Genomic DNA, 57,393 nt, shown 5'->3' with positions numbered 1-57,393 from the left:
CCGCCGCCGGATCCGATGTCGCTCGGAGCCGCGCTACCAAGGCTGGCAGTTCCACGTCCGCGACTCGGCGTGCCCCCTGCTCTAGCGACGACAACTGCGCAACCAGCGAACGGGCCACGCGCACCGCCGTCACCGCGGCGACCAGCAGCATCAGCAGCAAGACCGCAGCTTGCACCGCCGCCGCGCGCACCTGGGCCGTCCACAGGTCATCAGCGGCAGCTGCGATGTCAGCGTTTACCGCTGCCTGTACCTGGGCCAACAGGTCTGCCCGAGTGGTCATCACCCGGCTCCATTGCTCGGCGCCGCCCGGAAGCCGTACCGGCTCATACACGCCGGTGCCGGAGACCAGCCCGTCCAGGCGCACCGCGGCGAGGACGTCCGCGCCGGTCAACGTCCGCCCTAACCGCGCTTTCCATGACGGGCGCGCCAAGGCGTCGAACTCGCGCAGCGCCTCGTCCTGGCCGGACCGGGCGGCCACAATCTCCGCGTGCAGCGCCGGGGTCAACCGGCGCGCCGCCACTGCCTGCAACACCGCCACCTGCTGCTGACCCACCGCCTCACGGGCCCGCGACACCGCCGCCGACGCCCGCATCTCATCCGCCAACTGCGGTTCGACACCGCTCTGCGCCACCGCCGACAGCAGATCACCGAGATCAGCGAGAACGACCCGGTACCCGAATGCCACAGCGGACAGCGCCACCGGGCCGTCTCCGCGCACCCGCTGCCGCTGCGCCTGCACATCCGCCAACCCGGCGTCAGCGCGGGCCAGGACGGCGCGCACACCCCCCGGCGGGTCTTCGAGTTCTCCTCGCAGCAACCGAAATCGGGAGATCGCCTCATCGGCGCGCTGCACGGCCCGCTCGAAATCCGCTGGCGTCACCTTCGACCCCGGCAGCAGCAGACCCACTGCGGTAATCCGCTCCGCCTGCAGTCGCTGAGTCACCTCGGTCGCCGACGCACCGACGGAGAACAAGTCCCCGGCCCCCTCGGCGGTCCGGGCTTCCCCCACGGAGGACCACAGTCCGAAACCCGCCGACACCATCGCGACGAGCACAGTCGGCAGCACGATCAGCGCGGCCTTCCACCGCACCGACATATCCGCCAACCGGCGGCCCACTCTGACCCGTGAGACCCGCATCGCACCGCCACTGGCCGCGCTCACACCGCCGCCCGACTGTCCGTGGATGCGGCCCGGCAGCCACGCCTGCTCCACGCCGTGTCACGGGGCGAGCGCCGCCCGGTCGCCGACAGGGTCGCCGTAGCAAGCGCCTGCTCGTTGACGGGTCTGCCGGCGGAGAGTTGCCGGCCGGTCGACACCAGCAGCTGCGGCGCGATGGCCAAATGCGCCACCAGCGGCGTGATCAGCAGAGGCATGAACCTCCTGGCAACAGGCACGGCGAACCTTCCCTCGGTGAGTTGGTATCGCTGGCTGGTGTGTACAGCGCAGCAGCGGCGGTGACGCCGGCATAGAGCGACCTAAGACGAGATCGATCAATGTCGGCCAGCCCTGCCAAGCAGTTCTGACAATCCGCCAACATTCCCGGCATCAGCAACATCCGTCGAAGATGAATGTCAGCGGATTGTCGGAACTGGATGACATCCCTTATCGACACCACCGGTGACGCCTTTTGATGTTTGAGTCACCGCCCGCGTCGACGTCGCAGGCGATGAGGGACCGCAGCCGCGATGCGGCGCGACGGTCCGTCGTGTCCACGACCCCCTTGGGAGGGCATGCACCATGACCAGTTCATCCATGCCAGAGGTCGACGAGGTTGGCCGTCGCGCTGCCGAGATCCTCGACAAGATGCAGGATCACCCGGCCTACGGCCGGCTGCAGAGCTCGTCGATGAGGTACTCCACCTGCTGGGCCACGTTCACCGGCTACCCGGCTATCAGCCGTTGGTCGTTGGAGCGCGATGCCGCGCCGCTGCTGGACGAAGCGCTGCGTGTGCTGGCGCTCAAAGCGGCCGTTTTCGAGCTTTCCGGGGGTGACGAGCACGCCGCTGAACTGCTGGTGCCGGCGCCGGTGGACGAGATGATCCACGCCGTGCTGGCCCAGTTCACGGTGATGACGCGGCTGCAGAGCGACTTGGGCGTCGTGTTCCCCCATGCCACCGAGTTGGAGGAGTTCACCTACACCCACGGCGGCGTCACCGACGCCTACTACGCCGCCGCCGGGTGGGGAGAGCAACCACTGCGGTACTGGCTGGACTCGGCCGAGGTGAATCGACGTCTCAACCTACTCAACGAGCACTACCAGGCGGCCGGCCTCGGCCGGGACGGACGCAGCCACGACTTCGACTTCGACCTCAACGAGCCGGTCGGTGCCGGGGTCAGCGGTTAGCCAACTCCACTGATAGCACCCGCCGCAGGGCCGTCACCGCCTTCTTCGCTCCGAACCGTTCGGCGGCTAGCCGCTCGGCGTGGGCCACAGCGGCGAAGATCCCTTCGGCGGGTGCCTCCCGCAGGACGGCTACGAGCCAACCTTCCAGGTCCACCACGTCGGCGGGCATCTCCAGCGCCGCCGCTGTCGGCGCCGGTCGGGGCGCCTTATCGGGGACTGGTTCCCCCTGGGAGGCGTACCGGCCGGCGGGAAGGCCCACCCGGAACGGATGAACGCAGACGGCGACACCGTCCGCGGTTGCCCGCCACCCGAGCGCAGGTCGGTACGCGAATTCGGGTCCCGGCCGGTCGATGACATCGAACTGGCCTGGCCCGAGCTGCTGAGCCGGACACACCACGCAGGTCTGTTCACACCACTGCGGAAGGGGCCCCGACATGCCGCCGATCGTACGGCAATCAGGAGGTACCAGGGTATGACGGTCTTATCGCCTCCCCGCCCCGCCGCCATCGACCGCGCCCTCCGCGACGCTCGAACGTGGTGCGCGGGGCACACCATCGACGACCGGCCAGCCTTGGTCCACGCGCTGCGCGTCGCAGTGACCATCGGGCAACACGTCCCGACCCCATCGCAGGACGTCATCGTCGCCGCGCTCCTACACGACGCACCGGAATTCGCCCCGGCAGAGCGGGACGTCTACCAGGCCCTCACCGCCGCATACGGGACCGAGGTCACCCGGATCATCGCCGCCCTTCAGGTCGAACACCGCGCCCTTGACGAACCCGACCCGCCTATCCGCGTCGACGACCAACCGGTGCTACTTGCCTCCACCGCCGACAAGATTGTCGCCCTGACCTCGCTGCTTCGTCGGGCCCAAAGCACGGGCAATGCACCGGCCTTCTTTGACCGGCGCCCGGTGCTGTGCGGGCTACTGCCGCACTTCCGGGCCTTCCAACGCGCCGCGCATCCTCGGCTGCCCGCCAGCATGTCGGCGCATCTCGACGCCGCCCTCACGCCGCTCGAGCGCGCCACTGCTGTTGCACAGCGAGTGGGTGCGCGGTGAGCAGCGACAAGCTCGACGAGCAGCTCTGCACGCAGCTACGAGGCGACCTGCTCGCCGCATCACGACGAGTACCGACGCGGCGACACATCATCCAGACATGGGAGCTGTCCTCGGTAGAGCGCTGGTTCTTCCCCGATGACAGCAGCCTGATCTGCAAAATCGCCACTACACCGTTCACCGGCGAAGCGACCGTCCTTCGCGCGCTCAACAACCAGCAAGCCCCAGTCCCTCTGCTGAACGGCTACACGATGCGCCCCGACGGGGTGGGCATGCTGATGGAAGACCTGGGCGAGGCGAGCCGGACCGCGACGTTCGCGGAGGCTGCCGCCACGGCCCGATGGGTTCACGCCACTGCGGGCATCCCCAACCTCCCGACCTTCGACGAAGCGGGCCTGGCGCGGCTACCAGAGCAAGGACTCGACGCGTTAGACGAGCTTCGTCGGCAAGGGCGCTTCACCCACGACGCGGAAGGGATCGAGGCGGTGCTGCAGCGACTCGCTGCCACCGCACGACACAGAGCCGACGGTGCCGAGCGACCACCGTTTGGGCTGTGTCACGGCGAATTCCACCGCACGTCGCTGCACGTCAGCCGCGCCGGCTGCCGCGTCGTCGACTGGGCCAAGGCATTCACCGGACCGGGCCTACTCGACCTGGCCACCTGGTTCGGCACCCGCACACCCACCGAACCCCGACTCCTCACCAAACTCATCCACGCCTACGTCGCCGCAGGCGGGCATCCAGACGCCGAAGCCGACCGGGGCGGGCTTCCCGCTGCCCGATGGGCGCTGGGCTGGCACCGGGTGTGGGCAGCCTGGTGGCTGCTCACTACCGCCGCCGCTGGCCACCACCCGGCCTCTGCCGATCGGCGCCATACCCAAGTCGTCCTCCGGCAACTCCAGGGTGCAGTGGACCTGTTTGGAGCACCGCCGCCCATTAGCGCTAGCCGCCCATCACTTACTACAGGAAGATCCTCGTGAAGCGCCTCATCGTCGACACCCACGCCTCGTCCTGCTACTTCCGTACCTCCGTCGGCGGCGACGGGCGCAAGGCGTTGGTGCAGATCACCGAACGCTGCAACCTGCACTGCGCCCACTGCTTCGTCTCGTCGACTGCCGCCGGGTCTGACCTGTCCCGGCTCGATTTCACTACCCGCGTGCTGCCGCGGCTGCTCGACGCCCGCGTCGAACGCCTCACGCTAACCGGGGGTGAGCCCTTCGTGCACCCCGACCTGATCGCCATGTGCCAGGCAGTAGCCGATCGAGGATTGCCGGTGGGACTTTGCACCAATGCGACGCTGACCCGCGACGCCGACATCGACGCCCTGGCCGCCATCGGCAACGTCCACATCAACGTGTCCTTCGACGGATTTCGGCCCGATAGCCACGGCAAGTTCCGCGGCGACCGGTCGTCGTTCGACACCACCGTGGCGACCACCCGCAAGTTCGCCGACGCCGGCTTACTCAAGGGCCTGCTGTCCACGCCCAACGCGCTGACCACGCCGGAAGAGTTCGCCGATCTGTGCGCGTTCGCTGTCGATGTCGGGGCCGAATACGTGCTGATGAACCCGCTGTCCTCCTTCGGGCGAGGAGTGAAGAGCCGCGGCAAGCTCGCCGCGACCGCAGCTGCCATGGACGCGATCCGGGCGGTGACCGACCGTTTCGCTGACCAGCTCGATCTTGTACGCATCCGCTTCCCCAACGACAGCCTGCCGCTGGGTGGCTGCGACGCCGGCAAGCTGATCTACGTCTTCGTCGACGGGCAGGTCGCCGTCTGCCCGTACCTGGTCTTCGCCGCCCGCACGCCCGCCTCGGCGCACCGCGACACCGAGTTCCTGACTGGCAACATCCTTGACGGGGAGGCCGCCCCCAGCCTCGACGCCTACGACTTCCACACCCGCTACCAACTCGGCGCCAACCCGACCTGCGGCTCCTGCAAGATTGCCGGACAGTGCGGCAAGGGCTGCCCCGCCGCGGTCATCGCCGCAGGTGGCCGCATCGGCGACGTCGACACCGAGCAGTGCCCCATCACGGCACCCAACGGCCGTCGCCTGCTGCCGCTGTCCCTGTCGAAGGGGTGAGCAGTCTGTTCATCGCCGTCGAGGGCCCGAATGGCGTCGGCAAAACCACGATCGCCCGCCTCCTGGCCGACCGTCTCGCCGAACACGGATCGACCGGGGTCCACCTGACCGGCGAGCCCACCCGCACACCCCTGGGCCAACTCCTGCGCAGGCAGGAATCCTTCCTACACGGCAAGGCCCTGGCCCTCGCCCTGGCCGCCGACCGGGCCGCACACATCGAAACAGAGATCATCCCCCGCCTCGACGACGGACTGCACGTCGTCACCGACCGGTACGTCGCCTCCTCGCTAGTGCTGCAACGCATCGACGGGCTCGACCTCGGCGAGATCTGGTCCTACAACCGCTACGTCCTGCCCGCCACCGTCATCTACCTCGAGGACCACCCAGAGGTCATTCGCACCCGCCTGGCAGCCCGACCGCACCTGACCAGGCTGGAGCTCGCCGGCTCACCCGAGAAGGAGCTCGCCCTCTACCGCGAGGCCGCAAGCCACCTACACCGGCAGCAGTGGCGCCAACACGTCGTCGTCTGCCACGGCCTCACCCCCGAGCAGGTCGTGGACACTATCCTCGGCCTGCTACCCGCCGACGGCCCCTGACCAGCGAGGCTCACCGTGCTGTCCATCCTGACGATCAACGTGCAGGCCGCCGCGCTCGCACGGGCGCAGAATTTGCTGACCTGGCTACTCCAGCGCGACGACCACTTGGTCATCCTGACCGAAACCAGCAATGGACCCGGCACCCGGCACCTGCTCACCGGCCTTCGTGCGGCCGGGATGTCCGTCGCCCACCAGCCCTCACTCGACGGCGACCGAGGCTGCGCTATCGCCAGCCGCATCCCGACCCGGCCCGCCCCAGACCTCACCGCCGGAATCAGCCTGCCCGGCCGCGCCCCCGCCGTCACCCTCGACACCCACCCCGACGTCACCATCCTCGGCCTCTACGTCCCCTCCAGCGACCGAGCACCAGCCAAACTCGCCAAGAAACGAGCCTTCCTCACCACCGTCACCGACGCCATGACCCGGCTATCCGCCGACGACCGCGCACACCTGGTCGTCGGCGGGGACTACAACGTCATCAGCCGCGACCACCAACCCCGCTACCCCGGCTTCCAATCCTTCGAGTACGAATTCCTCGACGCCCTCGCCGCGCTCAAGCTCACCGACGTCCACCGGACCCTGCACCCGGACGTGCAGGCGTACAGCTGGATCGGTAGGAACGGCAGCGGCTACCGCTTCGACTACCTCCACGCCGGCGCCGCGCTCGTGCCTACGGCGGTGTCCAGCACCTACCTACACCAGCCCCGCCAGGCGAAGCTCACCGACCATGCGGCGCTCACCGCCTGCCTCAACGTCACCCCGCGCGCCGTTGCCGAGCGGCTAACTACTGCCGTGCCAGCACTGTTCTGAACAGTGTTGGCCTCGAATACCGTCTGCGGTCATCGCCGAGTCTGCTTCCCGCCTGCTGCGGGTAAGGAGCAGAGCAGAGCGGAAGGCGGGCTGCGCCCCGTGAACCCGGACTTCCCTGGCACGTTTCTTTACGGAATCCAGCTAGAGTCGTGACGGTAGGTCACCTCAATGCTCATGTCTTGATGGCTTGTTCCGCTCGTCCTCCTCGGAGCGTGATCGTGTCCGCTGCCCCGCCGCCGGAGCTCGCCCAAGCCCGGGCTGACCTCGGCAAGAGACTCGCCGAAGCGCGCAAGTCCGCCGGCTACACACAAGAGACGCTGGCACCGCTAACGCACTACGTCCGCAGCACGATCGCGAACGTGGAGCGCGGTCGCCAGAGCATCGGCCGAGACTTCTGGGTTCGTTGCGACGAGATCCTGCAGACCGGCGGTGTGCTCGCCGTGGAGTACGACCGGCTTCGAGTATTGGTAACGCGCAGCACCGCAGGACATTTCGACGATGGACGCGCACGCGGGGCCACGGTCGCCACCCGCACAGAAACACCCGGGCCAACGGCGCTTTCCTTGCTCGCGCCCCAGGCAGCAAATGGCGATTTCGCCCCTCAGACGTACGTCGTTGACCTGTGGGCACCTGCCGGCAGGTTCTTCCCTGGACTGGCGATACCGGCCTTCGTTCATCCTGCTGTGGCCGAGGACGGCCGAGTTCTCGCGGCGGTACCGGCCGGTTACTGCGACGATCGGCTCTTGCGCACGCCGCGACGGAGTCTGGTGGTAGGGCGGATCGAAACTGATCAGGGTGCCCAACTGTTCGGCTTGGACGCCCGCCACGCCCGCCAACGCCTCGCCCAGGCGCCCCCGGACGCGCGGCTCGTCATCCCGCAGGCGTACCAGCTTGACGAACTGGTCCTCGCACTGTTGTGGGCTGTGGCGAACCTTGACGAAGCGCTGCTAGCCGACGACGCCCGTATTGAGCAGGCCACCGCTGAACTGGCCTCCTACGAGCAGATGAGCCGATCCGCAGTCAGCCACGATCTTGCCGCGGATGTTAGCGACGTCGGCCGGATGTGGCTCGGGTCGGTCTTCTGCGCCGGACACATCCACCGACACGCAGAAGCCCTCACCTCGACCCCCGCCTACTGGACCCGCGAACAGCGTGGCGAGGAAGCCAGCACTTGGCTGCTGTTCGCCCATAAGCTGAGGTATCTGGACCTCACCGCCGCGCGCGCCGGAAGTCACCGCATCATCCGCGCGTTCTGCATTCCTCGCGCGGCAGTCGACGCCTCCCCCCGCGGCGAGCGGATTCTCCTGCTGTTGGCGGTGGCACTGATGGAGTCGTACGGCATCGAGGTCGTCATCACCGACGAGCCGGAGTACGCAGGCACACCCGGCTTCGTGACTGATAGCGACCGTCACGCGGTGCTCGCCAACTGGGTCGGCGCCCAAGGCATCTGGCATGTCGACGTCAGCGACGACCACCGCACCGTGCGCCAGTACGGCGCCGCCATCAACCACGCCAGTGGCCGGTCGGTTATCGCCGCTGCGTCTCCGCCCGCACGCCTGCGTGTCCTGACCGAGTACCTGGATCTGAACTGGGAGACGCTCGCCAGTCGTTGCCGAGACCTCGCCGACCAGGGGTGCGCCGCCGTTGTGAAACCCCGCAGCAGACATCTGTCTACCGCCGGCATCGACCGCGCCTGCCGCTACCTCGCCGACGCCGCCGCATTGACCGACTAGTCTTCGACAGCGATGATCGTCGCCGTCGGGAGGCCAGAACATTGTCATCGGGGAAGCGAGTATCGCCGCGGGTGACGGTCTTCGGGCTTGGCGGCACTATCGCCATGACCACCTCAGAGGGCGGCGGCGTCGTCCCCGCACTGACCGCCGGTGATCTTGTGGGCGCTGTGCCTGGCCTTGCCGATACCGGCATCGCGGTCGACGTCGTCAACTTCCGTAGCCGCCCCGGCGCCTCCCTGACATTCGCCGACCTGGCTGACCTGGCCCGGAGCGTCCACCAGGCCGCCGCAGACACCTCCGGCATCATCATCACCCAGGGCACGGACACCCTCGAAGAAACCGCCTACTACTTGCATCTCCTGCACACCGGACCGCAGCCCATCATCGTCACCGGTGCCATGCGCAACCCCACCCTCGCCGGTCCAGACGGGCCCGCCAACCTTCTCGCCGCCACCAGGGTCGCTGCCAGCCCTCATGCCCGAGACCGGGGCGCTCTCGTCGTCATGGCGGACGAGATCCACGCCGCCGACCGTGTCCGGAAAGCGCACTCCGTCAGCACTCAGGCGTTCACCTCACCCAACGGCGGCCCACTCGGCTACGTCGTGGAAGGCGAACCCCGCTTCCTCAGCCACACCGCCCCCCGCCACGCTGTACCGACACCCGTACGCCAGCCGCGCGTGGGCCTCTACACCGCCACGCTCGGCGACGACGCGACTTACCTGTCCGCAACGGCAGCCCACTTTGACGGCCTCGTCATCGCTGGCTTCGGCGTCGGGCACGTCCCGGACACCTGGGTCTCCACCCTCACTGCGCTCGCCCAGCAGATCCCCGTGGTCCTCGCCTCCCGCATCGGTGCGGGACCTGTGCTCACCAGCACCTACGGCTTCCCGGGCTCCGAGCGGGATCTCACCGAACGGGGACTCATTCCTGCGGGCTTCCTCGACCCATACAAGGCCCGGATCCTGCTCCATCTCACCCTTGCCGCAGGCGCCAACGCCCAGGAGACGGCAGCGGCGTTTCGCGCCGTGGCCTACCCCGGCGAGCCGTGGCCATGGCCGCAGCAGCCGGCCACCAACGCCCCGACCGCCTGAAGGAGCCCTCTTGCGCAGCCGCGAAGTCGTCCCCGGACGTACCATCGTCGTCGTCTTCGACCACGGGGAAGACTTCTACGACGCCCTCGACCGCACCTGCCGCACCCATGACATCCGCCAGGGCTACATCCCCACGTTTATTGCGGGCCTCGCCACCGCGGACATCGTTGGTACCTGCGAACGCCTCGACAACCCCGACGCCCCCGTATGGACCAAAGTCCACCTGACCAATATCGAGGCCCTCGGCGGCGGCACCCTTGCCTACAACCCCGACACCGACACCGTCGAGCCGCACATCCACCTCACCGTCGGCTTGAAAGCACACAGCGCCACCGCCCACACCAGCCACCTGCTCGCCGCGACCGTTCAATTCCTCACCGAAATGATCATCGTGGAGATCGTCGAACCAACGATGACGCGCGTCCGCCAAAACGACCTCTACGGAGTGCCACTCCTACAGTTTCCTTAAAGACAATCGAGCGCGTCGACGTAACAAAAAGCTAGTCGACGTACCCAACCAAAGGGTGCGGCAGCGCATCGATGACGTGCCCCAGGAGATCGCGCCGACGACCGCGTCACCCCTCCAGCAGTTCATGCACTCGGGCGAACGACCGAGACAGACTATCCAGCACCGCCGCACCCTTGGCCGCGCTGCCCATCGAGGGCCGCCCAATAGTCCCGGACGACGTGTACGCCCGCATCCCAATCGTGAGCAGGTCAGGGCGCTCGTCCGCCAAATGGTCAGCCGCCTGGTATCCCTCGCGCAGTAGCTGCGGCGCCCCGTGCAGCAGCAGGGAGACCTCAAGCTCCCCGCCATGCATGTCCTCGTGAGCGGTGGTCTCACACCCCGCCTCGACCCGCGCGGTGTTCCACTCCTCCGCAGCAGGGAACAACGCCATCCGCCGCCGGACCGTCGTGGCCTGCTGAACAGCGTTGCGAAGGCTGTAATTCCCCCCGTGCCCGTTCACGATCACCAAGTTCTCCACGCCCGAAGCCCGCAAGGACTCGTCGACATCCTCGATCACAGTGAGCAATGTGCGCGCACTAATACTCACTGTCCCGGCGAACCCCGCATGCTCGTGCGAACACGAAATCGTCAGCGGCGGCAGCAAGAACACCGGATAGTCCTCAGCAACGCGCCCAGCCACCAGACACGCAACGGCCGTGTCCGTGATCAAGGGCAGGAACTCTCCGTGCTGCTCAAAGCTGCCCACCGGCAACACCGCCGTCCGCGCAGCACGGACACGCTCGTCACCAGACGTCGCGGTCGGAAGCAGAAAGGTCACCCGCACAGCCTGCCACGAGCGGCGACGGCCTTGTCCGCGCGCCCGAGCGATCTCTCCGGAAGCCCTTTCAAACTCCGCACTCCGCAGCATCGCAATCTTCTGCTGGCCAGTAATGCCGAGGCGGGGCAGCTCGTCCCGCCGGACCTAGCAGAGGTGCTGCGCCTGGAGCGGAACCGCGAATCTATTCAGGCCAGTCCGCCGCCGATGGGCAGGCGGCGGCCATGGTCAGGCGGGCCCTTGGGTGGCGAGCAGTTCGTTCCCACCCGCGTCGGCAGCGATGCCGTCCCTGTAAGAAGCCCCATCTCCCTGCACGATTAACGGGTGCGGCAGTTCAGGCTGACCGGTGTCATCAGCAGATCCAGCCTGACGGTCAGTTCACAGCCGGGACGGCGTCAGGCGTGGGTTCGACCACGTCAGGCCGGGGCCGATGCCCTAGCGGCAGCGCTCGCCAGGTTCCATATCAACGTGTCGTAGGTATCCACGATCCGCAGCACCGGCACGCCTAGTAAACGAATCATCGCATCGAGCCCGCGCTGCACCTGCTCACCCGAATGCTGGGAGCTAACCAGACGCTCCAGTTCGACGAACGTGCCGAGACCATCGACTACGTCTACACATACCGTCGCGCCGTCCCACACGCCGGTTCGGCGCTGCTTGACGATTCGCACGGTGGGCGCCCAACCCATCGTGGTGAGAGCAGCGTGCATCGCGTCACGATCGTGGATGACGCAGTCGTGCTCTAGACATGCCATCTCGTTGTCAATCGGCTTCTTCACGGTGAACAGATGGCGACCCTCCTGCGTGCGCAGACGCGCAAACGGAACACCGATCTTCGACATCCCGTACGACCAGCTGGCTGGTGCGTACGCCTGGTCGTCCTGTACCGACGGCTCCGTCAACACCACCTGCCGCTGCGCGAGCGCGTTGATCAACTCTCGCAGGTCGCGGACGCGGTACTTGGCTTCAACCTCATGATCACTGTTGGCTAGCGCGCGGGTCACGAGCAGGGAGCATACGAGATCGCAGATCACGCGGGTTCGAGACGCCGCAAGGGTGATGTCGGAACTTTGTCGGAAGAATGTCGGAACCAGCCGCTGGGTACCCGACGCACGGCACCTCTTCGGCTACAGTGCCCTTACGCCACCGCGTCTCGCCTCGCGCGGACGTTTCGTCGTATCCATCGGGAGCGGCTGATGCCGAACGTTCGACCGCAAGAGATCGCCGCGGCGTGGCTCGCTCTTGGTCAAATGCTCGCCCGCAGCCGCAAAGCCGCCGGTTACACACAAGAGACGTTTGCGCCTCTCGCCAACTACGGACGAAGCACAATCGCGAACGTGGAGACCGGACGTCAGCGAGTGGGACGGAACTTCTGGTCCCGAAGCGATGAAATCTTGCGTACCGGTGGCAGCCTGGCCCGAGAATACGATCGGATCCGTTACGCCAGCGTCCGGCAGGTGCCGAGCGAGATGCCTGCGCCTCAGCCGCTCGATGTTGCTCCAGGTCCGTCGTCCTCCACGAGTCTTGAGATGCTCGCCCGCAGGCCAGGCGGCGACTACCTGGTCGGTGAGTGGAACAGTTTCTCCATTCTGACCAGCATGCTTGCGCAGCAGCGCCAGGCTGTGTCACCCGACGCGCTACTGGGGCTGATCGAGGCACACCGTGAATGCCTGTCGACGCTCTACCGCAAAGCTGGCCGCGCACCGATCCGAGCCGATATCGGAGCCATGCTCGCCGAAGCCTCCGTCGTCGCCAGCAGGCTTTGGAGCGCGCAGGGCAATCGTGCTCTCGCACTCGCGCACTGCGCCTACGCCCGCCAACTAGGCGACAGGCTCGGTGACCGCAGAATCAGCGCGACCGCGCGAATCTTCGAGAGCAACCTCCATTCGGAAGCCGCCACACTGATCGAAGCCGATGGTGACGTCATGATCGGCCTGCGGCTGCTCGACGAGGCCGACCAAGCAGCCACAGATCTCAACCCCGCCGCACGAGCTCGGATAGCCGCCGAGCAGGCCCAGGCCTATGCCGCTCTGCGGCTTCCACGCGAGGCTACCGCCGCTCTGCAGCGAGCAGAAGCAGCGGTCAATGAACTGTCACCGGCTGACTGTGTCGGTCTCTACAGCGACTGGAGCAGCGCCCGCCTCCACGTCTATGCGGGCACATGCCATCTTCTTCTCGGCCAGCCCGACCAGGCGGTGGAGGTGCTCGAAAGTGCTGTGCAAGCGCTCGAACACGACCCCGCGAACGTCAATGTCGCCCTCGCAGCAGCAGTGGACCTCGCGAGCGCCTACGCCGAGACCGGCGAGCTGGAACGATCCTGCGCCTTGCTCGGTGACACCTACAATCGGCTGAAAGCCGGCGGCAACCATCGGGGCATCGCTCGAGCTCAACGAGCCCGACAGCGGTTGGTCCGATGGCGCGACGAGCCGGTTGTCCTCGAACTTGAGGAGCAGATGGCCGCCTAACGGGCAGCCGGCGACCCGCCCGAGCTCAACAGCGAACCGACCGCGGCCACTATCAACGTCGGGTCGAGACTGTCGAGTACCAGGTCAGGTTCATAAGACGCCAGCTCTTGACGCGCAATCCGGTGAGCGACCACAGCAACGCGAAAGCCGGCGTGACGTGCGCAAGCGATATCGTTGGGCGCATCCCCGATGACGACCACTCGAGCGGAATCGAGCGGGACACCGTAGAGCGCGGAGTAGCGCTGAGCTACGACCCCCGGGAGTTGGAAGCGGTCTCGAGCGTCCGACCCGAACCCGCCGATGCGCAGATCGAGAAACTCGTCTAAGCCCGACACCTGCAGCTTTACCTCGGCAGCCGAACGCAGGTTGCCGGTCAGCACGGTCTGAATAAAACCTCGGCCGTACAGCTCCGCGATGCTCGCCGCCGCACCCGGATACGGCGGCTGCACCTCAGCCAGCTCCCGCTGGCCCTCTTGCATCACTGCGGCGATGGCCTCACGGAAGGCGGGTATGCCGGCCTCCGCAGCCACCGCGTCGACGCCCGAGGCGATCGCCGTGTCGACGGCAATCGACTCGTCCGTATACCCATGCACCTTCTTGTCAGGAAAAACAACCTTGAACTGCGCAATGCCGTACGCCCGAGCGATCGCACGCCTCAACCAGCGCAAGTCCGCGGGGATGAGCGTCCCGTCAACGTCCCAGATGACCAAGCCGGCGCTGCTGTGGTTCATAGAAGCATCGTCCCACGGGCACGGGCACGGGCACGGGCACGGGCAGTGCGGCGGGAGCTGGCTGAGTCCCCCCGCTCTGACGGAGCAGTGGTTGTCTGACGTCAGCCGAGGCAGGGGTGGCGACCTTTCCCCCGGAGCGCGCCGTGAACCTAGCCAGCACGCGAGCCCGCGCGGCGATGCGCTCCGGCGCGCGGGGGCGCGCCGCCGGGTCGATCACCGCAGCGCGTCCGTTGTTCGACGACATCCAGCGCCTGCTCTACGGCCTGGGCGGTAGGCCGCACTGGGGCAAGTACTTCACTCCGGAGCTGCTGCCCGCCTCCAACACCGATGGCTTCCACCGGTTCCGGCGGGCTCTCCGCACGTTCGACCCGCACCGACGCTTCGAGAACGACACGTTCTATCGCACGCTCGGGCTCTGCCCGGCACGACCCGGAACTGACGAGCCGCCCCCGCTCAGCCGCCCCCGCCTACCGGAGCAGCGGACAGAGCCCGCCCGTCGGCGCCGACTCGACACCGCGGATGAATCCCACCAGCGCTACCGACATGCTGTCAGGGGCAGTCAGCAGAATGGACAGCATGACGACACCTTCCGCGCCCGCTGTCGACCTCGCTGACGAGGCCGCCTACCTTGAAGCCGTCGCGCAGGCGCGGAAGGCCGCCGATGCCTACTACGGCTCCGGCGAATCAGACTTGGACGACGAGACCTACGATCGGCTGCTGCGCGGGATCACCGCGTGGGAGGACGCGCATCCCGGACAGATCGCGGTCGACTCCCCGTCCCAGCAGGTCGCGGCGGGCGTGACAACGGGCGACGTCGCGCACCCTGTTCCGATGCTCAGCCTGGGCAACGTCTTCTCCGACGAGGAACTGACGGCGTGGGCCGTCTCGCTGGAGCGGCGGCTGGGCGGAGCCGCAGTGGCAGGCTGGGCGGTGGAACCCAAGCTCGACGGTGTGGCCTTGGCAGCCCGCTACCGCGAGGGCCGGCTGGTTCAACTCGTCACCCGAGGCGACGGGACGACCGGGGAGGACGTGTCCCACGCGATCGGGGACATCATCGGCCTGCCCATGACCCTGACCAAACCGGTCACGGTCGAGGTGCGGGGCGAAGTACTCATGACCGAGGACCAGTTCGCCGCTGCGAACGAGCTGCGGATCACGCACGGCGCCACGGCCTTCGCCAACCGCCGCAACGCCTCCTCGGGCTCACTGCGCGCCAAGGACCGGGCCTACCGAATCGGGCAGACCTTCCTGGCCTACGCCGCACTGACCCACCCCGAACACACCGACGATCCTGGCCTCGCCGCGCTCACCCACACCCAGCTCATCGCCCGCCTCGCCGCTCTCGGGCTGGGGACGATGACCGACACCCCGCTCGCCACCCGGACCTACGCGACCCTTGACCAGGTGGTGAACCGAGTGCACGAGATCGGCGCCCTGCGCGCGGGACTCGACATCGAACTCGACGGTGCCGTGATCAAGGCCGACAGCCCCGCCGACCAGATCCGGGCCGGGATGGGCTCTCGCACCCCGCACTGGGCCACCGCCTTCAAGTTCCCAGCCGCCCAGAAGATCACCGTGCTGCGCGCCGTGCAGTGGAGCGTGGGCCGCACCGGTGTGATCGCCCCACGGGCCGTCCTCGACCCCGTGGACGTCGCCGGCACCACCATCACCTACGCCACGCTGCACAACCCGGCCGACATCACCCGCCGAGGCCTGATGCTCGGAGACCACGTCATCGTCTACCGAGCCGGCGAAGTCATCCCCCGCGTCGAAGGCGCGGTCGCCGGCCTCCGTACCGGCACCGAACAGACCATCGACTTCCCCGAACTCTGCCCACGCTGCGGCTCCGGCATCGACCGCAGCCAGGAGCGCTGGCGCTGCGCGCGGGGCCGCTCCTGCGGCCAGAAAGAGGCGATCCGATACGCCGTGGCCCGCGACGCGCTCGACATCGACGGCCTCGGCGAGAAAATCATCGTGCAACTCGTCGACAAGGGGCTGATCGAGGACTTCGCCGACCTGTTCACCCTCACCCGCGATCAGCTACTCACCCTGGACCGCATGGGGGCCAAGAGCGCCGACAACCTCCTGGCCGCGATCGAGACGGCCAAGTCCAAGCCCCTCAATCGGGTCTTCTGCGCCCTCGGCGTCCTGGGCACCGGCCGTTCCATGTCGCTGCGCATCGCCGCGCACTTCGGCTCCATGCAGGCCATCCGGGACGCGACGCCGTCGCCCTGGAGCAGGTCAACGGCATCGGCAACGAGAAGGCCCCAGTGATCGTCGAGGAACTGGTCGACCTCGCCTTAGTCATCGACAAGCTCGTCGCCGCAGGTGTGAATATGGACCAGCCCGGCTTCGTTCTCTCTGCTCCCACGGATGCTGAAGGCGATGCCGAGGCGTCCGCCCAGGAGGCGAAGAGCGAGCTGCCGTTGGCGGGGATGACCGTGGTGGTAACCGGTGCGATGACCGGGCCTCTATCGGACCTATCCCGAACCGAGATGACCGAACTGATCGCCAAGGCGGGGGGACGCGCATCCTCAAGTGTCTCGGCCCGCACCCACGTCGTCGTCGCTGGAGAGAAGGCCGGTTGCAAGCTCGACAAGGCTCGGACGCTGGGCATCGAAACCATCACACCCGAGGAACTCGCCCAGCGCCTGGCACCTGACATGAAAAGGGGTTAATGACCAGCCCGAGTCGACCGGTGACGTTGTTGCCGTTCTGGTTGCACTCACCTCCGTCCGGCACCGTGCACGGCCAGCTGACGACTCACTCCACCGCAGGGTGAACCTCCTGCCATGAAACCCGTGGTCGAATGCCGGGGCGGCTCCGCATCGAGATCAAACTCCCCCAAGGTGTTCCTCGACCACCTCCACCGAGGCGTGGATTGCGTCCTGTTCTCCACCTTCTCCGACGACCCGATCTTCGACGTGATCGCACACGGACACGCGGCAACGATGACCCAGTGGATTAGCGTCTCCGTCCCACCACAGCGCACCGCCGCCATGCCCGCCAGGGCCATCGGTCCTCACGGCGCCTGCCTTACACCAGTACCCGCACCGATGGCAGAATCGACCCCGCAGGCGTCGCCTCGACCGCAACCGGCCAGAGCTGTGTATCGCCCTGCACGCCACCCGGCTGCGGCAGGTTTCTGACCGCGGCGGAATCATTTGCCACCGAGGCGTGTGGAGGACCGAAGCAGCGACGCTCGCACGGTAGGGTAACCATCTACATCGACGACTGCCTTTGGCCGGCGCTCGGTCATCTCGCTACGCCGGCCGGGGCGCGATGGCCCCAGGGGGCAACGGTGGCAGACCCGCACAAGGTGAGCGAGGCGTGGCGCGCGCTCGGCCAGCAGTTGGCCGTGTACCGCAAAGCTGCCGGCTACACCCAGCACTCGCTGGCGCCCATAGTCTTCACCGGCCGCAGCACGATCGCGAACACCGAAGTCGGGCGCCAGCACCCAGAGCGAGCCTTCTGGATGCGCTGTGACGAGGTCCTCGACACCGACGGCGCCCTCACCGCCGGGTATGACCAAGTCATCGCCGTCCGGCAGAAGTACAGGCGGGCCAGGGGAACGACAGCATTCACCACCGCCCTGACCGCAACCGGCACCGCCCTGATGACCGACGCAGGCGGCCAGCTCGCCGGGGAGACCGATATCGTGACGGCTGTGGTAGACGGGCGAGGCCAGCAGGTTCAGGTCAGCCGCCGGGCGCTCCTACAAGCGGTCCCCGGCGGTGTGGTGGCATCCCTGGCGGGTGCGGAGCCGCTGGCGGCGGCGTCACGGGCGGCACAGGTTGATCCGGCCGTCGTCGAGCACTTCGCGGTGCTGCGGTCAGTGCTCGTGGAGTCCGACAACCGGGTCGGCGCCGCGACGATCCTCCCCACTGCCCGCCAGCAGCTGGGCCACATAGCCGACTACCGCCGAGCCGCCCGAGGCAGCCTGCGCGACGCGCTGTTGAGTACCGAGGCCCGGTGGGCAGAATTCGCCGGCTGGCTCAGCGACGATTTGGGCGACCGCGACGCCGGCGCCTGGTGGCTCGCCCAAGCATTGACCATGGCCCAAGAAGCCGGCGACATGGAGTTCACCGCCTACGTTTTCGCCCGCATGGCGCAGCGGGCCGCCGACGCCGCTGATCAGGACCGCGTATCCGGGCTCGCCCGTGCCGCCGAGCGCACTGGCAGCACCCAGGAGCAGGTGCGCGCGTTCGCGGCGGTGCAACGCGCCCACGGGCACACCATCGAAGGTGACGCCGACTCGTTCCGGGCCGCCATCGACGAAGCCCACCATCTCGCTGCCGCCACCGGAACAGACGGCGGTGGGCTGGGTGCGTTCTGCACCACGGCATACATCAGCGCGCAAGAGGGCGAGGGCTGGCTTCGGCTGGGCCGACCTGGCGCCGCCGTCCGGTGCTTCGGTGAGGCCCTCGACGCGTGGCCGGAGTCGTACCGACGCGAACGGGGCCGCTATCTGGCACGCACCGCCGCCGCCCACGCCGCCGCCGATGAACCCGAGCTGGCCGCTGCCGCCGCCCTCGCCGCGCTCAACCTGGCCAACCTCACCCGCTCGGCACGAATCCAACGCGAGGTCGCAATCGCAGGCCGCCAGCTCACGGCGTTTCCCACCCAGCCCGGAGTGCAGCAATTGCATGCCGCCCTGGCCGCTTCCGCAGCGACATTGTGACCGACAGCAGCGGTTCGGGCGACAGCGTCGATGTCGCCTTCGTCGGCCGGGCCAACATCGACCTGACCATCCACGTCCCCCACCGTGCCCGACCTGGCCGCACCGCCATCGGCTCGCCCCTGACCGCCAACGCCGGCGGAAAGAGCCTCAACCAGGCCATCGCCGCCGCCCGCCATGGCGGGCGCGCCACCCTGATCGCCAACGTCGGCACCGACGCCTGGGGCCACCAGATCACCACAGCACTGACCGAGGCAGGCGTCGACACCCGCCACGTCCAACTCGTCCCTGACGCCACCACCGCAGCGGCCATCATCGAGGTCACCCCAGACGGCGAAAGCTACATCACCCTCGCACTCTCACCCGCCACCGAACTCACCACCGGAGACATCCACCGCGCCGCTGCCGGCCTCGGCGCGGAAGCCGTCATCGTGCAGCTCGACCTACCACCCGAACCCGTGACCGCACTGCTGAGCCACCGCCGCGCGCCGATCATCATCGGCAACCTCGTCCCTCACCCTGACCTCGACCCCACCACGCTGGCGAAACTCGATGTCCTCGTCGTCAACCAGCACGAAGCTGCCGCCATCCTGCGCACCACCGCCGGCAATCCGCTCGACGCCGCCGTCGCGCTGCAGCGCCTCGGCCCTCGTACCGTCGTCGTCACCGCAGGCCCCAACGGCGCCGCCTTCACCCACCCCCACGGATGCGCCACCGTGCCCGCACCCGCCGTCCCGGTCATTGACACCACCGGAGCCGGCGACGCCTTCCTCGGCTGCCTCGCCCCCGACCTCGCCCGCCACACCCCGCTACACGACGCCATCACCACCGCCGTCCACGCGGGCTCCCACATCGTCGGGCACAGTGGCGCTCACACGCCGACACATCGGATCCTCTGACGGAGCACCCGTTTAAGGGCGACTGCCAGCACAACCCGCCCTACGCTTTATCGGTGCAGCTCCTGCCGAGCCGACATAGCAAAGCCTGGCAAGTCGACCCGGCTAGTATCCCCGCCGGCCAACGCCGTGCGCTCAGCCTCCGTGAGGAGGATGCCTATCGCCATCCGACGCTCCGGAGGCAGGCAGTCCATGGCCACGCGCCTTGCCATACCGTGCATGATCGACCTCGTCATCGGCAGGTCGGGATTGTCCGTGCGGCCGACACGGTGGTGCTGGATGGTCAGCTGGCGGTGGCCCAATTGGCCTCGAAGGTGTAGGCACGGCCCGCAACGGGATCTCGGCGGTCGGCCAGAGGCCCGGAATTCGTCCCTTCTTGTCGGCAGTGAGGGACAACCCTTCTGCCAGCGGCTCCAGGAACAGGCGCCGCCGGTCGATCTGCCCGGCTACTGGATCGCCGGAAAGCCGGCCCAGGCCGCGCTCACCTCGACCCGCTGCGGCTCCGAAGGCGACCGACAACTACATCGACTCCTGCCGACCCTCTTTCATGACCGCGGCCATGGCCTGACGGAAGGCGAGTATTCCCGCCTCCGCAGATGACGGGTCCACGCCCGAAGCTATCGCCGGGTCGACTGCGATCGACTCGTCCGTATACCCATGCGCCTTCTTCTCAGGGAAGACAACCTCGGACTCCGCGATGCCTACGCACGAGCGATCGCGCGCGTCAGCCAACGCAAGTCCGCAGGGATGAGCGTCCCGTCAACGTCCCAGATGACCAAGCCGGCGCCGCTGTGGTTCATGGAAGCATCGTGACGCCCGCATGATGCCCACCCAGGTAGGCCGGCCTTGGTCTGCGGCCGGCAGACCAACCAGGGCCTCCTGGGACTACCTCAGGCCACGCGATCACGCTACTGTGATCACGCCGGGTGAGCGGCGACAACTCTGCCCCCCGCTAGCGCCTCAACTCAGGAGCCTGTCGATGTCAATTCCAGCGGCGGAGGACCCCAGTGGTGCCTGGCTAGCGCTGGGACAAACGCTGGCGGCACTGCGCAAAGCGGCCGGCTACACCCAGCACACCTTTGCCCCGCTGGCCTGCTACGGCCGCAGCACTATCGCGAACGCGGAGACCGGTCATCAGCGTGTAGACCGTGAATTCTGGGTCCGCTGCGACACATTGCTAGGTGCCGATGGCGCATTGATCCAAGAGTACGACCGGATGGAGAGGCTGACACGTGGCAGGCGTCGTCACCAAGCGCTGGTCGCCACCACCAGCCGCCACCGTGCGGCACACCCCATAATGGATCATGTCATCCGGCATACCGCTGCGGCAGGTTCGGGCGACAACGCCGGGCCGAGCATCGAAAGTTTGCGACGCCGGATTTTCGAGGCGCACGAGGCCCGCGCAAGTCGGTCTGAGAGTGCTCCCGCGCTTGTTCTGATCGGGGGCTACGCGGGCTCTGGAAAGACGGAGCTCGGCCGGATGTTGGCCGGCATTACTGGCTGGACGCTGCTGGATAAGGACCAGATCACTCGCCCCTTGGTTGAAGATCTGCTGTCTGCGATGGATCGCGACCCCAACGATCGGCACTCGGAGGCATACCTACGGAGAGTCCGTCCGGTGGAGTACCGCTGTGTACTGAACGCGGCTTTCGCTCAACTGGATGCCGGCGGGTCCTGCATTGTCAGCGCCCCCTTCCTGCACGAATTGCCCAACCCCGGGTGGCTCCAGCGCCTCACGAAAAGGTGTAGCACTCGCGGGATTGGCATCCTGTCCGTGTGGGTCGACGCAGACGTCGACTCAATGTACGAGTATCTGGTGCGTCGAGACGCCGCACGCGACAGCTGGAAGCTCAACCATTGGGACACATACGCCGCCAGCGTTGACCCAACGTTGCGGCCAGCGCTGCCGCACTTCGTCGTCGACAACGCCCGTCACGCCACTGCCGGGCTCTTCGGGCACGCCGATGCGGTGGCTCGGATACTCTCGCCCTCGTGACCACTCCGGCGATCATCCTGTATGGCCCGCCAGCGGCCGGCAAGGACACCATCACCGCAGCTCTGCACCAACTCGATCCGCGATACGTCGGATTCGGAAAACTCAAACTCGCTGCCGAACACGGCGATACCACAAGATATCGACTAGCTAGCGCGTCCGAGTTGCAGCAGCTGCGCGCTGACGGTCTCGTAATCTACGAGAATGGCCGCTACGGCAATCGATACGTCGTCGACCGGCCCGGCCTTGACGCTGCGTTCGCCGCCGGCCAGATTCCGGTCGTGCACATGGGTCAGGTCGTCGGCGTACGTGCCCTGCGCGCCTACGAGGTCGACTGGCTGCCGGTGTTGCTCTGGTGCTCCCGGGAAGCAACCTCCACACGTGCCCGCCTGAGGGGCAGTATCGACGTGGACGCACGGCTGACTGTATGGGACGAAACCCTGCAGGACCTCGATATTGCTGCACGCGACGACTTCGCGTTGCGCATCCACACAGACCACCATCAGCCGAACGAGGCCGCTCTCCTCATCGATGCCGCCCTGCATCGGCGTACCGGTCGGATGATGAAATGACTTCCCCCGATGCTGTCGGGCGTGGTCGCTGTGCGTTCCTCATAAGCCCTGAAGACTGACCATCGAGCACCTTTCCGCGCCTGCATCGACTGCACTTCACGTACTGAAGCCACCACGCTGGCCGGGCTGTCAACGCCGGCTGCAATTGGATCTGGCTCACTTTCCGTAATCGGGACTGACCCGGCTCGGGGTGCAAGGTTCACTATGTAGGGCGCGTCGGGCGGAGGGGGTTAAGGGCTGGCCGACCGCCTCGGCTTGGTGACCAGCCGCAGCAGCGTCCTGAGGCTGGTCCCACTGGCAGCAGGGCGGCGTGGTCGTCTGGGACAACCACGCTGTCCCTCATAGCGCCTCTCCCTGCGCCAACTCCCGCTACCGCTGCCTGCCGTACCGCACCGCTGCCCGGTAGGCGGAACATTGCAGGGATCGCACGGAGGGGCGATTCCCGCACCGTCAAGCGGATGATCGCGGCTAGGGTTCCGGCATGGGCGAAAAGGTACTCGTCAAGGACCGCGCGTTGAACGCGGAGCGGATTGATCGGATCGGCCGAGAGGTGAAGCGGGTCCTGCCCACGTTCGCCGCAGAGAATTTCGTCGCCGACGTAATGGCCGACCTGCCCCGGTTGGAGCTAAAGGCACGCATAGCCCGCACCGCGAAGGGCTTGCACGATCACCTGCCGGTCACCGGCACCGCGGCGCTAGACGTGCTGCTGCGCTCTCTGCCACCCACGCCGCAAGCCGCCGGCATCACCAACGACTTCGGCCTCCATCTGTACTCACCACACTCCGACTACGTCGCGCGCTACTGCCGCACCGGCAAAGAGCTTGACCAGGCTCTCAACGCGCTGCGCCGCTTCACCTGCTACTTCTCCGCCGAAGACGCGGTTAGGTACTTCCTCAACGACTTCCCTGAGCAAACAATGAACGCCGTACATGCCTGGGCGCGGGACGACGACTACCGGGTACGGCGCCTGGCGAGCGAGTCGACGCGTCCCATGCTTCCCTGGTCACCACGCCTCAGACTGCCCCCAGAGGCTGGGCTGCCGGTCCTCGCCCAGCTGCACTTCGACAAGAGCCGGTACGTGACGCGGTCAGTCGCCAACCATCTACGCGACATCGCCGCCACCGACGGCGATCTCGTCATCGCCACCCTGACCCGCTGGAAGACCGACAGGCGCACCAGGGAGAAGGAGTTCGACTTCGTCGCACGCGAGGCCCTGAAAGCCGCGCTTAAAAGGGGTTGGTCGCCCGCGTACGAGTTTCTCGGCTACCCGAGCGACGTACGCGTCGACATCTCGGCCGTCCACATCCAGCGCACCGCCCTTCGAGCAGGGGAGACCTTGGCTTTCAGCGCAGATCTGTTAGCCGAAGCAACAGTGCCTCTTCACGTGTCGTACGCAATTTGCTCGACCGCGCAGCGGGGGAAACGCCGCGAGAACGTCTACTTCCTCAGTAGGGTGACTGCCAAACCTGGTCAGCCTGTCACCCTGTCCAAGGAGCATCCTCTGCGCTCGACCGGTACGGCGGCGGTCGTGCCCGGGGCGTTCACACTGCAGATCCAGGTAAATGGACAGCGATTCCCTGTGGGACAGTTCCAGGTTGCCCAATAGGTCACCGGCCACGCAGTACCCGCAATCGCGGCGGCGATCACCGCTCTCAACCTGGCAGGCGACCAACCCGGCAACGAGTGGTCCACCGTGCCAGCTGAAGCGCGAGCCGACCTTGCCACATGCCAACTACTCGGCGGTCACCTCGACAGCGCGCGGGAGACGCTCGCCCCGCTGTGGGCCATGCCGTCGGACTGGCGACGCACCGGCCTGTTGGGACGGCTACAGCGGATCCATCGCCTGCTATCCGGACCCCGGTGGCATGCCGTCTCCCAGGCCCGCCAGGTAGCAGAACTCGCCTCCAGCTTTGGAACCGCTCACGCAGGACCGCCCGCCTTGCCGCCAGCTTGACGAGCCTGCTGCCAGGCCAACAACAACTCCCTCTCACGCTTGGGAGGCAGGCCATGATCCGCAGCTCGGCCCGCCTCACCGTCGCCGGTGATCGCAGTGCCGCCGCTGTTCATCCACGCCCAGGTCTCCACCACCGTCTCGTGTAGCGGCCGGCACCTCAACCCCGCGGCCACCGCGCGACGGCTGTCGACTTTCCAGACTCCCGGATTGGTCCTCCACAGTGGCAGCTCGGTCCACTGCTGCATGCCCTGCCCAGTGAGCCAATCCGAATCCACCCAAACCGGTTCAGTGCCCGCCCGCGTCACGGCGACGCAGCTATCGACGAGATCGCCGAACGTCGCATGGTCCATGGGCGCGGTCACGTTGTACGTACCCGAAACTCGCGAGAAGGCGCAGTGCAGAGCGAACTGTGCAACATCGCGAACGTCGACCGGCTGGATCGGACGACTACGAGGCCCTGGAGCCAGAAGCCGGCCCCCGCGGGCGGCCCGGCCAAGCCACCACGTCAGGCGGCCGACATATTCACGGGGCCCGAGGATGACGCCTGGACGCAGAACCGCGGACTGCTCCGCGCCGATAACCGAGACCACAGCTCGCTCACATCCAGCCTTCAGAGCGCCGTACTGCCCCGCGTAGCCCAACTCCACGCCGAACGACGCGTTCGCGTTTGGTGGGCAGGCGAAGAGCGTCGAAGTGTCGTCCAGCGCCTCGTTCGGCCACCCGGTGTAGGCGTTTACGGAGGACAGGAACACGTAATGGCCGACCACCGACCCCAACGCGGTCGCGGCATTCAGAACCTGCTTCGGTACAAACCCGATCGTATCGATGACCGCGTCCCAGGGACCTTGCCGCGCAAGGCGCCGTAGATCCTCAATCCGCTCCCGGTCACCGCGCACAGCCTCAACCCCGGCAAGATCAGGTGCTGAGGCACCCCGGTTGAAGGTAGTCACAGACCAGCCCATATCGAGAGCGAGCTCGCCGATCGCTCGACCGAGATACCAAGTTCCGCCAAGGATGAGCAGCCGCATCGCCCCATCATCGCCGACGACCGCTCGGATATCGACAGCGCTCGCGGGTTAGTCCGGTTAGCCGAGCGCGGCGACTGCCTCGTGTAGTTCGCGGCGGCCCGGTGCGGTCGGGAAGCGCGCTGCTAGGAGGGTATCGAGTGCGCGGAGCTCTTCGCCGATGCGGGCGGAGCCGGTGAGGTGTGCCGCTGAGACGCTGCGCATTCCAAGCGCAATGGCGCGCTCCGGTTCTGGTTCTTTCGTTGCCAAGACGGTGTTGGCGAGTTTGGCCTGTAGATGCCCTTGATCCCGGCGCAGGTGCTCGCCTGTTGCTTTGATCTTGCCTTCAAGGATGCGGACGGCTGTGGCTGCCTGTCCGCAGGCTCGGTAGCCGCCAGCGGATTGTTCTTCCAGCTCGTTCAGGTTGTATTGGTGCAGGTAGACCGGTGCGTCGGGATCGACGTCGGCGGGGTGGTCGCGTAGGAGCGTGAAGGCATCTTCGAGTTTCCGCTGGAATCGGGTGGCGTCGCCGTAGAGCGCCCAGCCACGGGCTTCCTGCTGCAGGGCCAGCGCGTGCAGGCGAGGGCTCGTTGCGCGGGGCACCCTACGGGCACCGGCCGCTAGCTCGATTACGTCGCGAGCATCGTTGTCGAGCAGCGCGATATTCGACTTGCGGATCATCAGGTAAGCCACGGTGGCGTAGTCGCCTGTGGCCTGCGCCCATTGGCTTGCGCGGTCCGACCAGTAGCGGGCTGCGGTGGTGTCGCCGAGGTCCTGGTGCAGCCAGCCGGCGAACTCGCCGTACTGTGCGAGCAGCCGGAGCACGGGTGCGGTGTTGTCGGGTGGGGCGGTGCGTCGCAGCCGGTCAAGGACTCGGATCTGGGCGAGGGTCGTGCCGATTAGCTGCCGGGGGCCGAGCATCTTGTCCGCGGTGAAGTGTTCGTTTAACAGCCGCCCGAAGTAGTCGAGCGCCTGTGAATCCACTGCGTTTTCGCCGGCGAGAACCTTGGCGACGCGGTCGGCTTGATCAGGATCGGTCACGCCCGCGGGCAGGACAGTGCGGAGCAGGCCACTGGCCATGAGTTCACCGAGCTGGCGTCGGGACAGCTTCACCAGCACCGTCCTCCCGTCCGGTGTCTGCAACTCCAAGGTCACGCTATCGCCATCATCGGTGTGCAGGCCAGCCAGCGGAAGGATCGTGCGTCTCTTCGCTGGCGCCATGTCGGCCGGGGCCAGGGAGCGCAGCAGCTTCAAAAGGCCGCCGGCGTTCAGGGCGGTGTCGATGCCTTGGACCCATTCGGTGGCGGGCAGATGTTCGCCGTGCTCGGCGCGGCAGAGCCGGGTGTAGTCGTAGCGGGCCTGCGCGGCCAGGGCGCGCAGGCTCATGCCCGCTTCGGTGCGCAGGTGATGCAGGACCACGCCGAACACGTGGCGCACGGCGTCGCTGTCTGCCTCCATACGCCCGACCCTCCGATCCGAAGACGTCGATGTTGCCGCAACACCGGCTCCCTTCTCAACCGTCAGCCCGGCGGTAACGCTGTGTGCATCGGCCAGACGGCCTGGGTTAGCCCGCTACAAGGAGGCAGCACATGCAAAGACTCTCTCTCGTTCGGCTCGCGGTGGCACCGATCATGGCCGCTGCCCTCCTGCTCGCGGCATCCCCAGCCCAGGCTGCCGCTCCGGATCCGGCGCCCGCCGAGCCGACCAGCACCGCCTGGACCGCCACGACCAGCGACGCCGCAGCCAAGGCGGGTCTGGCCCTCGCCGTCGACAAGGACACCGGCCAGTGGCGCATCCAGCAGGCCGCTGAGTCGGGGATGACGCCGAACTACCCGGTGTCCTACTGCTACGGGAACTTCACCAACCCGCGGATGCTCGGCTCCTCGACGCTGGAGTTCGGCGGGGCGCAGACCTGCGACTACGCCCGCGACTGGCCACACCGGATCGTGGTCGAGCTGCAGAGCACCTGCTCCGACATCTGGTGCGTCATTTTCCAGGACGAAGGGTCGATCGACTCGCAGTGGCGCACGGCCCGGGTCGCGAACGCCTTCGGGGGCCTCGGCTGCGACAACTCCGACCGCCGCAAGTACCGGCTGTCGACCGACGTGTACGCCCGAGGCATCTACATCGGCAACGTGCTCAGCACGACCGAACCCATCCTGCGCTGCTCGATGTGACCGTGCGGCAGGAGGCGGGCGGCTAGCGTGACAACATGACCATCGCAGACCCCCGCCTCCTGCGCCCGCCGGCCGTGCTCAGCCGGGCCGCCGGTCTCGCCCTGCTGCATTGGGGTGTCGTCGACGGCCCTCACGGGTTGTCGCTCGTCGTCGAGGTGGTCGACGAGGACGCCACCGGCGCCCTGCAGACAGGGCCATGGAAAGATCCGCAGACCGACAACCTCTCGATACACGTCACCACCGGCGACGCCGAGCCGATCTGCCCGAAGACGATGGCCCGATTCTCCGGACCGGCCTGGCAGCGATGGATGGTCACCTTCGACCGGTACGACCGTCCGGCCCGGGTCAACGCCGCCACGGCGACAATCACGATCGCGGTCCAACCTGTCGATCTGCAAGCCGCCATAGATCTCTCTGGCCGCGCCTGAAACGGCGAGCCCCAAGCAAGAGAAAGCAGAGGTGCCTTACTTTGTAAGGCACCTCATGCCTCGATCATGGATTCCGTTGTTCCGAAGGCTATCGCTGACCTGGTTCACCGGTTCGGCCATGGCCGAACTGGTGGACGGGGCCAGCACGATCATCCTGATCACCCGCGACATGCGTATCCGTGCTTGGTCACGTTTGGCAGGTGCGTTGTTCTTCGTTATTGAACGTGATGAACATGGCGGCACTCTGCTGCGCAACACCGACGGGATGGGCGTTTCGGGTGAGGCTCACTAGCCTGATAGCGTTCTCCGATCGGCTCGGTCGCGCGCACGAAGAGCGGCAACTCGATTCTCGAGGAGAAAAGCAGTGCGGATCCTGCCCGAGATCTCCCGCACCTTCGGTGAGTACCTGCTGCTGCCTAACCTCACCGAGGACGGGTGCACGCCGGACCACGTGGATCTGTCGGCTCCCGTCGTGCGCCACCGAGTCGGGGAAGCCTCGCCGCTGCGGATCGCCGTTCCCATGGTCAGCGCGATCATGGGGGCGGTGTCCTCGCCCAGGCTCGCCATCGCCCTAGCCCAGTGCGGAGGGCTGGCGTTCATTCACCAGAACCAGCCGATCGCGGAGCAGGCCGAGATGGTGGCCGCGGTCAAGCGACACAAGGCCGGCTTCCGGCACAGCGACATCAACATCAAGCCGAGCGCCACCCTCGGGGAGGTCGGCGACCTCCTGGCCGCCGCTGAGCGCGATGTCGCCGTCGTGACCGACGACGGCAGTCCCGGCGGGACGTTCTTGGGGTTGATCTCCACCAGCGACTTCAACGTTCATCGCCACGACCTCGGTGACAGCGTGGAGTCCCGGATGCGCCCGGCTGCGGGCCTCGCCACCGCCCCGACAGGTATCTCGCTGTCCGATGCGAACACCCTGATCTGGGATGCCCGTCAGGATGTCCTGCCGATCGTCGACGAGGACGGCCGGCTCGCCTCGATCGTGCTGCGCAGGGACTACGAGCTGCACAAGCAGTTCCGCAAGGAAAGCATCGACCAGGACAAGCGCTTCGCGGTCGGCGCCGGGGTCAATACCCACGACTACCGCGAGCGAGTCCCGGCCCTGGTCGCCGCCGGCGCGGATGTCCTGTGCCTGGACTCCTCCGACGGCTACTCGACCTGGCAGAGCAACGTCCTGCAGTTCGTCCGGGAGCGGTACGGCGATGCGGTACGCATCGGGGCCGGCAACGTCGTGGACGGGCGCGGCTTCCGTTACCTCGCCGAGGCCGGCGCTGATTTCGTCAAGGTCGGAATCGGCGGTGGCTCGATCTGTATCACCCGCGACCAGAAGGGCATCGGCCGCGGCCAAGCATCCGCCCTCGCCGACGTCGTCCGCGAACGCGACGCCTACGCGCGGGAGACCGGCCAGTACGTTCCGCTCTGCTCCGACGGTGGTGTACTGCACGACTCTCACATGGCCATCGCCCTCGCCTTCGGTGCTGACTTCCTCATGCTCGGACGCTACTTCGCCCGTTACGAGGAGAGCCCCTCACCGCTGGTCAGAGTCGATGGCCAGCTCTATAAGGAGTATTGGGGGGAGGGCAGTCAGCGCGCCCGGAACGCCGCCCGCTACGGGCAGGGCAAGACCCTCGTCTTCGAGGAAGGCGTCGACGGGTACGTGCCCTTCGCTGGCAGCCTCTACGACAACGTCTCCGTCACCCTAGCCAAGATCACCTCCACGATGATCAGTTGCGGCTCGACCACGCTCCGGCAGTTCCACGAGACGGCGACCGCCGTTGAGGTCTCCCACCAGAGCTACCTGCAGAACAGCGAAGACGTGCGGCTGCGCGACCGGGCCAACGCCATCGTCTGACCCAGCACCAGCGGCTCGATCGACGCTAAAGCGAGTCGCGGCCGACACGTCGTCAACCCGACCCGACCTTGACGCCGCCCTCGCCGCCAAGCAGGTTCCGATGGTGCACATAGGTCAGTCGCCGGTAGGCGAGTGCTCGTGATGTCAGCCACGATCGCCTACCAGGGCGTGGTCGTCCTGGTAAGGACGGTGCGGTATCGGGCGTTGAGGTATTACCTTTGGTTCCTCGACCTCGACCTCGCACGGCACGCCTTGGCGCCGGAGCCGCTGCCGTTACCGCAATATCATTTCGAAGACAGCTCGATCCTTTCCTGGACCTTTGAAATCCTTAGTCACTTCAACACCATTTACGACGCAATCCCCGACCAAATTGATGAATCCCAAGGATCGCCAAGCGTGCAGCGCCGGTGCATTGTCCGGCTCGGAGGTCAAATAGATCCGGCGACAGCCCCACCGCTGAGCCTGCTCGCGCACGGCGGAGATGAGCGCGGCAGCAACGCCCCGGCGCCGACGATCCGGGTGAACCATGACGTCTTGGACGTAAATTTCACTTCGATCGACCTGGCCCTGCATGGCGATCACCGCACCGACGACAGTGTCGTCGCCCACCACCGCGATTGGACACGTCGAGGAGAAAAGTTTGGCGTAGAGCCAATAGTCGGATGGTGTGCGGCATTTGACGTAGGGCGCGCCCAGGCTCATCAAATTCCGTACGTCGTCGGCAAGGTTTGCGTTAAGGTCGACAACCCGCATGAACCCATCTTCGCATCTTCGTGGGCCGCCTGGCGCAGGTCCCCGATGGCCTCAATGCGCCGCAATTATCAGCACGGTCCAGAAGCCACAGTCGCTTGGGCTGCGGCGTTGTTGGCCGCGAGCCAGCCGGCGGGGTTGCCGCAGTCGTGGTACTTGCCGGCGACGGGGTGGATCAGCACGTCGTTGTCACGGGCGAAGGCGATGACGGCGTCGGTGGCCTGATACTCGCCGTTCGGTGCCGGAGTCAGCTTCTGAAAGTAGGCCACGGCGTCGGCGGGTAGCAGTGTGCGGCTGATGTTGATGTAGGCAGTCGGTTCGCCGTAGTCGTCCGGCTTCTCCAGCAGCTGATCGAGTAGCTGGTGACCCTCGGCTGCTCGCGGGTGCAGAATGCCGTAGCGGTGAGCCTCGGCGCCGGGCACTGTGGCGGCGGCGAGCGCGGCCGGCACTGCGGCTGCGGCCCGGGCAGCCGCGAGGTCGGCCAGGTCTGACCCGCCGTCGTTGCGAAGCAGGAGGTCATCGCCAGCGACCAGGAGGAAGTCGTCGCCAGCGATGAAGTCAGCGGCAACAATGGCGGGCAGCGCGGTGCCGTACCGGTCGTCGCGAGGTTGTTCAAGGAACGTGAACTCGGCCTGGCTGTGCAGTTCGGCGAGCGGGGCGTACTTGTCCTGCCAGCCCCGTGCGGTGAAGTAGCCCTTCAGATCGTGGTCTTCGGTGAAGTAATGACGCACCTGGCGGCCAATCTCGCCGGGGGCGGTGACGATTGCGATCTCGTGGGCGCCTGCGGCGATGCAGTCAGCGACTGCGTAGGCGACGACGGGTTGGTTGAGGATCGGCAGCATGCACTTGTTGATGGTTTTGCCGATGGGGAAGAAGCGGCTGCCCATGCCGGCGACAGCGATGACGGCCCTCACTGACTCACCTTCCGGCCGGGGTGCACCGACCCGTCACGATGTTGTGAAAGTGAGCCGGGCGGATCTACTGAGTTTAGGCCGGGCCCAAGCGCCAGTCCCGGGTTTCCCCCGCACTACCCAGCGAGTGGCGCGGTGGCGACCGTTGTCCATCGGTAGGTGCGGTTTTCCCGGCGGAGCGCGATCAGCGTTGCCTGGTGCACGGTTACCTCGACAGGCGGCTGGTGGCGTAGGCCGGTGAGGCGGTCGCGAATCGGTCCGGCGGGTGCCGACGTGCCGCTGTAGGCGATGGTCACATGCGGTCGGAAATCCTCTGCGGCTTCCGGCACGTCCTGCCAGACGGCGCCGATCGCTTCGCGGATGGCCGCGCGTAGCTGTTCGACTTGGTTCCAGGGCTGAACGAGCAGGCCAATCCCTTCCTCGTCCGGATCGACGGGTCCGAGCATCAGACGCAGGGGTTGTAGCTCGGCACAGCGTTGACGGGCCTCGGCGACGATGCGGCGCAGGTCTTGGACACTGACGTCATCGGTGAAGCCCACGCCTTGCATGGTGAGGTGCAGGGCATTGATGGGCACAAGGTCGAGTTCGGCCAGTGCCAGCTCGCTCTGGATGTGGCTAGCGAGGTGGTGAAGGTCGGGTTGGTGCTCGAAGGTGAGGTGCCAGGTGTAGAACTGGCGGTCAGCTCGCCAGCCGGGGCGCCAGTACCAGTGGTTCGTGAGTTCGGGCAGGTTCTGGTAGGTCATCCATCGCTGGTGCAGGCTGGCCAGTTCCCGGCTGCTCATGTCGCAAATGGTAAAGCTGGCGGCGCACGCCGGCTTCTGTGAGCGCGGACGGCGAGCTGCTCCGCGATGTGACGCATCTGCGGCATGGCGGCGAACGGTTTGGCGCTGGTGAGGAATTGGTGGGTGCGCTGGTTGACCGACTCGTAGCGGTGGTCCGCGGTCAGGGCGAGAGCGTTCAACGCCAGCTCTGCGGCCTGTTCGGGATCCGGGTCAGCGTGGTGTAGGTAGGCGGTGGCCAGGTCAAGGCGGCTGAGGGCTTGCGGGCCGCGCAGCTCTGCGGCGTCGAACGCGTCGATGGCCCCGGAGAGGTGGGCGGTGACGTTCTTGCCGCAGTTCAGGACGAGGTAGGCGGTCGCAGCGTTGGCTGCTGTGCGGGGGTAGCAGTACGGGCCGAGGGCGAGGCTCGTGCTAACGGTCGTGTCGTGCGGTTGCTCGGCCAGCATGGTGAACGCGTGATTGACGGCTTCATCGACGCCGTAGCGGTCGCCAAGGTGTGCCAGTGCCCGCGCTTTGCCGTTGATCGTCAGGCGGATGGTGTGAGGGCCGGAGCCGGAGTGGCGCAGGCCGTCTTGGGCATAGGCGAGCGCGTCGTGGTGTTCGCCGGTGTAGAAGGCGATGAGGCTTTGGGTGGCGCGTGCCCATGCCCGCACGTCGTGTTGCTGTGCTGTGTCGGCGAGGTCGAATGCTTCTGCGGCGTAGGCGTGAGCGACGCGGAACGCACCGAGGTCCAGCGCGAGGGCGCCGAGCAGCCCGGATAGGTGAGCGGCGAGGGTGTACAGCCGGGCGCGTTGTGGTGGGTGCTGCCGCCCGGCCATGAGCTGATCGACGTAGGCGCGCAGCGGTCGCATGCGTGCCAGGAGGACGGCTGAGGGGAGTCGTTCGTTGTCGGCGATCGCGCGATGGACCTCGCCTTCGAGGTAGCTAAGTCGGGCGTCATCGTCGGTGCCGGACTTCAACGCGAGCCGGCGGGCGTTGATGCAATCCTCGGTTTCCCAGAAAGCCGAATCGTTCTCACCGCCCTCAGTGGAACCGGTGCCGGCGGTGGGCTGCGGCCGGTCGGGGGTCTTCGAGGGGACGGCCGTCGACTGCGGTTGTATCCGCTGGGCACGCTTGGCGATGCGGTCGTACTCCTGGGCAAGGACGCCGCAGGTGTGCAGGGCGGTGTCGCAGCGTGCCCAGAACTCGCGCTCGGGGTGTTGACGGCCGGTCTCGGTGTTGGCGACGGAGCTGCGGCCGTACTGCACGAGCCGGGCGAGGCCCTGCTGGGTGAGGTTGGCATCTCGGCGCAGCTGTGCGAGCTGGCGGCCGAGCGCGCGGCGTGCCGTCGTGATCTCGTCGGTGTCGGCCATGGTTTGCCACCCCCTGGCGGTGCCGAGATGCGGTCACGGTGCGGGCAGAACCTATCCGCTACCTCCGACAATTCCTGGATTGGTTACCACGGGCCGTCGTGCGTCGGTAGGGCGCGGACGGGGTTTGGCCGACAGCCGCGCGGGGCCAGGCAGCCTAGCGGCTGCCTCGGCCGCCTGTAGGAGTCACGCGCGGTCAGCGATGTCGCAGTCTTGTCGGCGTCGGCGGCGGTATCTGCCGACAATGTCGTGGCACGGCGCGGCGGGCGTGTCGGACGGCTGGCGTCCTACGGTCGACTCATGCCCGCCGAACGCCGTGACTTCACCGTCGATCTACCTCGTAAGCGGATGGCCGCAGGGCTGCTCCTGACCGATCCTCGCGGTCGAGTGCTGCTGGTCGAGCCGGCATACAACGCCTCGTGGGAGATCCCTGGTGGGTGCGTCGAGGCCGACGAGTCGCCCTACCAGGCGGCGGTCCGGGAGTGCCGTGAGGAACTCGGGCTGACCCTGACGCCCGGCCGGCTGCTGGTCATGGACTGGGTGCCACCGCAGGCTGGCCGCACCGAGGGGGTCATGTTCGTCTTCGACGCGGGCACGCTCACGCTCGAGCACGCGGATCAGATCGTGTTGCCGCCGACCGAGTTGCGCAGTTGGTCCTGGTGCGACCAGCCGGAGGCCGATCAACGCCTTCCGGCGCTACTGGCCCGACGCGTCGCCGCGGCCCAGAAAGCACGCGGCCACGGGTTCACCAGGTATTTGGAGAACGGGCTGCCGGTCACCTGAGCCCCGGCCCTGCCCGGGCCAGCCGCATCCACGATTCGACTCCTAGCCCTCTGCTGAAAATCCACCTACGGGAGGCCACCTTCGGGCGACCAGCCCGATTCACGCACGTCCCACGGTCATCCATTCGAACAACTTTGAGGAGGTTTGTCCATGACTCAGACGACCACCGCACAGAGCCCCAGTACAGCGGGCCAGCCGGGCACAGCGCATCCGGAGTCGGTGTTGCCGGAGTTGCGGGCCACGTGGTGGGAGACGGGGGTACGGGCGCGGGCGGAGGCCGGGGTGTTCACCGTCTTCGCGGAGTTGCCGCGGCTCGTCTGGACGGCTCTGGGCGTCAGTTGGCGCGCGGACCGACTCCGCACCGGTGTGGTCGCCGTGGCGACGGTCGGTGCGGGGGTGATGGCGGCGTTCGGCCTGTTGGCGACGCAGCGGGTGTTGGTCGAGTTGTTCGCCGGCGGCCCGACGGCGGACAAGGTCCGGGCGGCGCTGCCCGCGCTGGCCGTGCTGGCGGTGACGGTCGCGCTGCGCGCGGGGATGGGCATCGCCACGGGGTACGCGCAGAACGGTCTGACGCCGCAGGTGAGCCGGGAGGTGGAGCGGGGCCTGTTCGAGGTGTCCACGGCGGTGCGGTTGGAGGCATTCGACGCCGACGCGTTCGCCGACGAGATGGAGCGCGCCTCGCGAGGCACCGAATCCGCGATCGGGCTGGTGCAGTCCTCGATGAACCTGCTCGCCGGGCTGGCCGGGGTCCTCGCCGTGGCGGTCGCCGTCGTGGTGATCCATCCGCTGCTGCTGGTGGCCCTGTTGGTGGCGACGGTGCCGAACGGGTGGGCGGCGCTACGGGCGGGGCACCTGCGGTATCAGACGTACACGGCCGGGTCGGTGCGGCGACGCCGGTTGTGGCTGTTGCAGCGGCTGATGGCCGAGCGCGCGTCCGCCCCGGAGTTGCGGTCGTACGGGCTGCGCCGGTTCCTGCTCGACCAGTACGACCGGGTCATGCAGGTCGAGACCGACATCCAGCTCGTCCTGGCGCGGCGGGTCACCACCACCACGTCGGTCGGAGCGATGATCGGGGGAGTAGCCACCGCCGTGGTGTACGCACTGCTCGGGCTGTTGTTGATCGACGGGCAGATCCCGCTCGCCGCTGCGGCGACGTGCGTGATCGCCGTGCAGGCGGCGCAGCGCTCCCTCGCGATCGTCACGTTCCAGGTCGACCGGGTCTACACCGAGGGCCAGCACTTCAGCGACTACACCGGGTTCATGGCCCGCGCCACCGCCTACCTGCCCGACCAGCACCTGGGCACGGCACCCGGCGGCACGCTCCCCGACCGGCTGCGCGAGCTGGCCGTCAGCGGGGTGAGCCTGTGTTACCCGGACCGGGACACCCCGGCCGTCGACGACGTCTCCTTGACCATCACCGCGGGGCAGACGGTCGCGTTCGTCGGGGAGAACGGCTCCGGCAAGACCACCCTCGCGGCAATGATCGCCACCCTGCGCACCCCCACCCACGGTGCCATCGAATGGAACGGCCGCCCGCTGTCGCAGTGGGACATCAGCAGGCTGCGCGCCCGGATCGCCGTGGTGACGCAGGAATACCACAAGTGGCCGTTCACCGCGGCCACGAACATCGCCATCGGCGACGTCGACACCATCGCCCAGCAGGACCTCATCGAGTCCGCCGCCGCCCGCGCCGTCGCCCACGACATGATCACCGAACTACCCCACGGGTACGAGACGCTGCTCGACCGCACGTTCGCCCGAGGTCAGGACCTCTCCGGCGGGCAGTGGCAGCGCATCACCGCCGCCCGTGGCTTCCTGCGCGACGCCGAACTGCTGATCATGGACGAGCCGTCGTCCGCGCTCGACCCCCGCGCCGAGGACGCCCTGTTCCAAGCCATCCGCGACCGCAGGGGCCGTGCCACCACGATCCTGATCACGCATCGGCTGGCGAACGTCCGCCACGCCGACCGGATCTTCGTCCTGCATCACGGCCGACTGGTCGAGGCCGGCAGCCACGACGACCTCGTCGCCGCCGGTGGCCGGTACGCCGAACTGTTCGCCCTCCAAGCCGCCGGCTACGAAAGTGGGATTAGTTGCATCTGATGCATCACATCGCAACGCGGCGTGGGGCGCTGCGTGAGGAGGTTAACGTCGCACCTCCCCCGCTGAGCCGTGACTTCCACCGCCTGTGGGGCGCCTACTCGGTCAGCCACCTGGGCTCCGCCGTCGGGGCAGGCGCGCTGCCGCTGGTCGCGATCCTGCTGCTGGACTCATCGACTCTGCAGATATCCCTGCTCGCGGTGATCTCCGGCCTCGCCTCGGCGGTCATCGTCTTACCCCTGGGTCCCTGGGTGGAGTTCCGGCGTAAACGGCCGGTGATGATCGGCGCCGACCTGCTGCGCTGCGCGGCCCTGACCAGCGTCCCCATCGCCGCCGCGCTCGGCGCCCTGACGTACGAGCAGCTGTGCGTCGTCGCCGTCGTGCAGACCGCCGGCACCATCGTGTTCAGCGCCGCCAGCGGCGCGCACCTGAAGCATTTGGTCACCGTCGATCAACGTGTCACCGCCAACAGCCGATTCGAGACCTCCCAGTGGACGGCGAACAGCCTCGGCTCGCCCATCGGCGGTGTCCTCGTGTCCTGGCTCGGCGCTACCGCGTCCATCACCGTCGACGCCGCGAGCTTCCTGATGTCCGCGCTCGGGATCCGCCGCCTCCGCAGCCCCGAACCGCCGCCACCAACGCGGCAACCCACCCCGAGCCGGGGCCGGGAAGCCATCGAAGGATGGCGGCACATCCTTCACCACCCTGGCCTGCGAGCCCTGTTCGTCAACGCCGTCATCTTCGGCGGCGCCATCACGGCCAGCACGCCCATCATCGCGGTGTTCATGCTCCGCGACCTCCACCTGGCTCCCTGGCAGTACGGCCTGGCCCTCGGACTGCCCTGCCTCGGCGGCATCCTCGGCTCCCTCACCGCCGGCCCCCTCACCACCCGCTACGGCCTGCGCAGGGTCCTGCTCACCACCGGCGTCGCCCGCACACTCTGGATGGGATTCATCCCCCTCGCCCCGCCCGGCACACCGGGCCTGATCATCATCACCCTCGCCGACACACTCCTGCTGTTCGCCGCGGGAACGTTCAATCCCACCTTCGCCGCCTACCGCATGAACCACACCAGCGAGCACTGCCTGTCCCGCGTCCTAACCGCCTGGTCCATCACCAGCAAACTCACCCAACCCATCGTCATCGCAGCCGCCGGCATCCTCGCCGCCGCCACCGGCCCCCGCACCGCCCTCACGGCAACCGCCGCCCTCACCCTCACCAGCGCCGCATTCCTGCCGTGGAAGACAACCCCGAACAGCCCGCTCCACACCCCCGCCGCCAACGCGCCCAGCGGACGTCGCCTACCGGCACGTCGTTCCGCTAGCGCGAGCACCCGCCTGCCCACCGCCGTCACGGCCACCGCCACCACACCCAGGGAGAACGCAGAATGAGCGATGACAACCCGCAGCGGCGGGCACCCCGCCGCTACACCGGCACCACGACCGATTTCGTGCTGGACGGCACCACGGGACGCCTCACCACGGCCACCTCGTCCGGTCAGCTCACCCACGTCGACCTGCGCGTCGGCAAACACGGCTCCACCCTGGCCGGCCTAACCGAAGCGCTGTCCACAGCGATCACCACCGCGCTGCAAGCCGGCGCGCCCCCGTCCGAGTTCGTGGCCCCACTCCGGCACACCCACTACACCCCTTCCGGCGCCACCACCGACCCGGGTGTGCCACACGCGACCTCACTGAGTGACTACCTCGCACACCGCCTCCACCAGCAGCACACCAGCACCGCGCCACCGCACCCAGACGCCGCGGAGCTGCCTGGAGCCGCCCGAACCAGCACGCAGCCGCCACTGCCTACGGCCAGCTGGGTGCCACACCTCCGCAGGTGACCCGACCTCGATCACCCTCAACCTGGCGGGAGACGGACAGGGCATGCGTGATGACGAGTTACGCGGTCAGGTTGGCGCGAGTCAGCCACTGATGCGGGCGCTGCGCACAGTGCGGGACTCGGGCCTACCGGACGCCTGGATTGGCGCTGGTGTCCTCAGGGACCTGGTGTGGGACCAACGCTACGGGCACGGATTCGACTTCTCCCGAGCCCGGGACATCGACGTGGCATTCTTCGACACCACCGACCTGACCCGGGCCAACGACGAGCACGCCACCGGACGGCTGACGGCGATCTGGCCGGGACCGCCCTGGGAGGCGAAGAACCAGGCCGCCGTGCACACCTGGTATTCCACCCGATTCGGAGGCGACCCCGTCCCCGCGCTGCGGAGCATCGCCGACGCGGTCGCGACCTGGCCCGAATACGCCACCGCCGTCGCGATCCGTCTCGACGCCGACGGGCACATCGCTGTCTGCGCACCACACGGACTCGAGCACCTCCTCGACGGCATCTGGCAACGCAACCCGACCCGAGTCAGCCTCGCCGTGTCCGCGCAACGACTAACACGGCAACGCCCCGCCCACCGCTGGCCCCGAGTCCGAGTCCTCACCTGACCACCCACGATCGACGCCAGGAGGCTCACCCCGAATGCTCGACCCCCGCCGAATGGATGACTCGTCCACTCTCACGATCGCTGCCGCCCAACCGCCGGTCACCTGCGACGCCACGCTCAACGGCGCCGCAATCCGTACGCTGATGCGCCGCGCACGTCAGCAGGGCGCCCACCTGGTGCAGTTCCCCGAAGGCGCCCTGTCCGGGTACGCCGGGCAGGCCAAGGACCACTTCGCCGGCTGGGACGTCGACTGGACATCTCTGCGGAGAGAACTGGACACGACCGCTGCGCTCGCGGGTGAACTCGGCCTGTGGGTGATCCTGGGCAGCAACCACCGACTCAGCGGCGAGCACCGCCCGCACAACAGCCTGTACGTAATCTCCGACCAGGGACGCATCGTCGACCGCTACGACAAGCGCTACCTCTCCCACACGGAGATCACCCGCTTCTACACCCCCGGCTTCACACCAACCGTCCTCGACGTCGCGGGATTCAAGCTGGGCCTGGCACTTTGCATCGAGATCAACTTCCCGGAGTTATTCCTCGACTACCTGCACAGGGGCGTGGACTGCGTCCTGTTCTCCACCTTCTCCGAAGACCCGATGTTCGCCGTTATCGCCCAGGGCCACGCGGCCACCATGAGCCAGTGGGTGAGCGTCTCGGTGCCCGCGCAATGCAGTACCGCAATGCCCGCCGGAATTATCGGCCCGCACGGCAGCTGGCTCGCACGGTGCGCACCCGATGGCAGCGCCGACCTGGTCTGCGCCACGCTCGACCGCGACGCCCCAGAACTGCGCATCGCCGTGCACCACGCCCGCCCCTGGCGCACCACCGCCCGCGACGGCACCATCTACCGACAGCGGCGCGTGGACGATCCACGCAGCCACAACCGCACCGGGAGGTGACGACGGTGCCGAACCTGCGCCGCCTGCTCCGCGGCCAACCTCAGCTCCCGCTGATGATCGTCGGACATGGCCGCATCGACCACGCCCACCTTCCCGGCGGGCTGCGGAAACAACTGAAGGAACTGGCCGCTACCGACACTGCACAATGGGGATTGCTCTTCGTGCTCGACGCCCGACGGCACCGCTGGACCCTCTTCTCCCCCGACGCGGAGTACGCGGCGCTGTTCGCGCCCGCCGCCCACACCCTGAACCTCGACGTCAACATCTTCACAACAAAGTTCCCCTGCTGGAACAGCGGATGGAGAATCACGTAGCTACGGCGCCGGAGGGATCGCCTCGGCTGCGGAGAAGGGATCAACTCGCCCCGGACCGCCGGATCGTCGCTTGCCTGCCCATCGCCGCGCAGCCATCCACCGCACGCTCAGGTGTGCTGTTAATCGTCCGTCTTGGTCCCGTACCCAAGTAGCTGCATCGCAGCGACGTTGTCGGGCTGGGCCCAAAAAAGGTGGTGTAGCTCGTCGGGCAGCTCGTCGCGATGGGCGCCGATGAGCCCCTTGCGGAAGAAGCGGTCGTCGGACTGCTGCAGCTCGGTGAACGACGGAATCCGCGCGTCGGCGAGGGGTCGGAGCTGGGGTACCAGGGTTGCCATGACCTGTTCAATGGCCGCTCTCGGCTCACGGGCGAGCTCCTCGTACCTGAGGACCACCCGGTGAGGTGCCGGTGGCCGCAGCCAGCTCAGCACGTTGCGTCCCCAGCTACCGGTTCCAACCTTGTCCCGCCGGGCAATCATAGCGCTCAATTCTGAGGCGAACCGTGTGGAGTCTTCCTCGCTGGCCAGGCGGGCCCACGAGACGAGTGCATCGCGGCCGTCTCGGACGAGGCAGATGGCCTTGTCCAACTCATCGACTTGGTCGTCGCGCTGCCGGTGTGTCTTGACGAGGTGCACCGCTTCGGACTCGCGCATGGCATCGATCGCTGCAGGCCGTTCGGTGAAGCCGACCAGATCGGCGCCCAGGCGCTCAGCCACGCCGTCGACGTCATAGACGACGGATGTCCGCACGCCGTAGAGCCTGTTGAGGGCGATTCGCAGGAAGGTGTTGCCGGACCGGGGGAACGAGGACACCCAGACAATCACCTGTGCACTCTAGCGAGCGCGACCGCCCGCGTGGTTCACCTAGCGCCTCGGTCGAGGCCAACGGTGAGGTGTCACCATGCGAATCCTTCACGGCATCTGGGTAGTGTCCGTAAGCATCGTCGCGCGTCCGAGCGGCTAACCCGCACGGTCGTTCTGGCCACGTCCATCCTGAAGTGGTGGGATCTCAACAATCACCATGCCGGTAGTCATCAACGGCACCTGCGCCACAATCTCCCCCTGTGGGCTGATGACACTGGTCGGCCCGTAGCCGACACGATGCTCGTCGCGCTCGCCGGTCACATCCGCTGACACCAACCACATACCAGTCTCCCGCGCGCGCTCAGCCCGGATTCCGTGGTGCAGGTCCTTCCAGCGCACTGCGGTCTCCCGCCGCATCATGTTCTGAGCTGGCACGAGCAGGACGTGGGAACCCTGCGCCGCCACCGCCGCGGCGGCCTCGGCGAACTGGGTGTCGTAGCAGATGTTGATGCCGTATCTGACGCCCTTCAACTCGAAGGTCGGGTAGGCATCGCCCTTGTCGAGCAACGCTTCCCCGGGCAGTAGATGGGTTTTGCGGTAGACGCCCACAAGCACACCTTGCGTGACGACGACCGCAGTGTTGCAGTACCTGTCGCCGTTTCGTTCGATGACGCCGAACACGAGGGTCTGCTCGATCGGGCTCAGCCGCTTGAGCACCGACGCGAACCTCGCGGAGCTGAGTTCCATCGCCTGGGTGCGCATATGGTCGTCGTTGACCAGATACCCCTGCAGGAAGCACTCCGGGAACAGCAGGAGGTCGACGTCCTGCGCATCGGCCTGCCGGGCGAAGCCCTCGATACACGTCAGCGCTGCGTCGATGTCGCCGAGGAACTCCTGGGTCTGGCATGTACCGATACGCAGCCTCTCCTGCACGCTCTGATCGTAGCGGGACGACGGCGAGGCAGCCGGCGACGACTCTTCGCGTAGTCGTCGACGCGGGTAGCGCCCTTGCATCGGCAGCACCTCCCCAACGCGTCGACCGTGCCGCGGGCACACCCGTCGCGTAACGCGGGATACAGATCTCCGCAAAATGGTCGGCACAGTACCGCGCTGGCTACGACCTCCGGTGCCGGAGCGACGCCCTGCGGCGGAACCTTCTCTAGGGGCGAAGGATCTCCCTAGCCGGTGCCGGCTCGCGGGCCGCCCCGTGATCGTCCACGCCATCGGGACGCACCGGCGGCGAGTTCAGTGGTTGAGGCAACGCACCCCGCCCACGCTGACTCACCCTGCGTAACCGGCGTCTCACCTCACTGTGCGCAGTCCGATCAAAGGGACTCCTCGGCATTGAGGATCACCACTGGATGGTCATATCGTCGAACCAACTACTGACGCTGCGGAGGGGGGTTGTCACCGTGTGCAAGGGCGTCGAATGGGACTAAGAACATGACCATGACCTGCTACTGTGGACGATTCGCTTCGAAGGGCTGGGGATGATGATCGCGGGGTACTAGTTGACATTCATCCGGCCCGCTCGGTGGGCCCTCGCTCTGCTGACCACTTCTGGTGTTCTGGTGGCGCTCGCGTGCCTCGCGTGGGCCGTGCATGAGGCACGGTGGCCAGAACCTTCGCAGCAGGTCTATGTGTGGATGGGTGCCGCGCTCATGGCGATGGGCGCGGCCTTTTCGGTTCCGATAGCGCCTCGCAGGTCCATTCGCGTGACGTTGACACCAACGGCGTGCCTGGTGTGCGCGGCAGCGCTGCCTGCGCCCTGGGTAATTGTGTGCGCAGCGGTCGGCGTCAGTGCGGCTCGGCTGGTGACGAGATACCCACGCTCGTCCGGCGTGTACAAGGCGGTACACAACACCAGCATGGACATCATCGCCGCAGCGCTGGCCGCGTCTGCGATGTATGCCTTCGGTATCCGTCCAGCCGTTGGTGAAGCCGCGCCGGATCCCATGCTCCCGCGCTACCTGGCGGGCTTCCTTCTTGCGGCAATCGCGGTGCTGCTGTTCGAAGAATTGGTGACGACGGCGGCCGTGACGCTAGCGACCGGACGGCCGGTAATGGTCGTGCTTCGCTACCTGTGGCGCACCCGGCTGGCCGTGGCGGTTGCTGAGACGATCACCGCCGGATTGTTCACCGAGGCCACTCGGCTGGACCGGCGGACACTGATAGCACTACCTGCGGTGATGTTCGTCCTGCACCTCGTGCTGACGTATCGGTTGCGGGTTGGCGAGGAGCGGCGGACCTGGGAACGCCTGGCCGCTTTAAGTGATGCCCTGTCCGCGCGTGATCTGGACGTCGTGCTACGAACCGCGGCAGCCGGTGCGGTCGACCTGTTCGGTGCCCGTTCGGCGGACATAGAGATCGCCGACGGTCAGCGTTTGGTGCGAGCCAGTCAGCAGGCCGGCGTCGCCCGCGTGGTGTACGACGGCCTTGCCACGAACGCCCCGAGCATTGCCACGACTCGGACGGTTCGGCATGAGGTCGGGGGCGACGCGACCGGGTTGCACGGGGCGGTTCGGCTGTATCTGCGTGGGCCGCGAGACGAATTGTCTGCTCGGGAGCAGGTTGCCCTACGAGCCTTCGCAGCAACGCTTTCTACCAGCCTGGACATCGCTCACGCTTACGGTCTGCTGGCGGTCGACGCGCATCGTCACGAGGTGGCGGCGACCACTGACGAGGACACCTCGATGCCCAATCGGGCGGCCTTGCTGAGCCGTGTCACCGAGGTGGCGGTCGGGCCGTGCTACGTAGTGGTAATCCGCTTGGAGAATTTTCACTTTCTGGCTGATGTGCTCGGCCGCGACCGGGCTTTGGCACTGCTGAATCGGCTAGCCGCTCGGCTGTGTCACGTGTCGCAGGCAGCGACATCGGCTGTGGCTCGTGTGGGCGACGTGACCTTCGCCCTCGTCATGTGGGGCGTTGAGGCGGACACCGCCTATCAGTCGGCGTGCTGGGCGGTGGCGACACTGCGTCGTGAGGTCAAGGTCGATCAGAGTCGGCTGACAGTACGGGCGAGCGCCGGGATGACAGCGGGAGCGCCCGAGGACGCTGCCGACCTGCTCGATGCTGCCGAGAGGGTGTTGTCGAGAGCTATTAGGCGCGGCCAGGACAGATTGGTGGCGTTTCAAACCGGCCCCGTGCGTGAGTCGTCGTTGGCCCATGAGCTGTCGCGGGCGCGGCTGTCGATCTCGGTCGAGCCAGTTGTCAACCTGATCAGCGGCCGGATAACCCTCGTACAGTCCACTCCGCGGTGGCTGCACTCACGCCATGACGTGCTGGCGGCCGACGAGTACGTCTACCAACTCATCGATGACCCCGACAGCCTTGAGCGGCTGGCGCGGCAGGTGTTAACGCGGTCACTGGCCGCCGCGGCGACTTGGCGTGACGCGTTGCCCGAGGTGGCGCTGGTCGTTCCGGTGCCGGCTGGCGCCCTCACGTCCACCTTCGCCGAAGCCATGCGTGACGTGCTGCGGGAGCACTCCGTCGCAGGGACATCGCTAGTGCTGGCGATCAGCCAGCCCCCGGGCCCGAAGACCCGCAAGGTGGTCGAGCAGATCGCGCAATACGGGGTGCGGCTGCTGTTGGACAACTACGGCTACAGCCGCGTTGGCATCGACTCGCTCGACGCCGCAGCCTGGAGTCTCCTGCGCCTGAATCCAACGTACGCATTGGAGGCAGGTTGGAATCCAGCGCGGTCGGTCGTCCACGCAGCCGTGGATCTCGCCAGCGATCTCGACCTCTCCGTCATCGCCGCAGGAATCACCAGCGAGGACGAGCGCCGCGAACTTTCCACGATCGGTTGCGCCCTGGGCAGCGGTCCGCTGTTCGGCAGTGAAATGTTCCCGAGCCAATTGCGGAGCCACGCGCGGCTGTGGCAGCCAACGGCGCTGGATGCCGGGGCCCGGGCGCTGCCACTACACCGCGCGAGCCGACCGGTCGCGCCGCGACGCGCCTAACGGAAACAGCGGTGTGTCGCCCACGGCGCTCACGCCCCCCGTCTCATCCGTGGCGGCCACCACCGGCACCCAACGGGCGGTCTCGGCAGCGACGAGCGGGGACTCGTGCAGCGCCCGGGCCACGCGGGCCAGGCGGTGAGCTTCTACGCGTACGTCGTGCGGGCCGTGGCGCTGGGACAGCAAAGGCGATTCGTCGGCCTCGGGTGGCAACGAGGCCTGGCGGCGGCGTAGCGCGACCGCGACGGTGGCGGCCTCCGCGACGGCCTTGACGGCGTCGTCATCGAGCCGGTTGCGCTGAGCGCGTCGGGTCGCGCTGGCGTACACCTGCGGGCTACACCAAGGGCGTAGAACCCGCAGGGCCTCGTGAACCTCGATGACCGTGCGGTGGCGTTGTCGACTGCCGCCGGCTTCGACGGCAACCGGCGCGGCAGTGCTCGTACTGATAATGACCGCGTCGGGCATGCCGGTGCGGAGCGTCATCCACAGACGATGTACGTGCCAGTCGGTGCTTCGGTCGGTCCACCACGCCGATGGCCCGCAGGTGAGTCGTAAGCGTGAGATGAGCCGCCTGGCGGCATTAGAGGAGCGCGGCGTGGACGCTGCCGCTCGGTCCAACTGCTGGTACAGCAGGTCGGCGGCCAATTCAGCCTCGGCCTCAACATTCGGATCGACGTGGCCTTTCACCACGTCGCCGTCGTGGTCGAGGAGGTAGTGCCCGAGTTCGTGCAGTGCGGTCTGCCTTTTGGGCAGAGCGGGCATCGCGGCGTCGACGAGGATGTAATCCACACCGTTGCGAGCGAGGATCACTCCCGGAGGCAGGTGCGCGTCCAGCCGCACCGAGCGCACCTTGAGGGGACGACCCCGGGCTTGGCCGATCGCCTCGCACCAAGCATCCACGGTGTACGGCGCGGGCGGCGGTGGCACACCTGCCTTGCGCAGGCGTCTCGCGATCCGCGTCCTGGCTAAGAGCATCTGCACCTCCTGACACTACGGTCAGTGCCGGACGAAAGATCAGAGTGTAGCCGCACGGATGCCGCGTGTGGGTACCCCGAATCTACGGGGCACAACAGCAGACGGTTGGTCGATAGGCTTCGGCCCCATGATCGATGGCAGCGATGCCGCCGATCGCCGTACGGACCTCGGGGGTGCGACCGGTGACTGAGCAGCGGACGAGCGCGCAGGGCACTACGGGTGGTCGGGCCACCGTTGCCCGGGTCTACGACTTCTTGCTGGGCGGCGAGCAGAACTTCGCGGCTGACCGGGAGGCGGCACGTCAACTCCTGCAGGCCGTGCCGGAAGCCGCGGACATGGCCCTTTCTGCCAGGCTTTTCCTGCGCCGCGCGGTGCAGACGCTCGCTGAGGACGGGATCAAGCAGTTCCTCGATCTGGGCAGCGGCATCCCCACGCAGGGCAACGTCCATGAGATCGCGCAGGCCGTCGACCCGGCAATCCGCGTGGTCTACGTCGATATTGATCCGGTCGCGGTTGTCGCGTCCAACCAGATCCTCATCGGCAACCCCACGTGTCGCGCGATCGAGGGCGACTTCACCCGCCCCGACCTGATCCTTGACGCACTCGCCGGTAGCCACCTCTCCACCGTGATCGACCTTGAGCAGCCCACCGCGGTGCTGTACTGCTCCGTCCTGCAGCAGGTCGCCGACGACCAGGTCGACGACGTTGTCGCGCCGATCCGAGACCTGCTCGTTCCCGGCAGCGCCATGGTCATCTCGCATCTGAGCGCGACCATAACCGACAGTTTCGGCCAATCCGCCTTGGACGAAGGCAGAAGCGTGTACCGCACTCAGGCCGCCACCGAGATCACTCTGCGCACCGACGAGCAACTCACTGCCTTGTTCGGCGACCTCGCCCTCATCGAGCCAGGACTTGTTCCGCTCAACCACTGGCGGCCCGAGCTCAGCGAGCCGGACCCATACGCCACGGCGCCCACACCGTCACCGGTGCGAGGTGCTGTGGGGATCCGCTACTGAGCAGCCTGGCGATCGGCTTCGGCCTGCGGCGTTCTCAACGGTGACCATTCCGGCGGATCTACAGCTGCCACGTTAAGGGCCATTGCCGCCGCCCACGCTGCCCCTCCGTGTGTCCCGCGGCGGCAGCCGACTGTCTCTCGACGTGAATCGCGCGGCCGAAGCCCTAGCGAAAGATCCCCAGGCCGACTCGTATCGCCTCGTCATCGACTCACCCTCGGGCAGACACATGAGCACGGGCAGGGCGCCGTTTCGCACTGCACGCACGACCTCCGGCACCCCTGGTCGACGATACCGGTGTGCATCGCGCCAGCCGTAACCTGGCCGCAAATCCCCAGGTGAGAACGCTTCTCTGGGTCTGTTGACGGCACGGTGATGCTGCCAGACCTAGCCAGAAATATGGACACCGCGCTCGAGCACGTGCTGAATTAGACCCACTGGTGGCCGCGCCACCGACGCGAATAAGAACACTTTCCCCGAGAACCTGCCGCACATCGCGCGTAGGGCAATCACTCACGTCCGAAACAGGTAACAGAATGACGCTTCCGTCAATTCAATCTCCTATCTCGTCACGTTTGTACCGCCGCGCGTCCGCCGGGACCGTGCTCTGCGCCTTCGGCGTCGTCGGACTAATCGGAGCAGGGTGCACCGCGAAGGACGACGTACCCGCGGCCGCGACCCCGCCCGGCCAGGTAGCTTATTCGAGCGCGCCGGCCACGCCCGCACCTCCGGCAGCTTCCTACCGGCCGGTGGACGCACTGTGCACGCGCCTCGACCTGCAGGCCGTCGCCGATCTGGCCGGTGAAGTCGGCACCGCGCAGGACACCTCCCGCACCGCAGGCGGCACTGCCACCTTGGCGTGCGCGGTCACCGTCGGGCACCTCCCCGACGGCGTTGTCGTGACGGTCCGCGCGGACGTCGGCGCGCCCGAATCCGGGCAGCTGATGTACGAGGGACTGCGCCAGGTGCAGGAGGCCAGCGGTCCGGTCACTGAGCTGCCCGGCATCGGCGCCGCCGCCTACACCTACACGGACAAAGCGACTGGCACCTACGTGGTGGCCTACGACGCGAACCTGTACCTCACCGTCGGTGCGGCACCTTTACGCATCGGAGCGCGTCTGCCCGCCGACCTGGCCAAACGGCTGAGCGCCGTCGTCTCGTCCGCAATGAACACCCTGCGTGCCTGAGCTGGGCCGACGCCCTTGCGCAGCAACTGACTGGAGGCCCCAGAGATGCTCACGTCACCCCTGCCGCCGGTACTGCCCGGGAGCGGCACCGACGACTATGCCCGCTACATGCGCACCGACGAACTGCTCGCCCTGCAGAGAGGGCCGGCGGAATGGGTGCATCCTGACGAGCTGTTGTTCCAGATCGTCCATCAATCCAGCGAGCTGTGGCTCAAGCTCACGCGCTCCCACCTGTCTCGCGCGCTCACCCACGTCGGCGTTGGAGAGGTGGGCGCGGCCGAGCTGCTAATTCGCCGGGCCGCGGAGGCGCTGCGGTTGATCACCGAGCATCTGCACATCCTGCGGTCGCTGCCACCGGCGCAGTTCGCCGTCATCCGCCCCGTACTCGGCACCGGTTCCGGATTCGAGTCCCCCGGCTGGCGGCTGCTACGCACCGCGAGCACCGAGCTGGACATCGCCTTCAGCCGGCTACTGTCCGCGCTGCGCCTCACCGCGACCGACCTGTACCGGGGCACAGCACCATCCGATCCGCTGTATCGCCTGGCGGAGGCGCTAGTGGGATTCGACGAGCGGATCGCGTTGTGGCGCACGGAGCACTACACCGTCGCCACACGCGTCATCGGCCAGGGAGTGCTCGGCACCCGCCACACACCGGTCGACAGCCTGAGCAAGTTGATCAGCCACCGACGGTTCCCCACGCTGTGGGAAGCCCGTGCGGCACTGATGGACGCGTCCGCACCGGCTGCTTGCCCGGGGCAGGTTCAGCGGTGACCGCCGCGACTCTCACGATGCCCGCGGCGCTGCGGCAGCGACTGGCCGGGCCGTCCAGCGGAGCCCACCTGGCGGCGTGCAGCATCGCCCCCCGCACCATTGACGTAGACCAGGCCATGGCCCAGATGCTCGAGGACCTGTCCCGGCCCGGCTTCTGGGACGCGTGCGAGCAGAAGGTGGCGCAGGCTCGCCGCCTGTTCGCGCAGCTCATCGGCGCTGATGTCGACCAGATTGGCATCCTGCCAAACGCCAGCATCGCCGCCCACCAGGCCGTCACCGGCCGCCGCTGGCGACGACGCCGCGACATCCTCACCAGCACCGCCGAGTTCCCGGGGATCACACACGTGCTGCTGGCCCAGCCGGGAATGCGGGTGCGCTGGTGCGGCACGGTAGGCGGAGCCGTTCGGACGAGCGACTACCTGTCACAGATCACGCCGCGGACCGCCCTGGTGTCGGTGCCCGCCGTCACCTACCGCGACGCGACCCGCCTCGACGTAGCCCGAATCGCCGCCGCCGCACGAGACGCCGGCGCGGAGGTCCTCATCGACGCGTACCAGGCCGCTGGCGTGATGCCCGTGAACGTCAACACGATGGGCTGCGACTACCTCGTCACCGGCGCCAGCAAATATCTGTTCGGGCTGCCCGGGCTCGCCTTCATCTACGCCCGCCACCCAGGGGGACCGCCGCCCACGCTCACCGGGTGGCTCGGCCGCACCGACCCACACGCGATGCGGGCGACCATCCTCGACTCGCCGATGACCGCCAGGCGTTACGAGACCGGCACCCCCGCCGCAGCCGCCGTGTACGCCGCCGTCGCCGGCCTGTCCCTGGTCGGTGACCTTGACCTGCAACGGGCGCGTCACCACACCCAGCGGCTGATCGCCACGACCGCCCAGCGCCTCGCAGCCCAAGGCGAGGTCGTCCGCCTGGCCGCCAGCATGGATGCGCAAGGCGCCCACCTGGCGATCGTCGAGCCACGCGCCGAGGCGATGGCCGCCTGGCTCGGACACCGCGGCGTCATCACCGCACCCCGCCACGACGTCCTGCGCCTGGCCACCCACGCCTACACGATCGACAGCGACATCGACGTCGCGTGCGAGGCGATCGCCGCCTACCGATACCGCGCCCGGGTCCTCTCCGGTGCACGCCAATGAACGCCGACGCCCTGCGACGGTGGCTAGCTGAGCCACGAACCGCCGCGTACCGCTTCCCGGTCCACGCCGTCATCGACGCCTACCAGCACTACGGGAAGCACTCCGTCCCCGCTGAATGGACCGTGCTGCTGCGCTGCGCCCGCGATCGTCTACCCGAGGTGCCGGACCCGAACGAGCTCTTGGCCACGCTCCTGAACATCCTGCTCGACAAATCCGACGGCCGCTTCGACTACCGCAGCTACCTGGCCTTGCCGCTGATACCCATACCCGATCCGGACGACAGCCCCCAGCCGGCCCATCGGCTGCTGGCCCGCCGCGACCGACTGCACACCCTTCTGCTGACCGACCTCATCGCCTTCGAGCTACAAGCCCTGGACACCACCAGCGCGCCCCTACCCCTTCAGCGCCCTGACCTAGCCCTCGTCACCAAACGTCTACGCCACGCCGTGCGCGCCGCGACGCCCGCGCTGCGACGGCTCAGCTTCGTCATCCCCGACGCCGGCAGCCCGCTCGCGAACGCCCGGCGGCTGGCCGCGTCGGTGGCGATCAGCCAGGGCACCAGCGCACAGCAGATGCTGCGGACCACCATGCTGCCGGTCTCACGAGTCCACGACGAGTGGATGTTCATCCGGGTGCTGCAGACATTCGAGTTGACCTTCGGCCTACTCGCCGTGGACCTCGCCGCGATCATCACCGCGGCACAGGGTGGGCAGCTGCCCACCCTGGGCGCGCGCCTGTCCTTCGCCGCCGCGCTCCTGCGGGAAACAACACCACTGTGGTCCCTGCTGGCCACCTTGCAACCGGCGGCGTTCCACAGTTTCCGTGTCCACACCGACGGGGCCAGCGCCATCCAGTCCCGCGCCTACAAACTGTGCGAGTCGCTGTGCCGCACACCCGACCCGGACCGCCTGCACTCCGCGGCGTACCTGTCGGTGCCCGACGTGCAGGCGCGTATCAGCAGCGGGCAGGCCACCATCGCCGACCTCCTCGCCGCCATCCACAGCGACGAGCGCACGGTCGCCGAACAGCCAGCCCTCGCCGACGGGCTCCGAGAGTTCACCGCCGCCGTCCACCAATGGCGCCGCACCCACTACCGCCTCGCCGTACGGATGCTTGGGACCGACCAACGCGGCACCGGCGACACGCCTGGAACTCCCTACCTGCTCCGCAGCCGCGACACTCCCCTGTTCGAAGGCCCCGACGCCACCGACCCGTCACAGGCCAGCCGATGAGCGTGCACACAACGCCAGCATTTCTGGCCGGCAGCATGCACCACGACCTGCTCGCCGAAGCCCACGGCTTTCTGAATCAGCGCCACGCGGAAACCGGCACGTCGGGGCTCGCACGCCGGTGGCGCGACGTTCGCGACGAGATCCGCACGACGGGAACTTGGCAGCCGACCTACGACGAGCTGGCCTACGGGGCGCGCGCCGCCTGGCGCAACTCCGGCCGCTGCATCGGCCGGCTGCGGTGGCCCAGCCTGATCGTCCGCGACCGCCGCCACGCCACCACCCTCGACGAGGCCACGCGGGAGCTCACCGCGCACCTCAACGATGCCGCCAACGGCGGACACGTCCGCTCCGTCATCACCGTCCTCGCACCCGCCACCGGCACCTCGGCCCCGCCCGTGCGCATCGTCAGCACCCAGCTGGCCCGATACGCGGCATGGCGCACCAACGACGGCATCCTCGGCGATCGCGCCAACCTGCCCCTGACCAACGCCGCCTTGGACCTGGGTTGGCCGGGCCCCGCTCGGCGCGGCGCTTTTGACCTTCTGCCGTGGCTGGCCGTCACCGCTGACGGACGGCTGCACCTGCTACCGACCGACCCGGGCCGGGTCCTCGAGGTGCCGATCGAGCACCCCGAGCATCCTTGGATCGCCGGCCTCGGTCTGCGGTGGCCCGCCATCCCCGTCGTCAGCAACATGGTGCTGCACCTCGGTGGCCTGCGGTTTCCCGCACCATTCAGCGGCACCTTCATGGCCGGTGAGATCGCCACCCGCAACCTCGCCGACCACCACCGCTACAACCTGCTCCCCACCATCGTCGCCGGCCTCGGTCTGCGCCCTGGCGATCGACTACGTGCCGACAAAGCGCTGCTCACGCTCCATGAGGCGGTGCTGCACTCGTTCGAGGCCGCCAGGGTGGCCATCACCGACCACCACCGCGAAAGCCGCCGCTTCGCCCGCTTCGTCGCCAACGAAGAGGCAGCGGGACGCCGCGTGACAGGCGACTGGAGCTGGCTGAACTCCTACCCCATGACTCCCCAGGACCCCTCCTGGAACCGCTACTACGACACCAGCCAACCCACCCCGGCATTCCTGCCGGACCCGCACTGCCTCGCCCTCACCGCCGGTCACCCCAACCCCGGCCAAAGACCCTCGCCGCGTCAGCACGCCGATGTCCCCCCGGCCGCTGCCGCTCTACCCAACCAATCCAGGGAGGACACGTGTCCACACGCTCATCTGCTCGAACCCACCACTGGCTGATTCGCCTGGCCGCGATCGCGGTCACGCTGCTGAGCACCACCGCCGGTCTCGTCGTCACCTCCGCACCCGCGCAAGCGGGCGGCTGCCGCGTCGCTCCGTACAGCGGCTACCCCAACTACAGCGACCTCTACATGCTCTACGACGGCGTCGAGATCATCAGTCAACCGCAGTACCCGAAATACCTCACCACGACCAGTCAGTGCAGCGACATCCAGATTCGCAACACCGGCGACAACGACGACTACGGGCCCTTCGACGCCTGCATCAACTTCTACGGACGCGCCACCTGCAACTACTGGACGCACGTGCCCGTCGGCCAGTGGCGCAACCTCGCGACGAACGTGAAGGACGGCACCAAGTTCTACATCTGGATTCGCATCGACTTGGGCAGGTGGTACGGCTTCAAGGCCGCCGGCGACTGGTGACCGATCGCTGGGGGTCGCCGCGGGCGGCCCCCAGCGTTCGGGTCGACGACAGCCTGCGCCCGCCGACCGCGTTCGCAACCACTGCGCGGGGGCACACCTAGTCGAGGATCTCCCAGGCCAACGCACTTGGACGTTGCCCATCGCTCGTGAGGAACTGCCGGGCGGCTTCCCGGGCGCTCGCGTTGCTCACTCTGGTGCGCTCGGGCCACGCGTCGGTGGGGGTGCCGGCATAGTCGAACGTGAACGGTGGCCCGGCTTCGAGATCCGGCTCGTACCCCCAGGCGCTGCTGCCATCGGCGCCGACGTGATAGACGAACGACCGTTGCGGGTGGCCGACGCAGATGTCGAGCATGACCGGGAAATCCGCTCCGCTGGGGGCGACGAGGGTAACGCAGTAGGGCAGGCGTTCGGGGTGGTCCTGAGCGACGCTGCTGAGCGTGGCGTCGAGTTCGGCGACGGTCGTCACGGACGCCGCGCCGTCACCGCGTCCCCAGGTGATGTCGATGCTCATCGCCGGATCCCTTCTCCTGTTCCGACGTACAGCTTATGGAGCCACGTCCGGTCGCCGTCGGTGAGGAACACCGTCAGGCGGGTTCCGTCAGGCGGGTTCCCTCCGGCAGGATCGTGGCGAGGATCTTCTCGCAGACCAAAGGTCGATCGGGTCGTCACATGGAGTGTGGTTGAGCACGAGGACCGCCCCCTGCGGGCCGCCGCGACGACGGAGAACGGCGGCGGCCTGCGCCTCGGCGTGATCCATGACCGTGGCCTGGGCCAGCGGCGGCTTCAATCCCACCCCGGCGGCGGGAAGCCGGCCGACACGCAGCTGGCGGCTGCGAAGCCGCCCGTCAGGCTCCGCCGAGAAGTCAGAGTCATGGATGACCGCGCTGTCGGCGAGGAGGACCGCTTCGGTCTTGTCGTGCGCACTGGTGCGACGCGCCAGGCTCGCAGCTGCCCGAAGGACAACTTGTGGTGTGTCAGGTGATGCGGGTGGTCGACGGTTCTCGCCGCCACCCGCCGTCAATTTCCCAGCCCACCCAACCCTCTCGTCCGGGTGAGGATGTCCTGCACCTTGCTGGCTGACTGCGCGACCGCCACGCTCACGCCGTCAAGCTGACGTGCGCTGCGGTCGACCATCTCCGCCGCGGTGTGGTCGGTGGCGCCGTGCAGCGCCGCTTGAATCAACGCCCGCGCTTGGTGAAGTTCAGCGCCGGCTGCCCGGATCAACTCTCGGGACCGATCGAGATGAGCTTTCGCCTGAAGAAGCCGAGTCATCAGTTCCGCCGCGCTCACCGACACACTTTCTTAGAACATCGATGCTCATGCGATGTTTGCGCTATGGATCCTCGGCGATGCTCCGCTGAAATCGGCGGTAACGCGACATCAGTCGCGGCGCTGAGCTGTGATTCCCGGTGACGATCAGCGAATCCGCGCGATCAGGCTCCGGATAGCTTCGCGTCCGATATGTTCCGGTGGTGGATACGCCGCTGCGGGAACCCACCTTCTTAATCCTGACCGCGCTCGCTGTTGAGCCGATGCACGGTTACGGGCTCATCCGTGAGGTTGCCGCCCTGTCCGAGGGTCGTCTGTCGCTGCGTCCCGGCACCCTCTACGGCGCGCTGGATCGGCTCGTCGATGGCGGGCTGGTTCACATCGACCGGGAAGAGACGGTGGACGGTCGGCTGCGCCGCTACTACCGCCTGTCCCCAACCGGTGCTACCACCCTGCACGCGGAGACGCGGCGGCTGCGCCACAACGTCGACGTCGCGACCGCACGCCTGCGCAAGCGGGCTCGCGCCGCTGGACCTACCGTCCGGCGTCCCGTGGAGGGGCTGACATGAGTGACCTGGAAGGCCGCTACCGGCTGCTGCTGCGCCTGTACCCGGGCGATTACCGGCGCGTGCGCGGCGAGGAGATCCTCGGCACGTATCTTGATCTGGCGAACCTCAACCGCCGTTGGCCCTCGGTCGCGGACGCCGCCGACCTGCTCGCCGGCGCGGTGCGTGAGCGGCTAAGGGCAGCCGGTGCCAGCGATCTCATTCCCGGCGTACGTCTTGCTGCGGCGTTGGCCTTCGTCACTGCGACAGGGCTGGCTGGCCTCTGGGCCGGAGCCGAACAGATCACAGCAAACGGCGATCGGAGCGTGCCGACTTTCGGACCGTTCGCCACCATCGGCATCGTCGTCTGGGTCGCGTGGCTGCTGGTCGCTGCTGTCGATGCTGTTGCCGGCGTGCGGTGGACGCGGCTGGCCATCGTGTTAGCCCTTGTGCTGACCGCCGCCGTCGTGCCGGTCGCCGACCTAGTTGGTATGCCGCGGCCTCGGTTGTTTCACCTCGTGCCCCAAGCGACGCTGGGCCTGCTCGCGCTGGCACTACTCGCCCACCGACCCCGGTGGCAACGCATCGTCACGCTGCCTACTGCCCTCGGCGTCGGGCTTAGTATCAGTGCGTCTCTGGCCGGTCGGGGAGCATTCTCCTACCGCTGGGACGACGGGGGCATTCTCCTGACCTATACAGGGGTGGCGTTGCTGGCCGTTGCGGTGCTGACGGCGGCGGTGCTCTCGCTGCGCGGCGACGCCCGAGGGCTCTGGGCCACCCTGGTCCTGCTCATTCCGATAGGACTCCTCAGTCTGGGCCCGCTGAGCGCCCTCACCAGCGACCTCGTCGGTGCCAACTATCCTGCCCTTCCGGTCATCGCCGGTACCGCCGTCGCCGTGGTCCTTGGGTCGGCCGGGAGCCTCGCTGTCGCAGTGGCTGCCTGCCGACGAGGAACCACTCGCGGGCCACTCGGCGATCCCGAGGCAGCTCCTGCCACCTCGTGCCCCACCTGCGGTAGATGACGTTCTCACGGCACGTTCGGCCCGTGCGTAGGTGCCGTCCGTGGATCAGCCAGGAGCGCAAGGGGTGGGAGAACCGGTTGGCGCGGCCTGGCTACCGCGGCTGTTCGCACACCAGACTGGCGTTGACGCATCTGGTTGGTGGGCGGAGCGCAGACGTCGGGCCGCAAGCGCGCCAAGGGCCGGCGCTATCGCGACGACGGCCAGCGCGGCGGCCGGGCCCCACGTTTGCCAGAGGGTGGCGCACAGCGCGGTGCCGCAGCCGCCGCCAAGGAACGTCGCGAGGGTGAGGAGCCCGCTCACGCCGCCGCGGGATTCGACGGCGGTGTGGGCGGTGACGTGGGCGGTGAGCAGCATCTGCGTGATGGCCGAGGCGGTGAACGCGGCGGTGGCCGCTGCCACGATCGTCCAGGGGCGCGGGGTGATCGCAGCGTTGAGCATCGTGGCGGCGAGGATTACGCTCACCGCGGCCAGGACGTGCCGTGCGGACAGGCGGCGAGCGGCGAGGGCGGCGAGTCGGGCCAACGCGGCGCCGATCACCGCGCCGGGTAGCAGGAGCACGCCAATCTGCATGGTGCTGTAGCCCTGCTGGTTGAGCAGGTGAGGTGCGGTGTAGAGGACGGCGAACAGGCCGGCGTACACGCCGGCGCCGATGATGGTGGCTTTGTGGAACCAGCCGGCGGACAGGATCCCGCGGGTGAGGAACCCGCCCGGGTGTATGCGGGTGCGCGCGGTCAGGCCCAGGGCGGCGGCTGCGGTGGCAGCGGCGAGTATCGCGGTGGTGAGCGCGCTGGTGTGGGGTGCGGTTTGGGCGGTCAGCAGCAGTCCGGCGGCGACGGCCGCGAGGAGTCCGGCGCCCGGCCAGTCGAGCCGGTCATGCTGCGTGCGTGGCGCGCTGTGGGACCAGCATGACGGGATCGCGGCGATGGACAGCACCGGCAGGATCAGCGCCGCGCGCCATGACCAGTGCGCCGCGAGCGCGCCGGCCAGCGGGGCGGTCGCGGCGAACCCGGCCATGCAGGCGCCGAAGGCCGCCATGCTGGCCCGCCGGTGGGCGGCGGGTAGGCGGGCTGTGCTCGCGAGTGCCGCTGCCATGACCGCTCCGGACCCTGTCGCGAGCAGGACGCGGCCGATGACGACGGTGTTCAGGGTGGGGGCGACCGCGCAGATCAGGGCGCCGAGTGTCAGCAGTGCCGCGGCGCTCAGGAGAACCCGGCGGGTGCCCCACAGGTCGGTGAGGCGTCCGGCGGTGACCGCGCCGACGCCGACGCCCGCGGCGTATGCGGTCAGGATCCACGCCAGCCCCGCAGCGTTGGCGTGTAGATGGGTGGCGGCGTCGGGAAGCGCGACGGCGGCGGCGCTGACTCCGTAGACAGCGGGCCCGTACAGCACACCCAGCTGCCACCCCGCAGTCGAGCCGCTACGGACGGCAGTGCTGGCCGTGGAGATCAAGGTCAACGTGCTGGCGGGGGCCGTCATCGGATCCTCACTTCCTGAGCCGGCGCGTAGGCGTGCGCGTCATCGAACGGGTTATCCACAGGTGTCGGCGGCTGTGGATAAAGGTGTGGAGTGGGTTCCCGACGTCGGTGTGCCCAGACAGCGGCGGCCACGACGGCAGGTGCGAGCAGGAACGCCGCGCTGAGGGCGGTGACCGCGGCGACGGCGAGCGCGGCCACCGCGCGCAGGCGCGCT

General features: G+C 67.7%; 59 protein-coding genes (1 of these 59 only partly in view). 39 read left to right on the top strand and 20 right to left on the bottom strand.

Features of this window, described 5'->3' with window-relative positions; translation table 11 throughout:
* Positions 1-1,096: the start of a nitrate- and nitrite sensing domain-containing protein gene (locus JM949_RS04870; RefSeq protein ID WP_203147255.1), read on the bottom strand. 1,361 nt of this gene lie to the left of the window's left edge; only the first 1,096 of its 2,457 coding nucleotides appear in the window; its start codon is at positions 1,094-1,096; its stop codon lies off the left edge, out of view.
* Between the two features lie 62 nt (positions 1,097-1,158).
* Positions 1,159-1,374: a hypothetical protein gene (locus JM949_RS04865; protein WP_203147232.1), complete on the bottom strand. Its 216-nt coding sequence runs from the start codon at positions 1,372-1,374 to the stop codon at positions 1,159-1,161.
* 379 nt (positions 1,375-1,753) lie between these two features.
* On the opposite strand from JM949_RS04865, the gene JM949_RS04860 reads away from it, so the two are divergent.
* A complete protein-coding gene (locus JM949_RS04860) occupies positions 1,754-2,344 on the top strand; it encodes a hypothetical protein (protein ID WP_238432595.1) in 591 nt (196 codons plus the stop codon).
* On the opposite strand, the gene JM949_RS36485 is transcribed toward JM949_RS04860, so the two are convergent.
* A complete protein-coding gene (locus tag JM949_RS36485) occupies positions 2,334-2,603 on the bottom strand; it encodes a hypothetical protein (protein WP_309232011.1) in 270 nt (89 codons plus the stop codon). The two genes, JM949_RS04860 and JM949_RS36485, sit on opposite strands and share 11 nt — an antisense overlap.
* A 312-nt stretch (positions 2,604-2,915) precedes the next feature.
* On the opposite strand from JM949_RS36485, the gene JM949_RS04850 reads away from it, so the two are divergent.
* The 8 genes from JM949_RS04850 (at position 2,916) to JM949_RS04810 (ending at position 10,180) form a co-directional block, all read left to right on the top strand.
* Positions 2,916-3,404 carry a metal-dependent phosphohydrolase gene (locus tag JM949_RS04850; RefSeq protein WP_238432594.1) on the top strand — a complete coding sequence of 163 codons (489 nt, stop codon included), beginning with the start codon at positions 2,916-2,918 and terminating at the stop codon, positions 3,402-3,404.
* The gene (locus JM949_RS04845; protein WP_203147228.1) at positions 3,401-4,381 is read left to right on the top strand and encodes an aminoglycoside phosphotransferase family protein; all 981 of its coding nucleotides are present in this window, start codon (positions 3,401-3,403) and stop codon (positions 4,379-4,381) included. The genes JM949_RS04850 and JM949_RS04845 overlap by 4 nt, the downstream gene beginning before the upstream one ends.
* On the top strand, positions 4,378-5,481 hold the full coding sequence (locus JM949_RS36480) for a radical SAM protein (RefSeq protein WP_309232010.1): 1,104 nt from the start codon (positions 4,378-4,380) through the stop codon (positions 5,479-5,481). The genes JM949_RS04845 and JM949_RS36480 overlap by 4 nt, the downstream gene beginning before the upstream one ends.
* Positions 5,478-6,077, top strand: a complete 600-nt coding sequence (gene tmk / locus JM949_RS04830; protein ID WP_309232009.1) for a dTMP kinase — start codon at positions 5,478-5,480, stop codon at positions 6,075-6,077. The genes JM949_RS36480 and tmk overlap by 4 nt, the downstream gene beginning before the upstream one ends.
* 15 nt (positions 6,078-6,092) lie before the next feature.
* Complete coding sequence (locus JM949_RS04825) at positions 6,093-6,887, top strand: endonuclease/exonuclease/phosphatase family protein (RefSeq protein WP_203147227.1); 795 nt, start codon at positions 6,093-6,095, stop codon at positions 6,885-6,887.
* Positions 6,888-7,099: 212 nt separating this feature from the next.
* Positions 7,100-8,620 carry a helix-turn-helix domain-containing protein gene (locus JM949_RS04820; RefSeq protein ID WP_309232008.1) on the top strand — a complete coding sequence of 507 codons (1,521 nt, stop codon included), beginning with the start codon at positions 7,100-7,102 and terminating at the stop codon, positions 8,618-8,620.
* 71 nt (positions 8,621-8,691) lie between these two features.
* A complete protein-coding gene (locus JM949_RS04815; RefSeq protein WP_309232007.1) occupies positions 8,692-9,711 on the top strand; it encodes an asparaginase in 1,020 nt (339 codons plus the stop codon).
* Between the two features lie 10 nt (positions 9,712-9,721).
* Complete coding sequence (locus tag JM949_RS04810) at positions 9,722-10,180, top strand: PPC domain-containing DNA-binding protein (protein WP_203147226.1); 459 nt, start codon at positions 9,722-9,724, stop codon at positions 10,178-10,180.
* A 106-nt stretch (positions 10,181-10,286) separates the two neighbouring features.
* Here JM949_RS04810 and JM949_RS04805 read toward each other — a convergent pair whose 3' ends face one another.
* Complete coding sequence (locus JM949_RS04805) at positions 10,287-10,997, bottom strand: creatininase family protein (RefSeq protein ID WP_309232006.1); 711 nt, start codon at positions 10,995-10,997, stop codon at positions 10,287-10,289.
* A 413-nt stretch (positions 10,998-11,410) separates the two neighbouring features.
* On the bottom strand, positions 11,411-11,998 hold the full coding sequence (locus JM949_RS04800; protein ID WP_203147224.1) for a class IV adenylate cyclase: 588 nt from the start codon (positions 11,996-11,998) through the stop codon (positions 11,411-11,413).
* A gap of 192 nt (positions 11,999-12,190) precedes the next feature.
* Here JM949_RS04800 and JM949_RS04795 point away from each other — a divergent pair, with 192 nt between their 5' ends.
* Positions 12,191-13,459, top strand: a complete 1,269-nt coding sequence (locus JM949_RS04795) for a helix-turn-helix domain-containing protein (protein WP_203147223.1) — start codon at positions 12,191-12,193, stop codon at positions 13,457-13,459.
* Here the strand turns inward: JM949_RS04795 and JM949_RS04790 are convergent.
* Positions 13,456-14,190 (bottom strand): HAD family hydrolase, encoded by a 735-nt coding sequence (locus tag JM949_RS04790; protein WP_203147222.1) that lies wholly within the window; start codon positions 14,188-14,190, stop codon positions 13,456-13,458. The genes JM949_RS04795 and JM949_RS04790 overlap by 4 nt on opposite strands.
* Before the next feature lie 176 nt (positions 14,191-14,366).
* Between JM949_RS04790 and JM949_RS39560 the strand changes: the two genes are divergently transcribed.
* The 8 genes from JM949_RS39560 to JM949_RS04750 all read left to right on the top strand — a co-directional run bounded on the left by JM949_RS39560 (position 14,367) and on the right by JM949_RS04750 (position 23,935).
* Positions 14,367-14,804, top strand: coding sequence for a D-arabinono-1,4-lactone oxidase (locus JM949_RS39560; RefSeq protein WP_407664692.1), 438 nt, complete (start codon positions 14,367-14,369; stop codon positions 14,802-14,804).
* Entirely contained in the window at positions 14,710-16,464 is a 1,755-nt protein-coding gene (gene ligA, locus JM949_RS04780; RefSeq protein WP_407664690.1) for an NAD-dependent DNA ligase LigA, read from the top strand. Before JM949_RS39560 ends, ligA begins: the two co-directional genes overlap by 95 nt.
* Positions 16,461-16,868, top strand: coding sequence for a BRCT domain-containing protein (locus JM949_RS38440; protein WP_203147219.1), 408 nt, complete (start codon positions 16,461-16,463; stop codon positions 16,866-16,868). Before ligA ends, JM949_RS38440 begins: the two co-directional genes overlap by 4 nt.
* Before the next feature lie 623 nt (positions 16,869-17,491).
* The gene (locus JM949_RS04770; protein ID WP_203147218.1) at positions 17,492-18,871 is read left to right on the top strand and encodes a helix-turn-helix domain-containing protein; all 1,380 of its coding nucleotides are present in this window, start codon (positions 17,492-17,494) and stop codon (positions 18,869-18,871) included.
* The gene (locus JM949_RS04765; RefSeq protein ID WP_203147217.1) at positions 18,868-19,767 is read left to right on the top strand and encodes a ribokinase; all 900 of its coding nucleotides are present in this window, start codon (positions 18,868-18,870) and stop codon (positions 19,765-19,767) included. Before JM949_RS04770 ends, JM949_RS04765 begins: the two co-directional genes overlap by 4 nt.
* Before the next feature lie 976 nt (positions 19,768-20,743).
* Positions 20,744-21,760: a helix-turn-helix domain-containing protein gene (locus JM949_RS04760; protein WP_203147216.1), complete on the top strand. Its 1,017-nt coding sequence runs from the start codon at positions 20,744-20,746 to the stop codon at positions 21,758-21,760.
* Complete coding sequence (locus tag JM949_RS04755; RefSeq protein WP_203147215.1) at positions 21,757-22,329, top strand: kinase; 573 nt, start codon at positions 21,757-21,759, stop codon at positions 22,327-22,329. The genes JM949_RS04760 and JM949_RS04755 overlap by 4 nt, the downstream gene beginning before the upstream one ends.
* Positions 22,330-22,810: 481 nt before the next feature.
* Positions 22,811-23,935 (top strand): hypothetical protein, encoded by a 1,125-nt coding sequence (locus JM949_RS04750; protein ID WP_203147214.1) that lies wholly within the window; start codon positions 22,811-22,813, stop codon positions 23,933-23,935.
* Positions 23,936-24,249: 314 nt separating this feature from the next.
* Here the strand turns inward: JM949_RS04750 and JM949_RS04745 are convergent, their stop codons facing one another.
* Together JM949_RS04745 and JM949_RS04740 are read right to left on the bottom strand one after the other, a co-directional pair.
* A complete protein-coding gene (locus JM949_RS04745; protein ID WP_203147213.1) occupies positions 24,250-25,311 on the bottom strand; it encodes an NAD-dependent epimerase/dehydratase family protein in 1,062 nt (353 codons plus the stop codon).
* A 57-nt stretch (positions 25,312-25,368) separates the two neighbouring features.
* Entirely contained in the window at positions 25,369-26,745 is a 1,377-nt protein-coding gene (locus JM949_RS04740) for a helix-turn-helix domain-containing protein (protein ID WP_203147212.1), read from the bottom strand.
* A gap of 131 nt (positions 26,746-26,876) precedes the next feature.
* Between JM949_RS04740 and JM949_RS04735 the strand changes: the two genes are divergently transcribed.
* The 4 genes from JM949_RS04735 to JM949_RS04720 all read left to right on the top strand — a co-directional run bounded on the left by JM949_RS04735 (position 26,877) and on the right by JM949_RS04720 (position 29,750).
* Complete coding sequence (locus tag JM949_RS04735) at positions 26,877-27,464, top strand: hypothetical protein (RefSeq protein WP_203147211.1); 588 nt, start codon at positions 26,877-26,879, stop codon at positions 27,462-27,464.
* Between the two features lie 35 nt (positions 27,465-27,499).
* Entirely contained in the window at positions 27,500-27,892 is a 393-nt protein-coding gene (locus JM949_RS04730; RefSeq protein WP_203147210.1) for a hypothetical protein, read from the top strand.
* 118 nt (positions 27,893-28,010) lie between these two features.
* Entirely contained in the window at positions 28,011-28,184 is a 174-nt protein-coding gene (locus JM949_RS04725; protein WP_203147209.1) for a hypothetical protein, read from the top strand.
* A 72-nt stretch (positions 28,185-28,256) separates the two neighbouring features.
* Positions 28,257-29,750, top strand: coding sequence for an IMP dehydrogenase (locus JM949_RS04720; protein ID WP_203147208.1), 1,494 nt, complete (start codon positions 28,257-28,259; stop codon positions 29,748-29,750).
* Positions 29,751-30,023: 273 nt separating this feature from the next.
* Here the strand turns inward: JM949_RS04720 and JM949_RS04715 are convergent, their stop codons facing one another.
* The 4 genes from JM949_RS04715 to JM949_RS04700 all read right to left on the bottom strand — a co-directional run bounded on the left by JM949_RS04715 (position 30,024) and on the right by JM949_RS04700 (position 33,542).
* The gene (locus tag JM949_RS04715) at positions 30,024-30,503 is read right to left on the bottom strand and encodes a GNAT family N-acetyltransferase (RefSeq protein WP_203147207.1); all 480 of its coding nucleotides are present in this window, start codon (positions 30,501-30,503) and stop codon (positions 30,024-30,026) included.
* Positions 30,504-30,571: 68 nt separating this feature from the next.
* The gene (locus JM949_RS04710) at positions 30,572-31,414 is read right to left on the bottom strand and encodes a sugar phosphate nucleotidyltransferase (protein ID WP_203147206.1); all 843 of its coding nucleotides are present in this window, start codon (positions 31,412-31,414) and stop codon (positions 30,572-30,574) included.
* 113 nt (positions 31,415-31,527) lie between these two features.
* Complete coding sequence (locus JM949_RS04705) at positions 31,528-32,193, bottom strand: 2'-5' RNA ligase family protein (RefSeq protein WP_203147205.1); 666 nt, start codon at positions 32,191-32,193, stop codon at positions 31,528-31,530.
* Positions 32,190-33,542, bottom strand: coding sequence for a helix-turn-helix domain-containing protein (locus JM949_RS04700; protein WP_203147204.1), 1,353 nt, complete (start codon positions 33,540-33,542; stop codon positions 32,190-32,192). The genes JM949_RS04705 and JM949_RS04700 overlap by 4 nt, the downstream gene beginning before the upstream one ends.
* Before the next feature lie 297 nt (positions 33,543-33,839).
* On the opposite strand from JM949_RS04700, the gene JM949_RS04695 reads away from it, so the two are divergent.
* From JM949_RS04695 to JM949_RS36470, 7 genes are all read left to right on the top strand, one after another.
* Entirely contained in the window at positions 33,840-34,322 is a 483-nt protein-coding gene (locus JM949_RS04695; protein WP_238432592.1) for an NUDIX domain-containing protein, read from the top strand.
* A 150-nt stretch (positions 34,323-34,472) separates the two neighbouring features.
* Entirely contained in the window at positions 34,473-36,425 is a 1,953-nt protein-coding gene (locus JM949_RS04690; protein WP_203147203.1) for an ABC transporter ATP-binding protein, read from the top strand.
* Positions 36,425-37,813: an MFS transporter gene (locus tag JM949_RS04685; RefSeq protein ID WP_203147202.1), complete on the top strand. Its 1,389-nt coding sequence runs from the start codon at positions 36,425-36,427 to the stop codon at positions 37,811-37,813. The genes JM949_RS04690 and JM949_RS04685 overlap by 1 nt, the downstream gene beginning before the upstream one ends.
* Positions 37,810-38,265, top strand: a complete 456-nt coding sequence (locus tag JM949_RS04680) for a TSCPD domain-containing protein (protein WP_203147201.1) — start codon at positions 37,810-37,812, stop codon at positions 38,263-38,265. Before JM949_RS04685 ends, JM949_RS04680 begins: the two co-directional genes overlap by 4 nt.
* Positions 38,266-38,308: 43 nt before the next feature.
* Positions 38,309-38,878, top strand: a complete 570-nt coding sequence (locus JM949_RS04675; RefSeq protein ID WP_203147200.1) for a nucleotidyltransferase family protein — start codon at positions 38,309-38,311, stop codon at positions 38,876-38,878.
* 34 nt (positions 38,879-38,912) lie between these two features.
* Positions 38,913-39,782 (top strand): carbon-nitrogen hydrolase family protein, encoded by an 870-nt coding sequence (locus JM949_RS04670; protein ID WP_203147199.1) that lies wholly within the window; start codon positions 38,913-38,915, stop codon positions 39,780-39,782.
* 5 nt (positions 39,783-39,787) lie between these two features.
* Entirely contained in the window at positions 39,788-40,096 is a 309-nt protein-coding gene (locus JM949_RS36470) for a hypothetical protein (protein WP_238432591.1), read from the top strand.
* A gap of 119 nt (positions 40,097-40,215) precedes the next feature.
* Here JM949_RS36470 and JM949_RS04660 read toward each other — a convergent pair whose 3' ends face one another.
* Both JM949_RS04660 and JM949_RS04655 read right to left on the bottom strand, forming a co-directional pair.
* Positions 40,216-40,917, bottom strand: coding sequence for a sulfotransferase domain-containing protein (locus JM949_RS04660; RefSeq protein ID WP_203147198.1), 702 nt, complete (start codon positions 40,915-40,917; stop codon positions 40,216-40,218).
* A 135-nt stretch (positions 40,918-41,052) separates the two neighbouring features.
* Positions 41,053-41,829 (bottom strand): carbon-nitrogen hydrolase family protein, encoded by a 777-nt coding sequence (locus JM949_RS04655; protein WP_309232005.1) that lies wholly within the window; start codon positions 41,827-41,829, stop codon positions 41,053-41,055.
* 908 nt (positions 41,830-42,737) lie between these two features.
* On the opposite strand from JM949_RS04655, the gene JM949_RS36465 reads away from it, so the two are divergent.
* A complete protein-coding gene (locus tag JM949_RS36465) occupies positions 42,738-44,858 on the top strand; it encodes an EAL domain-containing protein (RefSeq protein WP_203147196.1) in 2,121 nt (706 codons plus the stop codon).
* Here the strand turns inward: JM949_RS36465 and JM949_RS04645 are convergent.
* Positions 44,817-45,695, bottom strand: a complete 879-nt coding sequence (locus JM949_RS04645) for a DUF6545 domain-containing protein (RefSeq protein ID WP_203147195.1) — start codon at positions 45,693-45,695, stop codon at positions 44,817-44,819. The two genes, JM949_RS36465 and JM949_RS04645, sit on opposite strands and share 42 nt — an antisense overlap.
* A 317-nt stretch (positions 45,696-46,012) precedes the next feature.
* Here JM949_RS04645 and JM949_RS04640 point away from each other — a divergent pair, with 317 nt between their 5' ends.
* From JM949_RS04640 to JM949_RS04610, 7 genes are all read left to right on the top strand, one after another.
* Entirely contained in the window at positions 46,013-46,846 is an 834-nt protein-coding gene (locus JM949_RS04640; protein ID WP_309232004.1) for an SAM-dependent methyltransferase, read from the top strand.
* A 746-nt stretch (positions 46,847-47,592) separates the two neighbouring features.
* A complete protein-coding gene (locus JM949_RS04635; RefSeq protein ID WP_309232003.1) occupies positions 47,593-48,030 on the top strand; it encodes a hypothetical protein in 438 nt (145 codons plus the stop codon).
* Between the two features lie 45 nt (positions 48,031-48,075).
* On the top strand, positions 48,076-48,801 hold the full coding sequence (locus JM949_RS04630; RefSeq protein WP_203147193.1) for a tryptophan 2,3-dioxygenase family protein: 726 nt from the start codon (positions 48,076-48,078) through the stop codon (positions 48,799-48,801).
* Entirely contained in the window at positions 48,798-49,955 is a 1,158-nt protein-coding gene (locus JM949_RS04625; protein WP_309232002.1) for an aminotransferase class V-fold PLP-dependent enzyme, read from the top strand. Before JM949_RS04630 ends, JM949_RS04625 begins: the two co-directional genes overlap by 4 nt.
* Positions 49,952-51,187 (top strand): tryptophan 2,3-dioxygenase family protein, encoded by a 1,236-nt coding sequence (locus tag JM949_RS04620; RefSeq protein ID WP_203147192.1) that lies wholly within the window; start codon positions 49,952-49,954, stop codon positions 51,185-51,187. The genes JM949_RS04625 and JM949_RS04620 overlap by 4 nt, the downstream gene beginning before the upstream one ends.
* A complete protein-coding gene (locus JM949_RS04615; protein WP_203147191.1) occupies positions 51,184-52,443 on the top strand; it encodes a nitric oxide synthase oxygenase in 1,260 nt (419 codons plus the stop codon). Before JM949_RS04620 ends, JM949_RS04615 begins: the two co-directional genes overlap by 4 nt.
* Complete coding sequence (locus tag JM949_RS04610) at positions 52,404-52,868, top strand: hypothetical protein (RefSeq protein ID WP_203147190.1); 465 nt, start codon at positions 52,404-52,406, stop codon at positions 52,866-52,868. Before JM949_RS04615 ends, JM949_RS04610 begins: the two co-directional genes overlap by 40 nt.
* A 97-nt stretch (positions 52,869-52,965) precedes the next feature.
* On the opposite strand, the gene JM949_RS04605 is transcribed toward JM949_RS04610, so the two are convergent.
* The 3 genes from JM949_RS04605 to JM949_RS04600 all read right to left on the bottom strand — a co-directional run bounded on the left by JM949_RS04605 (position 52,966) and on the right by JM949_RS04600 (position 54,158).
* Positions 52,966-53,379 (bottom strand): Imm1 family immunity protein, encoded by a 414-nt coding sequence (locus JM949_RS04605; RefSeq protein ID WP_203147189.1) that lies wholly within the window; start codon positions 53,377-53,379, stop codon positions 52,966-52,968.
* 87 nt (positions 53,380-53,466) lie between these two features.
* Entirely contained in the window at positions 53,467-53,625 is a 159-nt protein-coding gene (locus JM949_RS39555; protein ID WP_407664691.1) for a DddA-like double-stranded DNA deaminase toxin, read from the bottom strand.
* 260 nt (positions 53,626-53,885) lie between these two features.
* Positions 53,886-54,158, bottom strand: a complete 273-nt coding sequence (locus tag JM949_RS04600) for a hypothetical protein (RefSeq protein ID WP_203147188.1) — start codon at positions 54,156-54,158, stop codon at positions 53,886-53,888.
* A gap of 182 nt (positions 54,159-54,340) precedes the next feature.
* On the opposite strand from JM949_RS04600, the gene JM949_RS04595 reads away from it, so the two are divergent.
* The gene (locus tag JM949_RS04595; protein ID WP_203147187.1) at positions 54,341-54,706 is read left to right on the top strand and encodes a PadR family transcriptional regulator; all 366 of its coding nucleotides are present in this window, start codon (positions 54,341-54,343) and stop codon (positions 54,704-54,706) included.
* Complete coding sequence (locus JM949_RS04590; RefSeq protein WP_203147186.1) at positions 54,703-55,704, top strand: hypothetical protein; 1,002 nt, start codon at positions 54,703-54,705, stop codon at positions 55,702-55,704. Before JM949_RS04595 ends, JM949_RS04590 begins: the two co-directional genes overlap by 4 nt.
* Before the next feature lie 45 nt (positions 55,705-55,749).
* Here the strand turns inward: JM949_RS04590 and JM949_RS04585 are convergent, their stop codons facing one another.
* Together JM949_RS04585 and JM949_RS36460 are read right to left on the bottom strand one after the other, a co-directional pair.
* Positions 55,750-57,180, bottom strand: coding sequence for an MFS transporter (locus tag JM949_RS04585; protein WP_203147185.1), 1,431 nt, complete (start codon positions 57,178-57,180; stop codon positions 55,750-55,752).
* On the bottom strand, positions 57,177-57,393 hold a 217-nt coding region (locus JM949_RS36460), incomplete at its 5' end, for a hypothetical protein (RefSeq protein WP_238432590.1). The genes JM949_RS04585 and JM949_RS36460, both read right to left, overlap by 4 nt.

It is taken from the genome of Micromonospora tarensis (assembly GCF_016803395.1).
Classification (GTDB): Bacteria; Actinomycetota; Actinomycetes; order Mycobacteriales; family Micromonosporaceae; genus Micromonospora; species Micromonospora tarensis.
Note: the sequence above shows the minus strand (reverse complement) of the source record. Positions and strands in the feature narration are given on the sequence as shown.

What these genes read in the sequence shown, in the direction of transcription:
- JM949_RS04730 (WP_203147210.1), top strand. Translation starts at nt 27,500, where the DNA reads ATGACCATCGCAGACCCCCGCCTCCTGCGCCCGCCGGCCGTGCTCAGC.
- ligA (WP_407664690.1), top strand. Translation starts at nt 14,710, where the DNA reads ATGAATCCCACCAGCGCTACCGACATGCTGTCAGGGGCAGTCAGCAGA.
- JM949_RS04615 (WP_203147191.1), top strand. Translation starts at nt 51,184, where the DNA reads ATGAGCGTGCACACAACGCCAGCATTTCTGGCCGGCAGCATGCACCAC.
- JM949_RS04590 (WP_203147186.1), top strand. Translation starts at nt 54,703, where the DNA reads ATGAGTGACCTGGAAGGCCGCTACCGGCTGCTGCTGCGCCTGTACCCG.
- JM949_RS04735 (WP_203147211.1), top strand. Translation starts at nt 26,877, where the DNA reads ATGCAAAGACTCTCTCTCGTTCGGCTCGCGGTGGCACCGATCATGGCC.
- JM949_RS04740 (WP_203147212.1), bottom strand. Translation starts at nt 26,745, where the DNA reads ATGGAGGCAGACAGCGACGCCGTGCGCCACGTGTTCGGCGTGGTCCTG.
- JM949_RS04685 (WP_203147202.1), top strand. Translation starts at nt 36,425, where the DNA reads ATGCATCACATCGCAACGCGGCGTGGGGCGCTGCGTGAGGAGGTTAAC.
- JM949_RS04790 (WP_203147222.1), bottom strand. Translation starts at nt 14,190, where the DNA reads ATGAACCACAGCAGCGCCGGCTTGGTCATCTGGGACGTTGACGGGACG.
- JM949_RS04700 (WP_203147204.1), bottom strand. Translation starts at nt 33,542, where the DNA reads ATGGCCGACACCGACGAGATCACGACGGCACGCCGCGCGCTCGGCCGC.
- JM949_RS04725 (WP_203147209.1), top strand. Translation starts at nt 28,011, where the DNA reads ATGGCCGAACTGGTGGACGGGGCCAGCACGATCATCCTGATCACCCGC.
- JM949_RS04630 (WP_203147193.1), top strand. Translation starts at nt 48,076, where the DNA reads ATGCTCACGTCACCCCTGCCGCCGGTACTGCCCGGGAGCGGCACCGAC.
- JM949_RS04795 (WP_203147223.1), top strand. Translation starts at nt 12,191, where the DNA reads ATGCCGAACGTTCGACCGCAAGAGATCGCCGCGGCGTGGCTCGCTCTT.
- JM949_RS39560 (WP_407664692.1), top strand. Translation starts at nt 14,367, where the DNA reads ATGCGCTCCGGCGCGCGGGGGCGCGCCGCCGGGTCGATCACCGCAGCG.
- JM949_RS04760 (WP_203147216.1), top strand. Translation starts at nt 20,744, where the DNA reads ATGTCAATTCCAGCGGCGGAGGACCCCAGTGGTGCCTGGCTAGCGCTG.
- JM949_RS04620 (WP_203147192.1), top strand. Translation starts at nt 49,952, where the DNA reads ATGAACGCCGACGCCCTGCGACGGTGGCTAGCTGAGCCACGAACCGCC.
- JM949_RS04750 (WP_203147214.1), top strand. Translation starts at nt 22,811, where the DNA reads ATGGGCGAAAAGGTACTCGTCAAGGACCGCGCGTTGAACGCGGAGCGG.
- JM949_RS04860 (WP_238432595.1), top strand. Translation starts at nt 1,754, where the DNA reads ATGCCAGAGGTCGACGAGGTTGGCCGTCGCGCTGCCGAGATCCTCGAC.
- JM949_RS04715 (WP_203147207.1), bottom strand. Translation starts at nt 30,503, where the DNA reads ATGCGGGTTGTCGACCTTAACGCAAACCTTGCCGACGACGTACGGAAT.
- JM949_RS04695 (WP_238432592.1), top strand. Translation starts at nt 33,840, where the DNA reads ATGCCCGCCGAACGCCGTGACTTCACCGTCGATCTACCTCGTAAGCGG.
- JM949_RS04680 (WP_203147201.1), top strand. Translation starts at nt 37,810, where the DNA reads ATGAGCGATGACAACCCGCAGCGGCGGGCACCCCGCCGCTACACCGGC.
- JM949_RS04865 (WP_203147232.1), bottom strand. Translation starts at nt 1,374, where the DNA reads ATGCCTCTGCTGATCACGCCGCTGGTGGCGCATTTGGCCATCGCGCCG.
- JM949_RS04690 (WP_203147203.1), top strand. Translation starts at nt 34,473, where the DNA reads ATGACTCAGACGACCACCGCACAGAGCCCCAGTACAGCGGGCCAGCCG.
- JM949_RS04745 (WP_203147213.1), bottom strand. Translation starts at nt 25,311, where the DNA reads ATGCGGCTGCTCATCCTTGGCGGAACTTGGTATCTCGGTCGAGCGATC.
- JM949_RS04670 (WP_203147199.1), top strand. Translation starts at nt 38,913, where the DNA reads ATGCTCGACCCCCGCCGAATGGATGACTCGTCCACTCTCACGATCGCT.
- JM949_RS39555 (WP_407664691.1), bottom strand. Translation starts at nt 53,625, where the DNA reads ATGGATCACGCCGAGGCGCAGGCCGCCGCCGTTCTCCGTCGTCGCGGC.
- JM949_RS04705 (WP_203147205.1), bottom strand. Translation starts at nt 32,193, where the DNA reads ATGAGCAGCCGGGAACTGGCCAGCCTGCACCAGCGATGGATGACCTAC.
- JM949_RS04675 (WP_203147200.1), top strand. Translation starts at nt 38,309, where the DNA reads ATGCGTGATGACGAGTTACGCGGTCAGGTTGGCGCGAGTCAGCCACTG.
- JM949_RS04585 (WP_203147185.1), bottom strand. Translation starts at nt 57,180, where the DNA reads ATGACGGCCCCCGCCAGCACGTTGACCTTGATCTCCACGGCCAGCACT.
- JM949_RS04605 (WP_203147189.1), bottom strand. Translation starts at nt 53,379, where the DNA reads ATGAGCATCGACATCACCTGGGGACGCGGTGACGGCGCGGCGTCCGTG.